This window comes from uncultured Methanobrevibacter sp. (assembly GCF_902770715.1).
Taxonomy (GTDB): domain Archaea; phylum Methanobacteriota; class Methanobacteria; order Methanobacteriales; family Methanobacteriaceae; genus Methanocatella.
In genome coordinates this window covers 1-57,671 of the sequence record NZ_CACXTS010000003.1, presented here as the reverse complement: position 1 = coordinate 57,671, position 57,671 = coordinate 1, and the positions used below count along the sequence as shown (strand labels likewise).

At 32.3% G+C, this 57,671-nt stretch carries 53 protein-coding genes, 1 tRNA gene and 1 pseudogene (1 of these 55 running past the window's edge); 29 read left to right on the top strand and 26 right to left on the bottom strand.

Annotated features, from left to right (window positions below; translation table 11 throughout):
* Positions 1 to 565, top strand: the 3' portion of a protein-coding gene (locus QZU81_RS01540) for an alpha/beta hydrolase (RefSeq protein ID WP_292852600.1). The gene continues 143 nt to the left of window position 1, outside the view; 565 of the gene's 708 nt are visible here — the last part of the coding sequence; its start codon lies beyond the left edge, outside the window; its stop codon occupies positions 563 to 565.
* Positions 566 to 576: 11 nt separating this feature from the next.
* On the opposite strand, the gene QZU81_RS01535 is transcribed toward QZU81_RS01540, so the two are convergent.
* On the bottom strand, positions 577 to 1,053 hold the full coding sequence (locus QZU81_RS01535; RefSeq protein WP_292852597.1) for a GNAT family N-acetyltransferase: 477 nt from the start codon (positions 1,051 to 1,053) through the stop codon (positions 577 to 579).
* Positions 1,054 to 1,111: 58 nt separating this feature from the next.
* On the opposite strand from QZU81_RS01535, the gene QZU81_RS01530 reads away from it, so the two are divergent.
* Genes QZU81_RS01530 through ung form a run of 3 tightly spaced genes read left to right on the top strand, consistent with a single transcriptional unit; the run spans position 1,112 to position 3,344 of the window.
* Complete coding sequence (locus QZU81_RS01530; protein ID WP_295589092.1) at positions 1,112 to 1,570, top strand: pyridoxamine 5'-phosphate oxidase family protein; 459 nt, start codon at positions 1,112 to 1,114, stop codon at positions 1,568 to 1,570.
* Between the two features lie 8 nt (positions 1,571 to 1,578).
* The gene (locus tag QZU81_RS01525) at positions 1,579 to 2,655 is read left to right on the top strand and encodes an acyltransferase (RefSeq protein WP_292852591.1); all 1,077 of its coding nucleotides are present in this window, start codon (positions 1,579 to 1,581) and stop codon (positions 2,653 to 2,655) included.
* Positions 2,656 to 2,681: 26 nt separating this feature from the next.
* On the top strand, positions 2,682 to 3,344 hold the full coding sequence (gene ung, locus QZU81_RS01520; RefSeq protein WP_292852588.1) for a uracil-DNA glycosylase: 663 nt from the start codon (positions 2,682 to 2,684) through the stop codon (positions 3,342 to 3,344).
* Here ung and QZU81_RS01515 read toward each other — a convergent pair.
* Positions 3,341 to 3,907, bottom strand: coding sequence for a hypothetical protein (locus tag QZU81_RS01515; RefSeq protein ID WP_292852585.1), 567 nt, complete (start codon positions 3,905 to 3,907; stop codon positions 3,341 to 3,343). The two genes, ung and QZU81_RS01515, sit on opposite strands and share 4 nt — an antisense overlap.
* A 321-nt stretch (positions 3,908 to 4,228) precedes the next feature.
* On the opposite strand from QZU81_RS01515, the gene QZU81_RS01510 reads away from it, so the two are divergent.
* From QZU81_RS01510 to QZU81_RS01490, 5 genes are all read left to right on the top strand, one after another.
* A complete protein-coding gene (locus QZU81_RS01510; RefSeq protein ID WP_292852582.1) occupies positions 4,229 to 5,290 on the top strand; it encodes a histidinol-phosphate transaminase in 1,062 nt (353 codons plus the stop codon).
* Between the two features lie 74 nt (positions 5,291 to 5,364).
* Entirely contained in the window at positions 5,365 to 6,147 is a 783-nt protein-coding gene (locus QZU81_RS01505; RefSeq protein ID WP_292826243.1) for a GNAT family N-acetyltransferase, read from the top strand.
* Between the two features lie 57 nt (positions 6,148 to 6,204).
* Entirely contained in the window at positions 6,205 to 7,233 is a 1,029-nt protein-coding gene (locus QZU81_RS01500) for an acyltransferase (RefSeq protein ID WP_295589090.1), read from the top strand.
* A gap of 72 nt (positions 7,234 to 7,305) precedes the next feature.
* On the top strand, positions 7,306 to 8,967 hold the full coding sequence (locus QZU81_RS01495; protein ID WP_295589089.1) for a LicD family protein: 1,662 nt from the start codon (positions 7,306 to 7,308) through the stop codon (positions 8,965 to 8,967).
* Between the two features lie 139 nt (positions 8,968 to 9,106).
* Positions 9,107 to 10,414 carry a hypothetical protein gene (locus tag QZU81_RS01490; protein WP_295589087.1) on the top strand — a complete coding sequence of 436 codons (1,308 nt, stop codon included), beginning with the start codon at positions 9,107 to 9,109 and terminating at the stop codon, positions 10,412 to 10,414.
* Positions 10,415 to 10,507: 93 nt separating this feature from the next.
* Here the strand turns inward: QZU81_RS01490 and QZU81_RS01485 are convergent, their stop codons facing one another.
* The 3 genes from QZU81_RS01485 to QZU81_RS01475 are packed head-to-tail and all read right to left on the bottom strand — an operon-like array spanning position 10,508 to position 13,784.
* A complete protein-coding gene (locus QZU81_RS01485; protein WP_295589085.1) occupies positions 10,508 to 11,899 on the bottom strand; it encodes an MFS transporter in 1,392 nt (463 codons plus the stop codon).
* Positions 11,900 to 11,934: 35 nt separating this feature from the next.
* Complete coding sequence (locus tag QZU81_RS01480; RefSeq protein ID WP_292826258.1) at positions 11,935 to 13,320, bottom strand: MFS transporter; 1,386 nt, start codon at positions 13,318 to 13,320, stop codon at positions 11,935 to 11,937.
* Positions 13,321 to 13,334: 14 nt separating this feature from the next.
* Complete coding sequence (locus tag QZU81_RS01475; RefSeq protein WP_292826261.1) at positions 13,335 to 13,784, bottom strand: MarR family winged helix-turn-helix transcriptional regulator; 450 nt, start codon at positions 13,782 to 13,784, stop codon at positions 13,335 to 13,337.
* A gap of 144 nt (positions 13,785 to 13,928) precedes the next feature.
* On the opposite strand from QZU81_RS01475, the gene QZU81_RS01470 reads away from it, so the two are divergent.
* From QZU81_RS01470 to QZU81_RS01445, 6 genes are all read left to right on the top strand, one after another.
* Entirely contained in the window at positions 13,929 to 14,240 is a 312-nt protein-coding gene (locus QZU81_RS01470) for a hypothetical protein (protein ID WP_292826264.1), read from the top strand.
* A 489-nt stretch (positions 14,241 to 14,729) separates the two neighbouring features.
* Positions 14,730 to 17,324 (top strand): transglutaminase domain-containing protein, encoded by a 2,595-nt coding sequence (locus QZU81_RS01465; protein WP_295589082.1) that lies wholly within the window; start codon positions 14,730 to 14,732, stop codon positions 17,322 to 17,324.
* Between the two features lie 166 nt (positions 17,325 to 17,490).
* Positions 17,491 to 18,795 carry a Gfo/Idh/MocA family oxidoreductase gene (locus tag QZU81_RS01460; RefSeq protein ID WP_292852557.1) on the top strand — a complete coding sequence of 435 codons (1,305 nt, stop codon included), beginning with the start codon at positions 17,491 to 17,493 and terminating at the stop codon, positions 18,793 to 18,795.
* Positions 18,796 to 18,819: 24 nt separating this feature from the next.
* A complete protein-coding gene (locus QZU81_RS01455; protein WP_292826273.1) occupies positions 18,820 to 19,890 on the top strand; it encodes an alanine--glyoxylate aminotransferase family protein in 1,071 nt (356 codons plus the stop codon).
* A gap of 26 nt (positions 19,891 to 19,916) precedes the next feature.
* The gene (locus QZU81_RS01450) at positions 19,917 to 21,572 is read left to right on the top strand and encodes a phosphorylcholine transferase LicD (protein WP_292852553.1); all 1,656 of its coding nucleotides are present in this window, start codon (positions 19,917 to 19,919) and stop codon (positions 21,570 to 21,572) included.
* The gene (locus tag QZU81_RS01445; RefSeq protein WP_292852550.1) at positions 21,562 to 22,764 is read left to right on the top strand and encodes a hypothetical protein; all 1,203 of its coding nucleotides are present in this window, start codon (positions 21,562 to 21,564) and stop codon (positions 22,762 to 22,764) included. The genes QZU81_RS01450 and QZU81_RS01445 overlap by 11 nt, the downstream gene beginning before the upstream one ends.
* Before the next feature lie 23 nt (positions 22,765 to 22,787).
* Here the strand turns inward: QZU81_RS01445 and QZU81_RS01440 are convergent, their stop codons facing one another.
* Together QZU81_RS01440 and QZU81_RS01435 are read right to left on the bottom strand one after the other, a co-directional pair.
* Entirely contained in the window at positions 22,788 to 23,579 is a 792-nt protein-coding gene (locus QZU81_RS01440; protein WP_295589080.1) for a hypothetical protein, read from the bottom strand.
* A 224-nt stretch (positions 23,580 to 23,803) separates the two neighbouring features.
* Entirely contained in the window at positions 23,804 to 24,481 is a 678-nt protein-coding gene (locus tag QZU81_RS01435) for a hypothetical protein (protein WP_292852544.1), read from the bottom strand.
* 140 nt (positions 24,482 to 24,621) lie between these two features.
* On the opposite strand from QZU81_RS01435, the gene QZU81_RS01430 reads away from it, so the two are divergent.
* Positions 24,622 to 26,070: an NAD(P)/FAD-dependent oxidoreductase gene (locus tag QZU81_RS01430; protein ID WP_295589079.1), complete on the top strand. Its 1,449-nt coding sequence runs from the start codon at positions 24,622 to 24,624 to the stop codon at positions 26,068 to 26,070.
* Positions 26,071 to 26,093: 23 nt separating this feature from the next.
* Here the strand turns inward: QZU81_RS01430 and QZU81_RS01425 are convergent, their stop codons facing one another.
* From QZU81_RS01425 to QZU81_RS01415, 3 genes are all read right to left on the bottom strand, one after another.
* Complete coding sequence (locus QZU81_RS01425) at positions 26,094 to 26,582, bottom strand: hypothetical protein (RefSeq protein ID WP_295589077.1); 489 nt, start codon at positions 26,580 to 26,582, stop codon at positions 26,094 to 26,096.
* A 33-nt stretch (positions 26,583 to 26,615) separates the two neighbouring features.
* The gene (locus QZU81_RS01420; protein ID WP_295589076.1) at positions 26,616 to 27,575 is read right to left on the bottom strand and encodes a PLP-dependent cysteine synthase family protein; all 960 of its coding nucleotides are present in this window, start codon (positions 27,573 to 27,575) and stop codon (positions 26,616 to 26,618) included.
* Positions 27,576 to 27,658: 83 nt separating this feature from the next.
* Complete coding sequence (locus tag QZU81_RS01415) at positions 27,659 to 28,324, bottom strand: class I SAM-dependent methyltransferase (protein WP_295589075.1); 666 nt, start codon at positions 28,322 to 28,324, stop codon at positions 27,659 to 27,661.
* A gap of 100 nt (positions 28,325 to 28,424) precedes the next feature.
* On the opposite strand from QZU81_RS01415, the gene QZU81_RS01410 reads away from it, so the two are divergent.
* Positions 28,425 to 29,129: a DUF11 domain-containing protein gene (locus tag QZU81_RS01410; RefSeq protein ID WP_295589074.1), complete on the top strand. Its 705-nt coding sequence runs from the start codon at positions 28,425 to 28,427 to the stop codon at positions 29,127 to 29,129.
* A gap of 13 nt (positions 29,130 to 29,142) precedes the next feature.
* On the opposite strand, the gene QZU81_RS01405 is transcribed toward QZU81_RS01410, so the two are convergent.
* Together QZU81_RS01405 and QZU81_RS01400 are read right to left on the bottom strand one after the other, a co-directional pair.
* Positions 29,143 to 30,234, bottom strand: a complete 1,092-nt coding sequence (locus tag QZU81_RS01405) for a radical SAM/SPASM domain-containing protein (RefSeq protein WP_295589073.1) — start codon at positions 30,232 to 30,234, stop codon at positions 29,143 to 29,145.
* Positions 30,231 to 30,860, bottom strand: a complete 630-nt coding sequence (locus QZU81_RS01400; RefSeq protein ID WP_295589072.1) for a TetR/AcrR family transcriptional regulator — start codon at positions 30,858 to 30,860, stop codon at positions 30,231 to 30,233. The genes QZU81_RS01405 and QZU81_RS01400 overlap by 4 nt, the downstream gene beginning before the upstream one ends.
* 198 nt (positions 30,861 to 31,058) lie before the next feature.
* On the opposite strand from QZU81_RS01400, the gene QZU81_RS01395 reads away from it, so the two are divergent.
* A complete protein-coding gene (locus QZU81_RS01395; RefSeq protein ID WP_292852519.1) occupies positions 31,059 to 31,904 on the top strand; it encodes a pyridoxamine kinase in 846 nt (281 codons plus the stop codon).
* 45 nt (positions 31,905 to 31,949) lie between these two features.
* On the opposite strand, the gene QZU81_RS01390 is transcribed toward QZU81_RS01395, so the two are convergent.
* Positions 31,950 to 33,338 carry an MFS transporter gene (locus QZU81_RS01390; RefSeq protein ID WP_295589070.1) on the bottom strand — a complete coding sequence of 463 codons (1,389 nt, stop codon included), beginning with the start codon at positions 33,336 to 33,338 and terminating at the stop codon, positions 31,950 to 31,952.
* A gap of 196 nt (positions 33,339 to 33,534) precedes the next feature.
* On the opposite strand from QZU81_RS01390, the gene surE reads away from it, so the two are divergent.
* Positions 33,535 to 34,350: a 5'/3'-nucleotidase SurE gene (surE, locus tag QZU81_RS01385; RefSeq protein ID WP_292852514.1), complete on the top strand. Its 816-nt coding sequence runs from the start codon at positions 33,535 to 33,537 to the stop codon at positions 34,348 to 34,350.
* Between the two features lie 160 nt (positions 34,351 to 34,510).
* Here surE and QZU81_RS01380 read toward each other — a convergent pair whose 3' ends face one another.
* The 4 genes from QZU81_RS01380 to QZU81_RS01365 form a co-directional block, all read right to left on the bottom strand.
* A complete protein-coding gene (locus QZU81_RS01380; protein WP_295589068.1) occupies positions 34,511 to 35,149 on the bottom strand; it encodes a class I SAM-dependent methyltransferase in 639 nt (212 codons plus the stop codon).
* Between the two features lie 199 nt (positions 35,150 to 35,348).
* Entirely contained in the window at positions 35,349 to 36,539 is a 1,191-nt protein-coding gene (locus QZU81_RS01375; protein ID WP_292852508.1) for a hypothetical protein, read from the bottom strand.
* A 208-nt stretch (positions 36,540 to 36,747) separates the two neighbouring features.
* Positions 36,748 to 38,403 carry a LicD family protein gene (locus QZU81_RS01370; protein WP_295589066.1) on the bottom strand — a complete coding sequence of 552 codons (1,656 nt, stop codon included), beginning with the start codon at positions 38,401 to 38,403 and terminating at the stop codon, positions 36,748 to 36,750.
* A 25-nt stretch (positions 38,404 to 38,428) separates the two neighbouring features.
* The gene (locus QZU81_RS01365) at positions 38,429 to 39,493 is read right to left on the bottom strand and encodes an alanine--glyoxylate aminotransferase family protein (RefSeq protein ID WP_292852503.1); all 1,065 of its coding nucleotides are present in this window, start codon (positions 39,491 to 39,493) and stop codon (positions 38,429 to 38,431) included.
* A 468-nt stretch (positions 39,494 to 39,961) separates the two neighbouring features.
* On the opposite strand from QZU81_RS01365, the gene QZU81_RS01360 reads away from it, so the two are divergent.
* On the top strand, positions 39,962 to 42,982 hold the full coding sequence (locus QZU81_RS01360) for a collagen binding domain-containing protein (protein ID WP_295589064.1): 3,021 nt from the start codon (positions 39,962 to 39,964) through the stop codon (positions 42,980 to 42,982).
* Between the two features lie 43 nt (positions 42,983 to 43,025).
* Complete coding sequence (locus QZU81_RS01355; protein ID WP_295589062.1) at positions 43,026 to 43,274, top strand: hypothetical protein; 249 nt, start codon at positions 43,026 to 43,028, stop codon at positions 43,272 to 43,274.
* A gap of 149 nt (positions 43,275 to 43,423) precedes the next feature.
* On the opposite strand, the gene QZU81_RS01350 is transcribed toward QZU81_RS01355, so the two are convergent.
* Both QZU81_RS01350 and QZU81_RS01345 read right to left on the bottom strand, forming a co-directional pair.
* Positions 43,424 to 44,614, bottom strand: a complete 1,191-nt coding sequence (locus tag QZU81_RS01350) for a hypothetical protein (protein ID WP_295589060.1) — start codon at positions 44,612 to 44,614, stop codon at positions 43,424 to 43,426.
* A gap of 3 nt (positions 44,615 to 44,617) precedes the next feature.
* On the bottom strand, positions 44,618 to 46,258 hold the full coding sequence (locus QZU81_RS01345) for a phosphorylcholine transferase LicD (RefSeq protein WP_295589059.1): 1,641 nt from the start codon (positions 46,256 to 46,258) through the stop codon (positions 44,618 to 44,620).
* A 404-nt stretch (positions 46,259 to 46,662) separates the two neighbouring features.
* Here QZU81_RS01345 and QZU81_RS01340 point away from each other — a divergent pair, with 404 nt between their 5' ends.
* The gene (locus QZU81_RS01340) at positions 46,663 to 46,842 is read left to right on the top strand and encodes a hypothetical protein (RefSeq protein WP_292826343.1); all 180 of its coding nucleotides are present in this window, start codon (positions 46,663 to 46,665) and stop codon (positions 46,840 to 46,842) included.
* A 192-nt stretch (positions 46,843 to 47,034) separates the two neighbouring features.
* On the opposite strand, the gene QZU81_RS01335 is transcribed toward QZU81_RS01340, so the two are convergent.
* Entirely contained in the window at positions 47,035 to 47,784 is a 750-nt protein-coding gene (locus tag QZU81_RS01335; protein WP_295589057.1) for a TatD family hydrolase, read from the bottom strand.
* 90 nt (positions 47,785 to 47,874) lie between these two features.
* Between QZU81_RS01335 and QZU81_RS01330 the strand changes: the two genes are divergently transcribed.
* The 4 genes from QZU81_RS01330 to QZU81_RS01315 all read left to right on the top strand — a co-directional run bounded on the left by QZU81_RS01330 (position 47,875) and on the right by QZU81_RS01315 (position 51,291).
* Positions 47,875 to 48,585: a tRNA threonylcarbamoyladenosine dehydratase gene (locus QZU81_RS01330; protein ID WP_295589056.1), complete on the top strand. Its 711-nt coding sequence runs from the start codon at positions 47,875 to 47,877 to the stop codon at positions 48,583 to 48,585.
* A 149-nt stretch (positions 48,586 to 48,734) separates the two neighbouring features.
* Entirely contained in the window at positions 48,735 to 49,670 is a 936-nt protein-coding gene (locus tag QZU81_RS01325; RefSeq protein ID WP_292826352.1) for a 3-hydroxyacyl-CoA dehydrogenase, read from the top strand.
* Between the two features lie 146 nt (positions 49,671 to 49,816).
* On the top strand, positions 49,817 to 50,317 hold the full coding sequence (locus QZU81_RS01320) for a hypothetical protein (RefSeq protein WP_292826356.1): 501 nt from the start codon (positions 49,817 to 49,819) through the stop codon (positions 50,315 to 50,317).
* Between the two features lie 113 nt (positions 50,318 to 50,430).
* Complete coding sequence (locus QZU81_RS01315) at positions 50,431 to 51,291, top strand: radical SAM protein (protein WP_292826359.1); 861 nt, start codon at positions 50,431 to 50,433, stop codon at positions 51,289 to 51,291.
* Here the strand turns inward: QZU81_RS01315 and QZU81_RS01310 are convergent.
* Positions 51,283 to 51,747 (bottom strand): GNAT family N-acetyltransferase, encoded by a 465-nt coding sequence (locus QZU81_RS01310; protein WP_292852480.1) that lies wholly within the window; start codon positions 51,745 to 51,747, stop codon positions 51,283 to 51,285. The genes QZU81_RS01315 and QZU81_RS01310 overlap by 9 nt on opposite strands.
* 518 nt (positions 51,748 to 52,265) lie before the next feature.
* Between QZU81_RS01310 and nudC the strand changes: the two genes are divergently transcribed.
* Positions 52,266 to 53,348, top strand: a complete 1,083-nt coding sequence (nudC, locus tag QZU81_RS01305) for an NAD(+) diphosphatase (protein WP_295589052.1) — start codon at positions 52,266 to 52,268, stop codon at positions 53,346 to 53,348.
* A gap of 78 nt (positions 53,349 to 53,426) precedes the next feature.
* Here the strand turns inward: nudC and QZU81_RS01300 are convergent, their stop codons facing one another.
* Positions 53,427 to 53,900, bottom strand: a complete 474-nt coding sequence (locus tag QZU81_RS01300) for an LURP-one-related/scramblase family protein (RefSeq protein ID WP_295589051.1) — start codon at positions 53,898 to 53,900, stop codon at positions 53,427 to 53,429.
* Positions 53,901 to 54,259: 359 nt separating this feature from the next.
* Between QZU81_RS01300 and QZU81_RS01295 the strand changes: the two genes are divergently transcribed.
* Positions 54,260 to 54,946 (top strand): HEAT repeat domain-containing protein, encoded by a 687-nt coding sequence (locus QZU81_RS01295; RefSeq protein ID WP_295589050.1) that lies wholly within the window; start codon positions 54,260 to 54,262, stop codon positions 54,944 to 54,946.
* Positions 54,947 to 54,948: 2 nt separating this feature from the next.
* Here the strand turns inward: QZU81_RS01295 and QZU81_RS01290 are convergent, their stop codons facing one another.
* On the bottom strand, positions 54,949 to 55,434 hold the full coding sequence (locus tag QZU81_RS01290) for a GNAT family N-acetyltransferase (RefSeq protein WP_295589048.1): 486 nt from the start codon (positions 55,432 to 55,434) through the stop codon (positions 54,949 to 54,951).
* Between the two features lie 194 nt (positions 55,435 to 55,628).
* Between QZU81_RS01290 and QZU81_RS01285 the strand changes: the two genes are divergently transcribed.
* Positions 55,629 to 55,700, top strand: a tRNA-Gln gene (locus QZU81_RS01285).
* Between the two features lie 118 nt (positions 55,701 to 55,818).
* Here QZU81_RS01285 and QZU81_RS01280 read toward each other — a convergent pair.
* The 3 genes and pseudogenes from QZU81_RS01280 to QZU81_RS01270 all read right to left on the bottom strand — a co-directional run.
* Complete coding sequence (locus QZU81_RS01280; RefSeq protein ID WP_295589046.1) at positions 55,819 to 56,238, bottom strand: hypothetical protein; 420 nt, start codon at positions 56,236 to 56,238, stop codon at positions 55,819 to 55,821.
* Between the two features lie 242 nt (positions 56,239 to 56,480).
* Complete coding sequence (locus tag QZU81_RS01275) at positions 56,481 to 57,305, bottom strand: zinc ribbon domain-containing protein (protein WP_292826383.1); 825 nt, start codon at positions 57,303 to 57,305, stop codon at positions 56,481 to 56,483.
* Positions 57,306 to 57,478: 173 nt separating this feature from the next.
* Positions 57,479 to 57,671: pseudogene (locus QZU81_RS01270) on the bottom strand (methylated DNA-protein cysteine methyltransferase); the annotation flags it as partial.

Here is a 57,671-nt window from a genome sequence, read left to right as displayed (position 1 = left end):
AACATCAAATGGCCTATTGTTGGATGGTCCTGGAAATGATACCGCACTGATATTCTATCCTGGTGCAAAAATTGAATATACTGCATACGCTCCGATGTTCAAGGACTTATCCGAAAAGGGAATTGACTGCTATTTGGTGGAGATGCCATTTAATCTGGCATTATTGGGCCAGAATAGTGCTGATGAGATTATTGACAGTGGAAATTACTCTCATTATTTCATTTCAGGCCATTCATTAGGTGGAGCTATGGCAGCTTCATATGTTAATAGCACCAACAAGACTGATGGGCTGATATTGTTCGCATCCTATTCAACCTGCAAGATTGAAAAACCGGTTTTATCAATCTATGGAAGTGAAGATAAGGTATTGAACAAGGAGAAATACTTAGATTCAATAAATTTCATAGAAGATAATCTCACCGAAATAGAAATTAAAGGTGCAAATCATGCTCAATTTGCATATTACGGAAATCAGTCAGGTGATGGTGTTGCCAATATTTCCGCTTCATCACAGCAAAAACAAAGTGCAAGTGCAATAATTGAGTTTATACGGGATATTGTTTAAAAAGGGTTAAATTAGCTGTCGGCTAATTTTTTCAACTCTTCACCAGTCAGGTGGAATACATTCCAGTCCTTCTGTTCAGCGCCGAGTGATATGTAAAAGTCAATGCTAGGCTGGTTCCATGATAGGCATGTCCATTCAAATCTACCATATCCTTTGTCGTCCACGATTTTTGCTAATTTTTTAAGCAGTGCAGTTCCATATCCTTTACCGCGATATTCTGAATCAATGAATAGGTCTTCCAAATGAAGATTTGCATTACCGATATATGTTGAAAAGCTTAAGAAGTATAAGGCAAATCCTATCTCTTTTCCATCTTCAAGTGCAAATATCACATTTGCATGTTCCTTGTCGAAAATCCATTTTTCCAGGTCTTCTTCGGTTGCAATAACTTCATCCAATCTGTGTTCATAATCAGCAAGCTTTTTAATAAATGTTAAAATTAAACTGACATCCTCTCTTGATGCTTCCCTAAATGTTAATTCTGCCATAAAAATCACTATAATTTAATTTATAAGTTTGAATAAATATATTCATATGTTTAGAAAAATGAAGAGAATTGGCCAGGCGATATCAAAAGAAGAATGTGAAGAAATCCTAACCAATGAACCTAGAGGGGTTTTAGCTCTTTTGGGTGATGATGATTATCCGTATGCCATTCCGATGAGTCATGTTTATGTCGACGGGAAAATCTATTTTCACGGTGCACAGACTGGTCATAAAAATGATGCGGTTAAAAAGCACTCTAAGGTTTCCTATTGCGTAATTGATAAAGGTGTTAAGGCTAAAGATAGCTGGTGGTACACATTCAAAAGTGTCATTGTCTTTGGAAAGATAAAAACATTAACAGACCTGGATGAAAAAATCGAAATATTGACTCATTTGGGTGATAAATTCTTCCCAACCCATAAAGAAACAGTTGATGAGATTAACAGATTATTAGATAGAACTGAAGTATTTGAAATTACAATTGAACATATGAGCGGCAAGATAGTTAAAGAAAAATAGGTGCATGAATGGTTAAAAAGAGAATCTTTTATTATGATGTGCTGCGCGCAATTGCGATTATTGGCATTGTTTTTTGTCATGCCTCAGTAACATTTGTATTAACTGGCGTAGACAATCCCACATTTTACATTTCAGCATTCTTTGACTGCCTACGGGATTTTTCAATACCGATATTCGTAATGTTGAGCGGAGCGTTATTGATCAATAGAAAGGATTCTCTAGGCGATTTTTTCAAAAAGAGATTATCAAGATTATTCATTCCATTTGTTTTCTGGGTTGTAATAAGCATTATTTACTCTGTAGTATATCTTAAACACTCATTTGATATTTCCAATGCATTGGACATATTCTTCGGAAAACCAGGAACCCTTGGAGTTGCATTCTGGTTCATTTGGATGATTGTAATCGTCTATTTCGAAATATTCATCATAAACAGGTTAATCATATATGGTAGCAGAAAAAGAGAGAATTTTGAAAAAGTATTCATCACTTTATTGACAGTTTTATCTGTGATTTACATAGCCCTTTCTCATTTTGGCATATTAGGACACTATAGTTTTAAGGTATTCTATTTCATGTCATTCATTACGTATGTCATCATAGGATACTTCATTTCCCATTATGATTTGATAGGAAGCAGAGTCAGTGCAAACAAAATGATTATAGCTACGTTATTGGTTTCATGTGCATTATACGGATATTACATCTTCGGTTTTGTAGTTCCCAAATCAATTCAGGCAAATCATTTTGTCTATAAGGGATATTTCAACCTTTTGATATTGGCTCTTTCAGTGAATATATTTTCCTTGTTCAAGTATCTCTCAAAAACCAAATATCTTATGGATATTGAAGATAAAACATTAGGAAAACTGTTCATCACCATAAGCAAATACAGTTTCGGCTTATATCTGTGCCATTATATGATATTGAATCTCATAAAAATAAACCTCATAGGCATATACCGCAATCAAAACCCCTTATTATGGATACCGATTCTTGTAATCTTAACAACATCGATTTCTCTAGCTATTCTGGGAATTTTAAATAGAATCCCATATCTCGATAGGTTCACCGGAAAAAGTTAAGATGGATTAGTTACATAATAAGTTCTATGATAGGAAACGATTGGGATTTGGCCTTGGCTGATGAGTTTGAAAAGGACTACTTTTTAAAAATTTCAGATTTCATTGATGAGGAATATGAATCAAAAACAGTTTATCCGCCTTATGAGGATATATTCAATGCATTTAAACTTACTCCTTTAGGCAATGTCAAGGTTGTTATTTTAGGCCAGGATCCCTATCATGAGGAGGGTCAGGCTCATGGTCTTGCATTTTCAACACCAGATGGCAGACCTATTCCAAGATCATTGAAAAATATTTTTAAGGAAATCAATGCTGAATATGATTTTCCGATTCCTGAATCAGGATGTTTGGAAAAGTGGGCAAAAGAAGGTGTCTTTTTACTTAATACTGTTTTGACTGTTGTAGAGGGTGAAGCCAATTCTCACAGCAAATGTGGTTGGCAGACATTTACTGATGCCGTAATAAGAATATTGAATTGCCAGAACCAACCGATTGTTTTCATGCTTTGGGGAAAACAGGCGGAAAAGAAAAAGGAGCTGATTTCAAATCCGAATCATTTGGTTTTAATCACGTCCCATCCTTCACCATTCTCTGCTAGACGAGGATTTTTAGGTTCAAATCATTTTAAATTGGCTAATGAATTTTTAAGAGAAAATAATATTGATGAAATAGATTGGAAACTGGACTAGATGACAATTTCATAATCTGTTTTTCTATTGTCTCTCATTCTGGAGTCCATATCAATTAAATCATATACTAGAGGATTTGCCATTAGCATAGTCCATATTTCAAAGGTAGTTTTTATAAAATCCTCATTTAGTTTAATGTGGTCATGAACTATTGGGCATTTGTATGGAAATTCGCTCTCATCAAAAATCAGGTGAAATTCGCCCTTTTTGTCTAAGTGGGGAATTAATGGAAAAGTTCTGCATTGGATAGGTCTGATTGAACGGTCGCATTTTGGAGGATTTTTGCATTTTACAAGATAAATCTGTCCTTTCCATGAATGAGGATATTTGATTTCAGACGAATCGATGTAGTAAAGTTCAAATTCATCACTGCCCTCATACATTAACTCTTCGCCTGGAAGCAGATAAAGAGCCAAATCTTCATTGTGATAGTCTTCAGCATCATAAACGCAGCAGACTTCTCCGCATAACCTGCCGCAGTCAAAATCTACGGGTGTTACTTCATCAAGTCTTTCATATATTTTCCTTATGCTTTTTTTCATTTCAATTGCACTAATTTCCATAGCAGTCAACCTTTAATATATATTTTGTAAATAATATTTTTAAGATATTTGTCTTTTAAATTCAAATTCATTAAAATTTTACATTTATAAATCTAAATTTAGTTATTATTAAAAAATTATTTATAATAATAATTTATAAATTATATATAATATGCAATTCTAAAATTAAGGATTTTTTTATTAAACACGAAAAATTAAATATTTACAAAAAGATTATATTATGGCCCATAATCCTTTGGAAATTTTAGATTTATTCATTAATAGAGTTAATATGCATTGGTGGCATTAAAATATTAAAAAGGAATAATTTAAGGGGAGATTATGTATTACATTAATGAAAACATAAAAAATTTATATAGGATTTTTGATCAAAACTCACGTGATGGATATCTCAGATTGGATTTAAATGAGAATCCCGTTGGTTTGCCTCAGGAATTTATTGATGAGGTCCTTTCTAAAGTTACTCCAGAATTTGTGGCAAAATATCCCGAACAATTGGAATTTACAAAAAAATTAGCCAAATTTATTGGAGTTGAAGTGGAAAATATATGTCTTGTAAACGGTTCAGCAGAAGGAATAAGGTATATTATTCAGGCATATAGTAGGCCTGGGGGTAAAGTGCTGTCTGTCAGTCCTTCTTATGCAATGTATGATGTATACTGTGAGATGTACGGTAGGGAAAGTGTCCACGTGTATTATGATGAAAATTTGGAGATGCATGTTGAAGACATTATTGATGCAATAAATGATGATATTGATTTGGTAATAATCTTAAACCCTAATAATCCTGTGGGTGATGTTTACACTTATGAGGAAATGGATAACATTTTAGAGGCCTGTAAAAAACATGAATGTACTCTATTAATTGATGAAGCTTATTTTTATTACTATCCAAACTCCTTTATTAAATATGCAATAGAAAATGATCATGTTCTATTAACCAGAACATTTTCTAAAGTGTTTTCTCTTGCAGGGGGAAGATTGGGTTATGTTGTTGGTAAAAAGTATGATGTTGAAATAGTTCAAAAGCTGGCCACACCACATAATGTAAATGCTTTTGGAATGGCATTTGCACAAGCACTAATTGAAAAAGACGGTATGATTGATGAACTTGTTGAAAAGCAATTGACAGGTAAACAGCACTTGATTGATACGTTGCAAGAAAAAGGATATTGTGTTAGTGCTAAAGAAGGAAACTTTATTTTTATCAAACCAAAGCATCTTGATGCTGAAAGCATTGTCAAACAAATGAAAGAGGAAAAAAAGATTTTAATCAAAGTTTATAAAGATATTCCTGATTTAGGCGATTGTTTGCGTGTTTCCATAGGTGAAAGTGAAGTAATGGACATATTTATTGAAGCTTTAGAGGATATTGATCAATAATTATCTGGATATTAATTAGGAAAATGCCGGAATAGATTTTTAGTAAGTCACTTAAGAAATGAAAGGGAATGAACATGTTTAAAAGAGTTAATCAAGAGAATGTGAAATTAATTAAAGAATATATTGGAAATGACTATGATAAATGTTTATATCTATATTTGGATTTTTTAAAATATGGATTAGACAATGATAACTTAAAGTTTTGGTTTGATTCAAAAGATGATGAAATTAACTGTGTAGTTTTAAAATATTACTCTGGAATGCATGTATTTTCAAAGAACAGAGACTGTGACTTTGATGAAATTAAAGAGTTAGTAATGGATGAGAATCCTTCAGTCATATGTGCTGAAAAATTTCTTATTGAAAAGTTGTCTGAAATTCTTAAAGAAAAGGAATATTCTACTGACTATGGTTGGGTTAGAGTCTTATCAAATCATTATGAATGTGAAAATTCATGTGTGGAATTAGCTGTTGAAGATGAGGATTTCGTTGAAATTTCAAAATTAATTAAAAATGATCCTATGGGAGAATTTTACGATTTGGATGAATTGATTTCTCAAATCAAAGAAAGAGATGACGATAATTTTGGAAGGAATTATATAATTAAGGATGATGGCAAAATCATTTCCAATGCTTCAACAAATGCCGAACTTGAAAATATTGCGGTATTATCCAATGTCATTACAGACCAAGCATACAGAGGAAAAGGCCTTGCAACAAAAGTCTGCAGCAGATTATGTAATGACTTGATTGATGAGGGTAAAAAGGTTTATTTAATTAATTATACAGAAGAATCAACTGGATTATATGATAAATTAGGATTTGAAATTTCTTGTGAAATTGGAAAGTTACATTAGGATGTTTTTCTTATTCACTTAATGAATTCATTATTATCCAAATAATTTAGGGATACGATGGTATTACGAAAAGATAGGATTTTTTATTTAGATGAATTGCGGGCAATTGCAATACTTTTGGTTTTGTTGGCACACACTATCCAATATTTTCCAGTGAATATGAACTATTTAACATCTCCTACTCTATTATCTTATCTTGCAATTTCCAGAATGGGAGTCCCATTGTTTTTCATGCTTAGTGGAGCATTACTTTTAAATAGGGAATATTCAATTTCACAATTCATTAAAAAACGTTTTTCAAGAGTGTTGATTCCAGCTATATTTTGGTATATCATATTATTCTTCTCTGTTGCATATGTTAATTCATTCAACTTTGATTTAATGTATCTCTGGATTTATGATGCACCATTTCCATGGTTTGTTTGTGTAATTATTGGAATTTATTTATTAATGCCGATTTTCAATTCTTTTATCAAGGAGCATGGTACTAGAGGGGCAGAATATTTCTTATTGATATGGTTAATTTTCATTGTTTTAACTAATTTGAATCTTGCTCAGGAGTATTATGTAACTTTGATTTTTCAAAATTTTGGCATCTATATGGGTTATGTAGTCTTGGGATACTATTTGGCAAATAAGGAATTTAGGATTTATTCCCTTCCAATGACAATATTCTGTACTGTAATATTCATTGTTTGCATTGCAATAAACATTTACAATGCCTTGAACTTTGCAGCAATTGTATACATTGAATCAATTTCAATTATAATTCAATGTTCCGCATTGTTCTTGATTTTGAGATATTTAACTAAATTTTCATCATTCAATCCGAAAAGCGCATTGTCAAAATTGCATCATTTCATTGAAAAATCATTCATTGGAACCATAGTCTACGCATTAAGCGTTTGCAGTTATACTATTTATCTGATGCATGAACATATCATAAATTTACTTTTACAATATTATCCGATTTCAACATTTGACCTTGTTCCAGTCGTATTCTTATTGCTGGTAGTTGGGTCATTGATTGTTGCGATAATATTATCAAGAATGCCGGTCATAAATAATATTGTTGGTATTTATTAGTTAGAAAATTATGTATGAAAAATTGGAGATTAAATTTCATTGTTTAAGGGTGGAGTGTTCTAGTTGTATAAGTTGAATAGGATACAAAAAAATTTATACCAGTTACTGGTTGAATTGGATGAAATCTGTAAAAAGTATGATATTGATTATTTGTTGGCAGGTGGTGCTAGCTTAGGTTCAATCAGAAATCGTCGTTTCATGCCATGGGATGATGACATTGATTTGTTTATCACTAGAGACAACTGGAATAAACTGAGACATATCATAGAAACTGAAGAAAACGTTCTTCCTGAGGGACGTTCAATGGTATATAAAGAAAATACTCCATATTATTGTAATCCTCTTCCAAGATATGTAAATACTGAAACAACTACAATTTATGTTTCTCAGTCATTGCCTGCAAAATCATGCGGACATCAAATAGAATTCTTTATCTTCAATCCGATGCCTTTAGGTGAAAAGGCTAAGGAAGAATATATGGATAAATTGCATGTCTATACAGAGTTATTATCCCCATATTTTGTCGTGAACAAAAGAGCCACACTTGAGGAATGGGAAAAACATTATGAATTGTATGAGCATTATTGCCAAAGAATTGATGAGGAAGGAGAAGAAAAGGTTCTAAAGGAGCTGGAAGATGAACTGCAGCAATATTCTCCGAAATTTTGTGATCAGTACTGTGTGTTCTGGGGATATAATAAGCATGTTTATGATAAGGAACATTTTCAACTTGAAAGTGAAATGGGCCAGTTTGAAGATGGAGTATTTCCACTGGGTTATCGTCCCGAAGGTCTTCTTAGGTCAGCTTATGGCGATAGTTGGATGTACATTCCAGAATATGAAGAACAACTTATTCATAATGCAGTAAGAAATGATTTTCTTCCATTTGAAGAATATTCTAGTCGTTATCTTCCAAAAATAAATCGAGAATCTATTTTTGAGAAATGCAAAATAAACAAACGTAATAATGCTAAGGTATATTATAATAGGCGAAAAGTTGAAATGTTGATTGCTAAAGAGATTGTTGCTGTAGGGTCAGTCCAAGTATCTAAAGATTTGGACGGTAAGGATGATTATTTGCGTTCTCTTCTTGAAGATAAGAATTATGATGAATTATCTGCGGAGTTTGGAAATTTCACCGATTTGCAGAATATTGAAAATGTGTTTAAGTATAATATTTTAGCTCCAATTTCAGATAAGAATCTTGCAACATATTTGTTCAGTTTGATTGAACAGGGAAGATATTTTGATGCTTCCAAATACTTGAATGCCCGTGAAGCTCAAGACAAACCTTTAAATGATGAATTGAATAGAATTATGGATATCATTTCAATATGTCATGAGATTTCAGTAGCGCGCTATGATCTGAAAGATGTTAGTTTGGTTCAATCTCTTGTTGATGAGTATGAAGATACATATGATGATTTACTTGACATATATCGTGCAAGAATCTGGATTATGGAAAATACCGCAGAATCTATTGATGATTATAAGATGATTGATGAATTATGCAGTCATGTTTTATCATTATATCCATTTGATGGAGAGACAATGGCTTTTCAAGCTAACGCTAAAACCAAATGCGGTCAGAAAAAACAGGCTATGGAACTTTATAGAAAATCAGTTGACCACACTAGAAATGGAATAATTTGGCAAAAAGTTGAAGATGAATCAGGAATTAGTCGTATGGATATGGAAGCTGAATTGATTGAGGAGTTGAATAATGAAAAGTAAACTGGCGCTGTTTGCTGAATTGCATCATGAAATCGATGATTCATGTGTGGAAATTAACAGTATCTTTGATAGGGTGCATTTTGTCAGATAACATTATTATTTAGGGGGATTAAGTATTCAAACAAGGCATAAAATTCAATTGAAGTTACTAAAAGAGATAGATAGTATTTGTTCCCGTAATGGCCTACATTATTTTTTAATTGGTGCTAACTCTCTCAGTGCTTACAATGACCATACCATTGACAATGGATCAAGGATGGTAGCAGTAGCCATGCCTTCGGAGGATATTGAAATATTCAGTAAAATCGTGAAAAAGAATTATGATAAGGACAGATATGTCGAAAGAAGCGTAAATGATAAAGAAGATTCATCATTTTTCGTCTCTTATGGTGATAGGAACTCTACCTTTTTTGTTCTATCAAATCTGGATATTCTTAAACCCCATGGAATTATTGTTCGTATTTATCCTATTCGTAAGTCCATTATCAATATCGAGGATACGGAACAGCCAATCAGCTTTTATACTTCAATGAAAATTAGTTTCAATAGCTTCATTAGGAAAAATTTGCTTTATAGGGAAGCTTTCTATGTGAGATATGGTCTAAAGGTCATCCGTTTTGTACATAATCATCTTGCTAAGGTTAAAAATTATTTTGTTCGCAGGTATCCAAAAGCAATTGTAAAAGAAAGATTATATGATATTTTTGGTAGGGATTCTTACTTAACCAATACCATAATCACGATATATAATTATGTTTTTGCCTCTTTAGACTTCACATATTTCTATTTCAAGAATTTAAGAAAACATCCATTTATTGAAACTTGGGATGAGCTTCAATATTACGATAATGCCCAAATTATTAATAGGGATTTGAATACTGAATTATTTGAGGGTGTTGATAAATGGGAAGTCGATGGAATTGATTTGAATTTACCCAATTCTGATTTTTATGAAGAGGTTTTCGGAAAAAATTATATGAACCGAAAAATCAAATTCAAGCCGCTGAAATCTACAGCGGTTTTAGATACTGGGACAAGCTATCAAAAGATTCTCAATGAAAGAAAAGATAACATCAATGAAATTAAAGCTATCCAAAGAGAGATTAGGAAAACAAGATATGAAGTACTAGAAGAAACAACTGCTGTTAACAAGATTTTTAAGCTTGTTAAAATGACTGATTCTCAAATAAAATATCAAAATTACTTTAAAAGGCGTAGGAAGTATTTGTTCTCACTGGATATGGATAATGAGGAAGAATTTATGGAATTGTATAATAGACTGCGTCCTATTATAAACACTTTAAGAAGATACTCTCAAGAGGGTATGACTTTTTCAATTGATGAGGAAGCTGATTTATTAATTCAGAATGTATTAATTAAGATCGGTGAAGAGGAATTGGTTTCTACCTTAAAAGAGTTGTCTAAAAAAGAGTATTTCATCGAATAAACATTTTGATGATTATATAAATCATATCATTATTTTTCAATTATATCAGATTAATTAAAAAAAGGAAAGGGGATTAGTTAAATGAATAACTAATCAGTTTGGCCTTTCAGTATTGAATTTGTCGCTGGATTTTATACCAACCAATGAAGCGAATACAGCAAGGATGCATGCTATTGTACAAATCAAACAGATTGTTTGTGATGCCTGCACAATCATGGAAGCATATTGAGGAGCCAATTCCAAGCTGCCCATCACCCAAGCGAATATAAGAGTTAAAAGACCTAAACTCATGGTCTGGCCGATTGTTCTCATTGTAGCTTGAGAAGCTGATGCTGTCGGAGCGTCCTTTGGAGGAACTGAACTCATGATAGCGTTCATATTTGGACTTGAGAATAGTCCCATTCCAATACCCTGCAGGACCATAGCCAATATCACAATATAGATTGGTGTATCTCCGGTTAGGAATGTAAGTATTGCCAGTGCCACCGCAGCTATTCCAATACCAATTGCCGCTAATTTCTGCGGATGTATTCTATCTGATAGTTTTCCTGCATTCGGAGCCATGATTGCCATGATGATTGGTGTAATAATCAATATCATTCCGGACATTTGTGCGTCCCATCCCCTTACATACTGGAAGTGGTAATTCAGAATTGTGGTAACTACCATAATCGCCAAGTAGCTGCACAATGCTGCGACATTTGAGGATGTGAATTTTTTGTTTTTAAACAGGTTCATGTTGAACACTGGTGATTTCTGTCTCAATTCATAGAGACCAAATATTACTAGCAATATAATTCCAGCAACGGTTAATATTTTACCTGTTGATGTAATCAAAGTGGTGAATCCATAGATGAATAATAAGATTCCAATGGCATATAGTATAGATCCTACTTTATCAATCTTGTCATGTTGATAGGTCTTCCATTCTTGAGGTATTTTTGTAAGCATCAATATGATACACAATACTAAAAATGGAATAACAAAGTAAAACATTGATCTCCAGCCGAGGTTATGCACTAAAAATCCGCAGATTACCGGTGAAAGTGAAGTTGCCAGATAAACTCCAGTCACTGTAAAACCCAATGCTTTTCCCCTGTTTTGCGGTTTAACCGCTTGTACTACCATAGCCATAGCTGATACATTTAAAAATGCTACTCCTGCACCCTGTATCATTCTAAAAACTAAAAATGATTCTGTTGAAAATGCAAGACAGGCCCCTATAGACCCAAATAGGAATACAAGGATTCCTGCTAGCAATGATTTTTTAACACCGAATTTTCCTGAAATCTGTCCGGCCGGTACTGTGAATACCGCTACGACAAGGAAAAATATTGTCGGCACCCAATTTTGAATAACATTATTCATTGCAAAGTCCTGTGCAATTGCGGGAACACCAATGATTATCCCATTTGACAAGAAAACTGCAAAAAATGATGTTATAAATGATACAAATACAACATATGTTTCAAATTCTATTTTCATGATTTCCCTCTCTATTAATTAAATTTTAAATAATCTTACCTCTCTAAATTAAATGAATCTTTTGATTTAATGCCTACAAGTGAAGCAAAAATAGCTATTATGCAAATTATTGTACATATCAAACAGACCAATTGTGAACTTTGAACTATCAGAGCAGCATATTCTGAAGAAAGTTTAAGACTTCCCATCATCCAAGCAAATACGAGGGTTAAAAGACCCAGACTCATAGTTTGACCAATGGTTCTCATTGCAGATTGGGCCGCAGATGCATTTGGGGTTTCGTTTGGTGGAACGGAACTCATAATTGCATTGGTGTTTGGAGTTGTAAATAATCCCATTCCAATACCCTGAAGTATCATGGCTATAACAATAAGATAAAGTGGAGTATTGGCATCTAAAAATATCAATATCAATAGTGTTACTGTTGCAATGCCCATTCCCAATGCAGCCAGCTTTTGCGGATGAATCTTATCTGATAGCTTACCTGCATTAGGCGCCATAATTGCCATGATTATTGGTGTGATTATCAGAATTAATCCTGAAAGCTGTGCATTCCATCCCCTCACATATTGGAAATGATAATTCAATATGGTGGTTATTGCTGCAATGGCAAGATAGCTGCATAATGCCGCAATATTTGATGAAGTGAATTTCATATTTTTGAATAGATGCATATTGAATGCTGGACTTTTAGCCTTAAGTTCATAATATGCAAAAATGAGCAGTAGGATTGTACCAATTGCAACGCTGATTATTCCCATTGTATTCATTAAGTTTGTAAATCCATAAATGAATAATAGAATGCCAATTCCGTATAGAACATATCCTATACTGTCGATTTTGCTGTTTTCATAAGTTTTCCATTCTCCAGGAATTTTTATCATAATCAATATTAAGCAAAGTACTAAAAACGGCAATACAAAATAAAACATTGATCTCCAACCGAAATTATATACTAAAAATCCACAGAATACGGGAGATAGTGATCCTGCAAGATAAATGCCTGTAACAGTATATCCTAAAGCTTTTCCTCTGTTTTGTGGTTTGATGGCTTGCACGACCATTGCCATTGCAGATACATTCAAGAATGCAATGCCTATTCCTTGAAGCACCCTAAAAAATAAGAATGATTCTGTTGAAAAGGATAGAGCTCCGCCGACTGATGCTATTATAAAAATAATTAGTCCTGCAATCAAAGACTTTTTAACACCGTATTTACCCGAAATCTGACCTGCTGGTAGGGTGAATACAGCTATAACAAGCAATGCTATTGTAGGAATCCAATTTTGAATAATGTTGTTCATTCCAAAATCATTTGCAATTGATGGAACGCCCAAAACAATTCCCGCTGATAAGAATACAGCAAAAAATGATGTTATGAATGCAACGAAAACTACATATGTTTCAGAATCCATTTTCATTATCATCATCTCTTTTATTTATTTTCAATAATCTTCATGCCTTTAATGGCTATTTCTTTAAGTCTTTCTTTCAACAAGTCATCTTCGTCTGTTATCCCTACTTCCTTTTCCCAGTCTTTAGCAAACTGCCGGTATTTTGGTGCTAACATTTTGCCTTTTTCGGTTACATTCAACATGTATTTGCGTCTGTTTTCAGGATTGACTTCCCTTTTGATATATCCTTCATTTTCAAATTTCTTCAGTATTTTGGCAACGTTTCCCTTACTTTGGCAGAACATGTTCACCAGATCCTCCTGTGAGCAGTTGGGGTGGTCATAAATGAACATGATGTAGCGTATGTCATGGCCAAAATCATAATTAGAAAATTTTGATTTCATATACTTTTGCTGATTTAGTGAAATATTGTGAATCCATGCCACAAATGGGGACTTATCTTCTATACCTTGAAAAATTTCATCTTCCATATTTTCACCTGTATAACTATTATTCTTTTATAGCATATAATTGTTTCTTTTGAAACAGTTAAAAATGAAACAATATTTTTTCTAGAAAATAATTTAAATGAAAATAATAATATATAGTATTAATTATTTTACAGGGGAAATTTTATGAGCAAAATGGAAATTGAGTTGACACCTGAACAGGAAGAGAAAGTAAAATTATTAAAGGAAAATGGAGTTACAATCGGTGAAGCTATTGATACATTATTCGAATTGAAGGAAAAAACATTGCCTGAAATTGAATCAATTGCAGATGAACAGATTGGATTATTTGGTAAGATTAAAGATACTTCATTGGATGTTGATGGCAAAGCTGAAGTATTGGATGACAATTATGGGGAAACAGATAAAACTTATGAATTAAAAGCACAAGAAATTAAAGCCAAAGTTAGTTGGGCTAAAGACATCTTTAAATTTTAATTCATCTTTTTTTTATTTTTACAATAATTTTTTAATATTTTCTTAAGAAATAATGCTTATTTCTGCACATGAAAATTATTTTTTATATAAAAAATCAAATTTGATTAAAAATTCTTTTTTTAGGAATATTTAAGTTTTTAAAGCGAATTTTATTATTTTTCTTAATAATATTCCATTTATTGATATATGCTTGATTTTAAGCTTATAGGATATGTTATTGATGTTTGTTCGATTAATGTTTTCAATTTCATATATTGAATTAGCTTAATAAATAATTTCATAAATTATAATTCTTTTATAGTTTAATTGAAGTATAATTAAGCTTAATTTTAAATTTTCATAAAGTTTAATCCTTATTTTTTAAAATTAAACTCATCTAATTAAGTATGGTAAATAAAAAGGTTTATATAAGATTTTTTAAATATTTACTTATAAGGTGAGAATAAAATCACAATATATTAAAAATAATCTGTTATGGAGGAAAATATTTTGAACAGAGAATTATTACTCACTGTTTTGATGGTGCTCATTGTTGCATTATCGGTAAGCACTATTCATGCAAGTGAAGTAAATACTACGGATTCATATGCTGTAGCACAGGATGACACGTATGTATCTGTTTATAATTCAGCTGTTGATGATGATTCATCTAATGACAATATTCTAAAATCTGATAATTCAGATATTTTATCAACTGACGCTGAAAGTAATTCTTTACTGAAAAGTGAAAATAATGCCGACGTATTAGCTGCTTCTAATACAACAATTGACAAATCAAAAACAATCACTTCAAAAGACATTACTAAATACTACAAAGGAACCGCAAAATACTCAGCAAAGTTCCTTGATATGAATGGAAAAGCATTGAAAAATACTAATGTTAAAATTACATTAAATGGTAAATCTTTCACTAAAAAAACCGATACAAATGGAGTTGCGACCTTATCCATTAAAAGTCTCAAACCAGGGACATATAAGGCTGTTACAACTAATCCTAAAACAGGATATAGCTTTACAACTACCATAAAGGTTTTATCAACCATTAGTGCTAAGGATATATCAAAAGTCTACACAGACGGTAGAAAATTTTACGCTACTTTTCTTAAAAGCACTGGAAAAGCGTTAGCTAACAAAAACATAAAATTCAAACTTAATGGAAAGACATTCACCAAAAAGACTAATTCAAATGGTGTGGCAAGTTTATCTTTAAAATCATTGAAAGTTGGCACATATAAGATAACTTCATATAATGTTGACGGTTTGACTAAAACTAAAACAATCAAAGTTGTCAAATCCACTACATCATCCTTAACTGCTAGTGCCTACACTTTCCTCAAAAGTGAATCTAAAACTATAAGCGTTAAATTACTCAATAAATTTGGGTATGCTCCAGGTGCTGGTAAAATAATCAAATTCACTGTCAATGGAAAATCATATGACGCAAAAACAAACAGTAAAGGTATTGCAAAACTCAAATTGCCTTCACTAAAAGAAGGGTTTTACACAGTCAAATATAAATTTGCAGGAAATAATTTTTACAAAGCGTCAAGCACATCCAGTAAATTAACTATTATACCAAGTAAAACACCTACTTTTACAGTAAAAAGTACAACAACTTTCGGTAAAGGTTCAAATATACCTTTTAAAGTTGCTTTAACATCAGGTTCTATTCCATTGGCCAATAAGAAAGTCACTCTCACAGTTAAAAGCAATACTTATACAGAAACTACAGATAGCAATGGTATTGTTTCAATACCTATTAATCTTGCTGTTGGAAAATATACAATAAAGTATACTAATGCAAAAGATTCAAAAATTGACTCTGTCAATGGGTCAACTGAAATTACAGTTAAGAAAAGAACTTCCACTTCCCTCGCATGGAAAAGTGAAACTTCCCTAAATTCAGGATCTCAATATGTGAATGTATTGTTATTGGACTCCAGCAAAAAAGCAATCAGCGGAGCTACTGTCAAATTGACTGTCAAAGCCAATACATACACAGCTAAAACTGCATCTAATGGATATGCTAAATTCAGTGTAAGTTTACCTGCCGGAAGCTATTCAGTTTCATATGAATTTGAAGGGGATAATCTTAATCTGGCCAGTTCCGGATCTGCAAAACTGACCGTGGTTGCTCCTAAGACAGTTACTTTAAATGAAGTGCTTACTGCGGCAACCAACTTTAAAAACTACTATGACAGCAACAATAAGTTTCCGAATACAGTAAATGTTGGAAGTCTTACATTTACAGTTCCTGAATTCTTATACATAATGAGCGAAGCTATAAATGAGATAGGAAATTCAAAAACCAATAATATTGAATATATCCCAGATGTTGCAGCTCCTAAGAATCCTTCAGGAGATAATATTAACTCAAAAAATTTATACATGGAAAAATATGTGGCTGTTGCAAATAATATAGCAACCTATATTAAAACCAATAAATTTGCTCCTAACTATGCTTCTTCAGCTGTTGGTAAAATCATATATTCAGAAGTTGTCGATTCATTTTCAAGAATATTAGCATTTTATAAGGCTGAAAAGCGTATGCCTAATTATGTGGTTATTAACTACGGTTATGGTTCATCACAAGGAGGATCCGGTTTAAATGAAAAGAATACAGTCAGCGATTTATCAATGTATCTTAAGTCTTCCACAAATTGTCAAGTGAACAGTTCTACAATCAAGAAGATTGTTACATCTTTAACTAAAGATTTGAAAACTGACAGGGAAAAAGCGGTTGCAATATTTAATTACGTAAGGGATACAGTATCATACAGTTTCTATTACGATACAAGATATGGTGCAACAGGTACATTGTCCCATAAGACTGGAAATTGTGTCGATCACTCACATTTGCTTGTAGCAATGTTTAGAACTGCTGATTTACCGGCAAGATATGTTCATGGAACCTGCAGATTCTCAAGCGGCAGTACTTACGGCCATGTTTGGACACAGGTTTTAATTGGAAATACATGGACAGTTGCTGATGCAACAAGTTCAAGAAATTCAGTTGGAAGTGTAGTTAATTGGAATACCAAATCATTCTCCCTTAAGGGAATTTATTCTGGAATATCATTCTAATTACCTATTCTTATTTTCTTTTTTTTATAATTAAATAAAAACATTATTTTTTATTCATTTCTAAAGATGTTATTTTGCTATTTTTTAGAGTAACTTTTAATAGTTTTAATTACTAAAATATAATTAAGTTAAATTTTCTTTTACATTGATGATGAGAGGACAAAAAATGAAAAAAATTATTACATATGGAACATTCGATTTGTTTCATATAGGTCATTATAATATCTTAAAAAGGGCAAAGGAGCATGGTGATTATTTAATTGTTGGTGTCACTGGTGAAAATTATGACATTGGGCGTGGAAAATTAAATGTTCATGATTCACTGGCAACAAGAATCGAAAATGTTTTAAAAACTGGTTTTGCAGATGAAATTATCGTTGAGGAATATCTCGGTCAGAAGATTGGAGATATAATTAAATATAATATTGATGCCTTTGTAATTGGAGATGACTGGAGGGGCAAATTCGACCATTTGTCAAGATACTGTGAAATGATATATTTGGAGAGGACAAAAGGCATTTCCAGCACTCAAATTAGAGAAGAGACATTTGGCCATTATGATATTGGGATGATATGTGATATAGTAGACGATAACCAAATAGTTAAGGAAGCAAAATTGGTAAATGGCTTTGAAGTGAAAAATGTATGCTCTGATGATGACAATGTTTTAGAAAGTTTACAGGAAAAATATGCCATAGAAAATTCATTCGACAGTTATATGGATATGGTCGAGGAATCAGATATTATTTATGTCCGTTGCTCTACTTCAAAGAGATATGATTATATTCGCCAAGCGTTAGAATCTGGAAAACATGTATTATATGACCCTCCTGCAACATTCAAATCAGATGAAATAAAAGAATTAATCTCATTAGCCAAGGAAAAGAATTTAATTTTAATGGAAAATATTAAAATGGTTCATATTTATGTTTTCAATCAACTATTGTGGATGACACAGGGAGGATTGATTGGAGATATATTGAGCTTCAATTGTTCAATTTCAAAAAATGATGAAAGTCGTAGCAACCTGTTTTACGATTTAAGTGTTTATACCCTATTGCCAATGTTGAAGATTATGGGTTTGGATTATGAAAAAGCGGATTTCAATGTATCCAAAGACGGTGATAACATTGAATTTGCTTCAATGAATTTCGTTTATCCTAATGGAAGAGCAGTAATTAATGTCGGTAACACTATTCGTGTTGATAATCAATTGGAAATCATAGGAACAAAAGGTACAATTCGCATGAAGGGAGATTGGTGGAGAAGTAAAAGCTTTGAATTGCATACTCCCGGATCAAGTGATGTTCAATTGTACACTACAAACTTTGAAGGCAATGGATTCAAATACCTGATAAGGGAACTTTCATCAATGTTATCAAATAATCGAATTAATTCAAAAAGTATCTTTGAAGATGAATCCATAAAAATCGTGGAAATATTGGAAGACGTTAAAAAGGCTGAAAAATAATTATTTTTATTAGGAGAGTTTATAATGAGTCATTTATTTACAATAGGGCCTGTAGAAATGTACCCTGAAACATTGGAAATTGGTGGAAAGCAAGTGCCATATTTCCGAAATGATGAATTTTCACAAGTGGTTTTATCCGCTAGTGAGGGATTAAACAGGCTACTATTCAATGAAAAGGGCAAGGTTATTCTACTGACATGTTCTGGTACTGGTGCCATGGAAGCAACTATCATGAACTGTTTTACAAAAGAGGACAAACTTCTAGTCATTGAGGGAGGTTCCTTCGGCCACAGATTTACTCAAATTTGTGAGGTTCATGAAATTCCATTCAAAGCGGTTAAAGTGGAGCATGGCATAACATTGACAAGAGACATGATTGATGAGGTAATCGGTGATGAAGAATTCACAGGATTGCTTGTTAATTTGGATGAAACCTCAAACGGACAGTTATATGATATCAACATGTTGTCAGAATTATGTAAGGAAAAAGGCCTTGTTTTTGTCGTTGATGCAATCAGCGCTTTTTTAGCAGATGAAGTTAACATGGACAAATATGGAATTGATGCAGTTATATTAAGTTCACAAAAGGCTTTATCATTGGCTCCTGGTTTATCAGTTGTCTCTTTGAGTGAAAGAATGTTGAAAAGAGTTGATGAAATCGACTCCAAATCCATCTATTTTGATTTTAAGGATCATTTGAAAAATGCTGAAAGAGGTCAAACCCCATTCACTCCAGCTGTTAGGTTAATTATTGAGCTTGAAGACATGGTTAAACGTATAGAGGAAAAGGGCATTGATAATATCATTGCTGAAACTAAAGAAATAGCATTATACTTCAGAAAAAGAATTAATGAAATTGGTTTGGAATATCCGTCATATCCCCTATCAAATGCAGTCACACCAGTAATTTTTCCTGATGAAAATGCCGATGTGATATACAGAAGATTAATTGATGATTATGGATTTACTGTAAATCCAAGCGGAGGGGACTTTGCAAAAACCATGTTTAGAGTTTCACATGTAGGTAATCATTCCATTGAAAAGACAGAGGAACTAATTTTAGCAATAGATGAAATTATAAATTCAAAAGAGTAAGTTAGGAGAGAATCTGATTGAATCAAATGAATGAATTACAGGAAAATCTGTTCCAATTGCTAATAGAATTCGATGAAATCTGCAAAAAGCATGATATTAAATATCTTTTGGCGGCCGGTGCATCTTTGGGAGCTGTCAGAAATCGTCGTTTTCTTCCATGGGATGATGATATAGATTTATATATCACTAGAGATAATTGGAATAAGTTTAGACATCTTTATGAAACAGAAGAGGATTTCCTGCCTGAAGGAAGGTCTCTTGTTTATAAGGAAAATACCAAGTATTACTGTAATCCACTTCCGCGATACATCAAAAACGACACAACCACAATATACGTTTCACAAGCTCTTCCGGGCAAATCATGCGGACAACATTTAGAGTTATTCATATTTGATCCAATGCCAAAAGGAGAAAAGGCAAAAGAGGAATATCTTGACTTATTGCATGTATATACTGAATTGATATCCCCTTATTTTATTGTAAATAAAAATGCCTCTCTGGAAGATTGGCAAAGGCATTATGACTTATATGTTCATTATTGTGAAAGAGTCGATAAGGAAGGCGAAGAAAAAGTGCTGAAAGAATTGGAAGAAACATTGCAGCAATATGATATAGAAGATTGCGACCAATATTGCATGCGCTGGGGAATTAAAAATTACATTTATGATAAGGAACTTTTTGAAGAAGGCGAACCTGGCCTATTTGAAGGAAGAAAATTCCCTATCGGCACAAATACTGAATGCATCCTCAGGGTTGCTTATGGAGATAGCTGGATGTATATTCCTGAATTTGAAGAACAAATATCTCATAATGGGTTAAAAGATTCAAGACCTTTCACTGATTATACTGAACGTTACCTTCCTAAAATCAATAGGGAAACAGTATTTCCACAATTTATCAAGAATAAACGTAATAACGCAAGCATGTTCTATACTCGTAAGAAGGTTGACATGTTGGTTGCAAAGGAAAAAGTCGCCGTTGGTTCCATTCATGTTAAAAAAAGTCTTGAAGGAAAAGAGGATTATTTACGCTCCCTATTAAAAAATAAAGATTATGAAAAATTAATTGAAGAATTTGAAATATATAATTCAATACAATTAATTCCTGATGTCATGAAATTCAATTTCATGGTTCCAATTTCCGATAAAAATCTTGCAACATTGTTGTTTGGACTAATCGAACAGGGAAAATATTATGCTGTCAATAAGTATCTAAGCATTCGTAAGCTGCAGGATAAGCCATTGTCCGATGAACTGATTGAAATAGAGAATTTAGTTGTGTATTGCAGAGAACTGTCTGTTGCACGCTATGACAGAAAAGACTGTAGTCTGGTCCAATCTATTTTAGATGAACATGAAAGCAAATATTCTGACCTGCTTGATAGTTTCCGTGCAAGGATATGGGTTAAAGAGAATGATGCAAGATCTAAACCGGATTATGAAATTATAAATGATTTATGTGAAGAGGCATTGTCATTATATCCATTCGATGGTGAAATAATGGCGATTCAAGCTAAAGCCAAAATGGAATGTGGCTTTGAAAAAGAAGCAATGGAATTATATGATAAAGCCATTCACAATACTAGAAACGGTTTAATCTGGCAAAAGGTTGAAGATGAATCTGGAATTAGTCGTTTAGATATTGAACGTGATTTAATTGAGGAGTTTAACAATGAAAACTAAGCAGGATATTCAATTAGAATTGCTTCAGGAATTAGATGAAATCTGTAAAGATAATAATTTGAAATATTTTTTAATTGGACTTAATTCATTGAACGCTTATCTTAATAATACAATTAGAAATGCTTCCAGAATTGTTGCCGTTGGAATGGCACAAGGAGATATTGATAAGTTTTGCCAGATAATTGAAAAGCAAAACAATTCCAACCGATACGTTGAAGGAATTTTCAATAATCCTAATTTCTTACCCGTTTATGTAACTTACGGGAATACAAATACCACTGATTTTCATATGGTTGCCTTAAACCGTAATATCCATCATGGAATTCACATAAGGTTATATCCTATCTTTAAAGCTGAAACTCTTGATGGTGAACCGATTGTTGGATGGGATTCAAGATTATCCAAAGAAAGGGAATTCCGTAAATTTTCAAGCAAAAGGATAGAAAATAAAAAATTCTGGTATATGAAAGCAGGATTTGGCGCTTTAAATTTTGCATATAAAATAACAGGCGGCGCAAAAAGATATTATAATAATGTAAAAAGGAATATTGCAATTGACAAATGGGAAGATATTCAGAATTATTCAAAGGTCCGATTTATCAATAAAACTGTTAGCAGCAAACATTTTCTTGACTTTCAAAGAGTTGAAGTTGATGGCATTGAAGTTAACTTGCTTAAAGATTCAGATGCATTATTTAGCGAAATATATGGTGAGGACTTCAAAGAAATTAAAATTAAACCTAAACCTCCAAGAAAACGTGCAATTGTTGATACAGAAATAGGTTATGAACAAATTCTAAGCGAAACACAATCTATCTTAACGGAAATCAGATCAACACATGAGGAGCTTGTTTGGGGAAGGCGAAAAGTCAGCCATGAAAAGGAAACCGTTAAGAAGGTTTGGAATCTAGTTAAGATGACCGGCAAGGAACTGGAATATGAGGAATTCTTTGAAGAGAATATAGATAGATTGTTGACTTATGATTTGGATGATGAACAGGAGTTTGAAGAGTTATATGATGAATTGGAACCTGTTATCAGAAGCTTGAATAGGTACTCTAAATATGGAATGACTTTCCCGATTGAACCTAAATCAATGGATTTGATTAAAAGGGTATTGGTTAAACTTGAAAAAGAGGATTTGATTAATAGAATTGAAAAGATATCCAAAAAAAAGTATTTTGTAGAATAAATAATTTAATGTAGGAGTCAATCCTACATTTTTGCTAATTTTGACCAGTCTTCTATCTTTTCAAAACCTACACCAACATGCATTCTTTCAGCAGGGGGTATATAATAGAATGAAAAGATTCTTTTGTTTTCGGATTTCAGTTCACTGCATAGGGATGACAATGTTTCTTTAGAAAATCCTTTGCCTCTGTATGGTACTGAAGTGATTACTCCTCCGATTACAGCCAATTCTGTAAGTTCGGCATATGTTCCGGCATGACAAATGATTTCATGAGTATCATCATCACGTAAAACAAAATTACGTCCGAAATTATCTTTTTTTCTTTCGCAGTACTGTTCATATAATGAATCAAAACCGTATGGCTTTCCAATGTCTTCATCTTCAGCGATTATTTCAACGATTTCTTTGAGTTCATCAAGTGGTGCTGAATATGCTTTAATGTTTGGCGGATATTTGAGTTCTTTCAATTCACCAACAATGCCTGTTTCCTGTTCATATTCAGGAAAATGAACTTTAAGTTTATCGATATTCGGTTTGATTGAAAAGAAAACATTAGGATCTTTTTGCTTAATGAAATCAACAATTTCATCAACTAGGAAATCCTCTTCTTTGCTGTATATTTGGATTCCTCCATAATATTCGCTGATTATAGCGCAGATATCTTCATTTTCATTATATTGAATCCAAACGTTAAAGTTTTCATCATCGATGCCGTATTTTTTTAAGTCAATGTAAATGTATAAACATTTCCCGTAATCTTCACCGATATAATCAAAAACAGAAGTGATGTCTTCGTTATTGCATTCAACTATCATTTTATCCCTCATAAAATTAATTTCTCAATAATAATTTTTCAATTTATTAGATATATAATTAATTGTTGGGATTTTAGGATAAAAATTGCTATGATAATAAATAAAAAGATGGCTGATTATTTTAATAGTAATCATTTTAAAAGTAATATTATAATAAGTAAAATATAATTAAATTAATTAGTAATAGAAAAAATAATAAAGTAAATTAATTGCTATACATGTAGTTAAATATTTTGAGCAATTAAATTAAATAATTCTTTTGTTTTCCAGGTGGCAGTAAATTCCCAAATATCTTCAGGTATTTCATATACGAATGTAGGATAGCCTGCCTGTGCAATAGGCTTTGAAACCAAAACGGCTGAAGTTGACTTATAAGTTTCATTTCCTGTAACCGGATAATAGTTGAAATCGCTTGTCTGGCTAATTTTTTGAGCTATGCCTACAGATGCGCTGTCCATTTCAGGGGTTGCAAGATAAAATCCTTCACCATAATTTGGGTTATGTGAATGACTGATAATCACTGCATCGGCATCAGATGATGTAACATGAGGATTCACGTAATCATGAACCAGGCTTTCTCCGTTTGCCCTTCCTTCATTATAGTCTTCAGGATTTTGGGTCACTGTCACTTTATAATTGATTATTTTAACGTCATCACCGCCAAATTCTCTTGCTGCTTGAATTTCAGGTTCTATTGACAATGTTTCTCTTGGATGAATGCCTGTTATTAAAGCAATGCATTTGCTCGCATTTTCGTTTCCTGAAATGCCCACTTCAACAGTTCCAATGCTGGTATTGGCTAATGTTGTATAAGTTATTTCATTGTAATTGTGAGTTTCGAAATAAACTATCCCGCCGATAATCAATAGCAGAATGATCAAAATAACTGTTTTTCTTTTCATTTTATCACCAGTCAATTTCATTTTTTCTTTATAATTAATTAAATATAAATATTATGCTTTCCTTTTTAAAAAAATGATAATAAATTTTTTTCATAAATGATTTATACAATTTTGTACAAAGATAACGTAGAGGTTAAAACATGGATTATGATGTCGTTTATATTGGAAGCGGAAATGCAGCCTGGCAAGGAGGACGGTTTTTAAGAAAAGCCGGGCTTAAAATATTAATAGTTGAAGAAAGCTTATATGGTGGAGCCTGTGCAAATAGGGGCTGCAACTCAAAAGCTTTATTGGATGCTCCTTATGAAATCAAAGCATTGGCAGACAATTTTGAAGGCGTTGGAAAATCAGGCAATTTTGAAGTCAGCTGGCCAGATTTGATGAAATTTAAAAGAAAACGGATTGCCGGAATGTCAACATTTCTTGACGGAAAATTCGATGAATATAATTTGGATGTTGCACATGGAAAGGGAATCATCATTGATGAGCATACCGTCCAAGTGGGAGAAAAACAGTTCACCACTGACAAAATCGTTATATGTACAGGTCTTAAGCCGGTTATTCCGGATATTAAAGGTAGGGAATACCTCCATGATAGTACTGACTTTTTGGATATTGATGAACTTCCAAAACATGCCATAATTATTGGTGCTGGTTTTGTAGGTATGGAATTTGCATCTATACTTGCCGAAGCAGGATTGGAGGCTGATGTGATAATCAGAGGAAATATGGCCTTAAAATACTTCCACCAGCCATATGTGCAGAATGTAATTGAATTATTAAAGGAGAAAAATATTCATTTCCATTTCAATGAGCAAGTCAAAGAAGTAATAAGCAATATAGAAATCGACAATCCTGAAGATAAAGTTTTGAACGTGGCTTGCGCACAAAATTCAGATGAATTCTTAAGAGATCCTGAATCAAAAATAGACAACATAGCATATGAAAATGGGTTTACCGTGAACTGCGAAAGCGGTTTGAGCCTGACCGGAGATTACGTCATTGCAGCAATGGGAAGGACTGCTAACGTTGAAGACATTGGCCTTGAAAATGTAGGCTTGACATATACAAAGCAGGGAATTAAGGTTAATGACCATCTACAGACAGAAGTGCCTAACATTTATGCATCAGGGGATGTTGCCGATACTGGAATCGCAAAGCTTGTAACAGTTGCCATTCACCACTCAAAATATCTCGCAAAGGAATTGCTGGGTGAGGCTGATGCAATAACATATCCTGTTGTTCCTGCTGTTGCTTATACAATACCTAGAATAGCTACTGTCGGAGTGCCTGCTTATGTTGCAGAAGAAAGCGATGAATATGATGTTCACACAATCAAATATGGAAGGTCCTATTCATTGGAGCTCAAAAACGATTTGACCGCTGAGGCAAAGATAATCGTTGACAAGGATCTTCAAATAGTTGGTGCTGAAATTTACGCTGCGGATGCAGAAAACGTTGCAAACATGTTTACATTCATCATCAACAAAAAGATAACCCTTGAAGAGCTGGATTATATGATTTATGCATTCCCATCAAGCAGTTCAGTATGCTTGTATAAGTTGCACAATATTCACTATAAATTTTAAACATAGACTTTCTATGTTTTTTTTTAATTTTTTGACCATTGATAGGCAATTCTTGGAGACCCGTCAGCCACATATATGATTCCGCATTTTTCAAATCCGTTTTTTTCAATCTGCTTTTGCATTATTAAATTGTTGCTGTGGGTGTCAATTCTTATGTTGTCTGATATGCTCTTGCAGTAATCGATAGTGAACTTGAATATGCCTCGAAGCTTTCCGTCACTTGCGATTCTATGCACAGTTACATATTCATTATCATTGAGCCAATCGCCATTTTCAATGTATTCATAAGTTGGTTCTGAACCGTTGAAAAGTGCAAATACAGCATGAATATCTTCATCATCAGATATCACATGACAAACTTCCTCTTTGATGTCCTGCCTAATTAAATCTTCACTAGGGTAAAAATGCCCCCATTGATTAGGATTTCCAGATTCAATCATGAAATCCTGTGCAATTTTATAAATATCCATGATTTTGCTTAAATCGCCAATTTCCGCTTTTCGAATATTCATATTTTATCAATTTTTTTAAAAAAGAGTAATGCTTTATATTACTTCAAAGCCAAGAAGCTTTATTTTATTTGAAATTAGTTTAGAGTCTTCATCAACGGGTTCTGACAGCTTTGTTGTAATGTATTTCTTGTTGTCATCCGGAAAAACGGTTGCAATGGTTAAGTCATCTCTATTCATTATGACGCTTGCAAGGAAGTTTGCACCGCTGGAAATACCAATACCTAAACCTAATTCCTTAGCTATTCTTTTTGACATGTTGATTGCATCACAGTCATGAATCAATACTATATCATCAATTAAATCCTGCTCAACAATTCCCGGAATAAAGTCATCTCCGATTCCTTCAATCATATGGCTTCCCTCTTCCATACCCATTTTAAGGATTGATAAGGTGGATGGCTCTAGGGCAAATATTTTGGAATCTGGATTGTTGTCCTTCAATCTTTTTCCGATACCCATCAATGTTCCGCCGGTTCCGATTCCTGACACGAAAGCGTTGACTTCAGGTATGGCATCAATGATTTCCTTACCGGTTGTTTTATATTGGGCTTCAACGTTTAACTTATTATCAAATTGGAGTGGTCTGTATGCATCAATTTTTTCAGCGAAATCTTCTGCAAGCTCAAGAGCTCCTTTGAATCCGCCTTCTTCTTTTGATACAAGATGAACATGAGCACCATACATTTCAATGATCTTTCTCCTTTCAAGAGATACCCAGTCCGGCATGTAAATATGAACGTCATGTCCCATAAGGGCACCTATTGCGCTGAAAGCAATTCCGGTATTTCCACTTGTAACCTCTACAATTGATTGGCCTTCCTTCAGATTGCCATTTTCTCTTTCTTTTGTAATGATATAGAAAGCCATTCTGTCTTTAATGCTTCCAGAATAATTGTAAAATTCAAGTTTGGTATATATGCTACCTTTTTTTCCTTCATATTCATAATTAACTTTTATCATTGGCGTATTGCCAATTAACTTTTCAATACTCATAACATTCAATCCAATTCAATAATATAACATCATTATATATGTCAGTTATTTTTAAAATACTTTTTTAAAATTGTAAAAAATAGTTATTTTTGTGCAATTACACAAATCCACTCAGCATCCTCACCGGTAAAGGAGTCTTTCGAATCCTTGATATAGGTGGTCACATTTGAAAATCCGGCCATTTTTAATGATTCAACCAATTCATCTTCTGAATATATTTTCATGTCCAATAATTCAATAAGTTCTTTTTGGCGCTCATCACCCTCTTTTGGAAGAGCCTCATTTGCAATGAATATGACTCCATCATCTTTCAATACTCTTAAAACTTCTTTCAAATCATTTACAAAATCCGGCCAGAAATAAACAGTTTCAAATCCAGTCACGATATCAAAGCTATTGTCATTGAAGGGCAAATTGGAAACTGAACCCTTAATAATTTCACATTTGCCTTCATCAACGGCAGATTTATTTAATTTGATGGATCTTTCAACTGCAAGTTCGGAATAGTCAATGCCATAAACCTTGTTTTCGGTCATTTTCAAAAATCGCTTAACATTGACTCCTCCGCCACAGCCGATATCCAGGATAACATTATCTTTTGATATATCTAAATGACTTAAACTCCATTTTGCCAATCCTTCATGATTAACATTCATTTTATCTATCAATTGATTGCCTAATTTTCCTTGAGGGTTTCTGGCATTGATTAATAAATCAGAATCTTCTATGATTTTAATGTCCTTGTTCATAATATCTCCATAATTATAAATGTATTAAAAACAATAAATATATTTAGTTGATATTGGAGGTTTTCAAATTAAATATAAAATTTTCATAGCTTTGATGATTATGGTTACTTTGTTATCATTGTCTTGTGTAAATGCAAATGATTCCAACAGTACAGATGTAGTATTGGAAGTAAATGATGACGTTTCACAAGAGTCAAACTTGGAACTATCTGATGATAATGAAGATGTTTTGGAAATCACTTCTGATGTGAATGTTCTTGAAACTACTGCTGATGAAGAGATTTTATCCAGCAATGAATCCAACGGAAAAACCGATTCCTCAGCTTATTTGGTATTGGATAATGATGCCAATATAGAAAATGTCTATGTTGGGGATTATGTTGTCTGGATTGTCAGTGTTATAAATAAGGGTCCGGATATTGCTAAAAACGTTAAAGTATATGATCAGCTGCCTGATGGAATGGAATATATAAAGCATACAGCAACAAAAGGTACTTTCAATCCAAAAACAGGCATATGGAATATTGGAAATCTCTCTGCTGAAGACGGTGAAGTATTTTTAAATATCACTGTAAAAGCGCTTTCTGTTGGTGAAAAGATTAATAAAGCAAACCTAACAACAGACAGTATTAATTTAAACAATGAAAGCTATGAAGAAGAGGAGATTGATGTTTTGGAACCAGAAGATGATGATAACGATTCAGACATGGTTGCTAAATCACTTTATTCAACAGGCAATCCATTAGCTTTGGTTTTAATTTCATTGTTTATAATTTTTGTAACATCCATCAAATCCAAAGAGTAAATTTTTCTATTTTTTAGCTATCTAATAATTTTTTTACTTCCGCTTCATGTTCAAACAGGACGCAGCCGCCTTCATGGTCATCCATAAGAAGACCGCCATCCCTAAGTGATTTGAATAGCTTGGAGTTTAAAGCTTCTAGAAGTGATGTGTCATTAACGTTGATGTCTGAATAAGGTGACGCAGGACAAGGTTCAGCACCTCCATGGGAATTTATGTGGAAAAATCCTCTGCCTGCAGCTAGACATCCTCCGGAAGTCTTTTCATCTCCAGGAAATGATAAAAATAGCATATCATCATATTCTTTTCTTAAACGGTTTATTTCATTGAATAGCAAGTCCCGTTCATTGTCGCTTGGTGCAAGCTCAATTGTTTCCCCATTAACTGGAACATATTCAATGAAAAATATTACTTTGCATCCGAAATCATGCAATTTTTTGATATATTCATCTGAGACCAATGTGGATAAATTGCCTTTTGTAAATGTAAGCGAAGCGCCGAATATTATATTGTTCTTCTTCATCAGTTCCATTGAATCAACTAATTTGCTGTAAACGCCTTCGCCACGCCTGGAATCAGTTACCTGTTCATCTCCTTCTATGGATAATATTGGAACAAGATTTCTGTTCTTATCGAATAGTTTCAAATAATCATTATTGAACATTGTTCCATTTGTAAATATTGGAAATAGGATTTCAGGACAATTGCTTGCCTTAACAATAACATCTTCCCTGATCATTGGTTCTCCACCTGCAAGAACAATGAAACTGATTCCAAGATCTTTTGCTTCATTAAAGATGTCGCCCCATTCATCTCCTGAAAGTTGATTTAACGGAGCATCATCACTGCATGCTTTGTTTGCCCTTGAATAGCATCCGGTACAGTGTAAGTTGCAGCTGCTTGTAATGCTTGCAATTAAAAAAGCAGGGATATTTTGTCCATTTTCATCATATTTTTGTCTGATTTCATTAGCTTTTCTTGTGTGTTTTGAAAATCTGCGTAAGAATAATATTTCCTTTGGATTTTTAATGGAAGCCCTAAGAGCATCCTTTATGATGATTTCAACTCCATTGGCTAAATAATCCTGTAAATTAAACTCATTATTCATTGTTTCACCTTTACACTATCTAGTAGGAATTTTGCATGTTCTTCTGTCTGGTTAAAGAAGTCTTCTAGTGAACTTTTCGGAATATCATCATATTTCGCGGTAATTTCCAATAGCAGGTAAATAGGAAAACTATAATATTCTTTTGCAAGCAATTCTGGATTGCTGTCTTGGCGAATGATTCCTTTTTCTTTTAGAATTGTGAAGAATTCTTTCCAGAAAACCAACGGTTTTACCAGTATCTCATTTTGGAAAAATTCCTTGATTGCTTCATTATGGTGCATTTGAATAAATATCAGTCTCCAAATCTTTAGATTTCTTTCCTGTGAAAACATCATTTTAATAGCTTCCGAACCGTTATGATAGAACAATTCAGGATTTTCCAGCAGCATATCATTATTCGCAGTCAAATTCAAATCTTCGCTGTTAAGCAATTCATCATATTCTATAAGATTTGTCAAATATTCAAATATGTCCATAAGTATGGCTTCTTTTGAAGGATAATGGCTATAAATTGAACTTTTTTTAATTCCAACATTATCTGCAATCTCTCTTAGTGAAACTGAATCGTATCCTTTTTTAGAAAATAAGTCCAATGCCACTTCAAATATTTTTTCTTTTGTATTCATATTCCTACCAACCGTTCGTTAGGATATTATTCCCTTTGATTCTATATAAAGGTAACTATAATATTAAGTACTTTAATGTACATTATTGTACTACAAAGCTTTATATAGGGCATGTTATATAATATAAATAAGCTTTTTAGAGAAAAGTATATGATTATCTAAGGATAATAAAAAATTATAAAAATTTAGGTAGAAAAAATGAATGAAACTATAAAAATCTTAACTATACAAGATATCTCTTGTTATGGTCAGTGCTCTATAACAGTCGCACTGCCGATTGTTTCTGCATTTGGTATTGAAACAGCAATATTGCCTTCAGCAGTATTGTCTACACATACAGCAGGTTTTACAGATTTCACCGTTAGGGATTTGACAGAAGACTTGCCTGAAATCAGAAAACATTGGGAAAAGGAAGGCATATTATTTGATGCAATTTATACTGGTTTTATAGCATCAATTGAACAATTAGACTACATTAAAGATATTATCGATTCAAGACTAAAACCTGGCGGGCTTGTATTTGTTGACCCTGCTATGGCTGACCATGGTGAATTCTACAATGGATTCGACCAGGAATTTGCGGATAAAATGGGTGAACTATGTAAATTGGGAGATTATGTTCTTCCAAATACAACCGAAGCTTGCTATATTTTACACAAACCATGGAAGGAAGAGTTTACCAAAGAAGAAATGTTGGAAATGGCAAATGAACTGTCTGAATTTACCAAAAGGCATGTAATCCTAAAGGGTGACACACATAAGGAAGGCCAATTGGGCATGATTGTTTTGGATAAAGATGAGGAAACCTGTGATATTGTATTCAATGATAAGGTGGATTATGTATCACATGGAACCGGGGATGTATTTGCTTCAGCATTTGTCGGATCAACCATGAACGGCAAAACCCCAACTCAAGCAGCAAAGATTGCCGGTGAATTTACAAAAAGGGCAATTGAAAAAACAATCGGTGACGAAACTCATACTTATGGAGTCAAGTTCGAGCAGGTCATTCCTGAACTGTATGATTTGTTGAAAAAATATTAAAATTTATAATGTACTACATAATTGTAGTACAAAATTTTCTTCTTTTTAAAAATTTGATTTCATTGTTGCTATCTGCTCGTCACGGCCTTTTAGTTTCAAGGTGAATATGAACGCAATTAACGCAACAAATGCAGCTAAAATTAAGCTAATTTTATAACCGAATATTCCTGAAAATGATGCGATTATCCCACCGATGAGAGCTCCGCCAATCAATTGGCCTGCACTGGAAAGCATATTTACAATAGCCTGGCCGGCACCTCTTTCTGTAGGTTTAGCTTCACATAAAACAATATATCTTAAAGGAGCACCTATGATTGTCACCATACCTACGCCGATTAGGCATCCCGCTATTATGAACAATAGGAAATTGTCGGGATATAGTGCAATAGCAATCAAACCAAATGCCATTATAAGTGTTCCAATAGCCATAATCTTACGTGAACCTGTGGAATCAAGTATTTTACCTAGAATTGGAGCAGCTACTGCATTGGCTCCCAAAATTGGAATCAGCATTAAGCTTGCCAATTGGTCATTCAAACCCATTGAAAGAATTACAAGGGACGGTATAAATATTGCTGATGAGTAAATTATTCCGTAACATAATGTTTCGATACATGCAATTGTTATCTCTTTGTTTTGCAACATGTGTATGGGAACGATTGATTCTTCCGCTCTTTTTTCTATGATTAAGAATATTGGAATTATGACTATGAATAATAATAGAAATGGTGCAACACTTAAAGATAATAGACTGTTCATGAAATTATTTGAGTCGATTTGATTCAATCCATATGCCAAAAATATTGCAAGCAATGTAAGTACAATAATTCCCAGATAATCAATTTTTAATTTTCTTTGGTTTTCCGCATCTGGAAGAATGTGCCATGCGAATATTACCAAGAATATGCTTATTGGTATGTTGATTGTAAAGCACCAGTTCCAACCGAATGGAATCAGTGCGGCACCTACCAATGGTCCTCCGATTGCGGATATTCCGAACACGCTGCCTAGAATTCCCAATGCTTTTCCTCGCTCTTCAAGTGGAAATGCATCTCCTACAAATGCTCCGGCAACAGGAAAGAGGCCTCCGCAACCGAAACCCTGAATGATTCTTCCTATGAATATTGATTCTATATTTAATGAAAAAGCAATTAAGCAAGATCCGATACCGAAGAGAATAACATCTAAAATGAAAATCTTTTTCCTGCCGTAGAAGTCTGAAAATTTGGCCATGACCGGTGAACCAATCATGAATGTGATTACAAATAACGTAAATATCCAGCTGGATTCCCTGCTTGTCAGGTGAAAGCTTTGCTCTATTGAGGGAAGAACAGGACCTATTATTCCAGTATCTAAGGAACCCATAAAGACGCCTATTAAAAAAAGTACAAGTATCAAATTCCGTGTTTTTGTATCTAAAGTTATTGTTGACATATTATTCAGTTCAAATTGAAGATTTCTTTACATTTTTCAGTCAATTTTTATTATTTAGTTTAATTAATCTATTATATAAACCCTTTTTAAGTAATTTTTAGGCATATCGTTAGAAAATTTCAGTTCAAAAAGAAATATTTTTTAATTAATGACTCCCTAAAATATTAATTATAACAGACTTTAGGTTTTGGACATTATGAAAATTTTAATATCTAATGATGATGGCATATTTGCACCTGGAATATTGGCTGCAAAGCAGGCGGTTGAGGATTTGGCTGATGTAACTGTAGTTGCTCCTGACAGGAATAACAGCAGTGTGGGGCGTCGAATTTCATTGTTTCAACATTTGAAAATTAATTCATGTGAACTTGAAGATGGAAGTCCTGCCTATTCTGTTTCAGGAAGTCCTGCTGATTCGGTAATTGTCGGTGTTGATTATGTAATGGATGAGAAACCTGATTTGGTCATAACAGGGATAAATAAAGGTGTCAATATAAGCTGTGACATAACATCATCAGGAACTGTATGCGCCGCCTTTGAGGCAGTCAGCCTGGGCATCCCTGCAATTGCCGTTTCCCTATTCATTGATCCTAAAACATCATACAAACAGGATGAAAACGGTGAATGGTATCTGGATTATGACTTTACATTAACAAAGAAAGTTTTGCATGAACTTGTCTTAAAGATAATTAATGATGGATTTCCCGAAGGAGTTGACTTATTCAATTTGAATGTGCCCTCAAACTATGAATCAGAAGACCTCAAGATTACCTCCTTGTCACATAAGATGCTTGACAAGCATGTCATAGACAATGAAAATGAAGAAAAGGCCGATTTGTTCAATTATCCTTTAGATGAAAATCAGGATAGCGATGATTTGATTATGATTACTTCCAATTTGGTTCAGGAATATGAAAAAGACAGCGACGGATATGCATTGTTTGTTGAGAAAAGACCAAGCTTAACACCACTTATTGTTAATATGACATACAAGGATTTGAAAGATTGGTAGTCATTTATTCGACATTTTTTTCAGCCATGTTTAGGAAAGCTTTTAAAAAAAATCATCAATATATTTTAATAATAAACACTTAAAAATAGATTTATGCGTAGTTGGCTATGCATGCAGTGTTTTTGGAAAAAATAATGGCTGAATATTGTTTTGAAGAAAATTAACGATTTTTTTTAGCAATTAAACGTATGACATAAGGGTTGTCATCTTTGTATACTGCTAAATCTTTATCTTCAATCTGATATATGATTTCCAAATCTCTTGATTCCAATTTGGAAACAATCTTATCCAATTGCATAAATCTGCGATAATGAGTTGTAAAATTTTCTGTTTTACTTAACTTTTTACCTTCATTATACATTGGATCTTTAATGCTTCTTGCTTCAAGTAAGAACAATGAATCCTCTTTTAAATGATTAGTAATCCAATCCAATGTTTTATCTTCTTTTTTTTCATTGATTGCATGGAATGTGAATCTGGAATAAATATAATCAAATTTTTTATCAAATAATTCATTGGATGAATTTTCCAAATCGGTGAAATCGTCACAAATGAAATTGATGTTGTCGTTTTTATAATTCTTATTTAAGTAATCGATTTCCTCTTTTATTTGGTCTACTGCAATTACATTTAATCCATTTCTTGAAAAATACAAGCTGTCTCTTGCATTTCCACAACCTAAATCAATTAATTTTTTATTTTTTGTTAATTTGGGAAGAATGAATTCTGCAAATGATGATTGATTGGTAGGATCTAAATTTTCACTGTAATAATTCGCCCAATATTCTTTATCATCCATTATAATTTCTCCATCTTTATATATAATAATATTTAAGAACAATTATTTAAATTTGTAATCAGTTATATAACTTTTTTTCATTAATTTGGAGATGTTCTCAATAATGCTATCAAATTATATCATTTTAATAATTTCAAAAATATGATTTTTTTTAAAAAAATATCCAATACTGGGATTTAGAAAATATTTATTACCTTATTTATTCGATGAAATATTCCATTTTAGACAATTCTTCTAATTTATCTACTAACTCATCTTCACCCGTTTTCAACATTACTTTTTTAACTAATAAATCAGCTTCTTCATCAATTGAAAAGGTCATATTATATTCGGAATATCTTCTTAGATAATTTATGGTAGGAGTCAATCGATCATACAATTCTATAAATTCCTCTTCATCATCCATATCTAAAGAAAACAGATAGTCCCTATGTCTCTCAAAGAATTTTTGAACTTTAATCTGGGCATCTGTCATTTTAACAAGATTGAAAACATTATTTACAACACTTGTCTCTTCCATTACTTCAAATCTTTTTTTCCTGATTTCCCTTTGGATAACTTTAATTTTTTTAATTGCTTCTTTTCGTTCTTTAATAATCTTTTCATAACTTGTTTCAGTATCCAAAATTGCAGAAGCTCTAGGGGCTTTGATTTTGATTTTCCTATTTTCATAATTTTTTCCAAAAACCTCTGAGAAAAAATTAGGGCCTAATAAATTAACATCAATCCCATCTACATTGACCTTATTAACTTCATCAAATGCTTCAGCAGTTATTTTCCGGTTGATGATTTGAACATCATTATAATTTTCTAAATCATCCCAATTTTCAATGAACGGGTGTTTTTTCAGATTCTTAAAGAAAAAGTAGGTTTTATTGATGATTGAATACATATATTCATAAAGTCCAATCATGGAATCAGTAAACCGGGAATCTCTACCAAAAATATCAAATAAATGTTCTTTAATAATTGCTTTAGGATATCTATTTTTGAAATAGTTATAAGAATTATAAATTAAATTATATCCAAAATTAACAAAATTTAAGAAATATCTGAAATAAAATTTATCCCTATTTGTATTGTGTTTTCTAATGAACTTATTGAAACTTGCTTTCATTTCAGTTCTGATGCTTGAATGTTCCTCTAAATCAATTTCATCCATAATTGTTTTACGCATCGGATAAATACGAACACGAATGCCATGCTGTTTGTGAGTATTTAAATTTGTAAGAATAAAATCTGCCGTATTTTTATCTCCATAGGCAATATGGAAAAGCGGATTTTCTTTATCATTAGAACTCTTTTCTACATACCTATCTGCCTTATAATCTTTTTTAATAATTTTACAAAAGATTTCAATATCTTCTGAAGGCATTACAACAGCAACCATTCTTGCACCTGTATCAATGGTATGATTATTATAAGCACTAAGTGAATTAGAACCTATTAAAAAATAATGCAGATTATTTTCGGATGAAATTAAATCAATTTCCTTTAATAATTTTAATTGAATTTCATGTTTGGTTAAAATATTAATTCCTCCTTGCGATTATTTTTCTTTCTAATTCAGTCAAATCATCATACTTTAATACTTATCTCTAATCATCAATCATCTTAATCAATTCAGATTCGATTTCAATACGGCTGATTCCTGATTCGTCTTCAACTTTTTGCCAGATTAAACCGTTTCTAGTATTATTAATTGATTCATTATAAAGTTTCATTGCGTCTTCTTCATGCCCGCATTCCAATTTTGCTTTGGCTTGAAATGCCATTATCTCTCCATCAAAAGGATATAATGATAAGATATGATTGCAGAGACTATCAATATCTTTATAGTCATCAATAGAATTGGCAGTGCTTTCCATAACCCAAATCTTTGCACGATAAATATCTAATAAATCAGGGTATTTTTTTTCATATTTGTCTATAAGTGATTGAACCAAATTCACATCCTTTTTATCATAACGAGCTATGGATATCTCCCTACATATTGATATCATATCTTTAATTTGATTATATTCGTCATTTAAAGGTTTATCCTGCATTTCTCGAACATTTAAAAATATTTGAACCTCATAATATTTCCCTTGCCCAATCAAGCTAAATAAATATGTTGCCAGATTCATATCAGAAATGGGTACAAGAATATTATACTTTATTACATCTTTTGTTTTTTGCAATTCCAAAAAACTTCTTAAGTTTTCAGAAATAGCATCATACTCTCTATTATTAAGTAATGAACGTAAATAATCTTCTTTTCCTTTCAAATCTCTAATAACATGCATTGATCCAACAAGAACTTTTTCTTTAGCAACTAACATGTCCACTTCTCTTCTTTGATAAAAAACACTGGCATTATTGCGTTTGTTTATTTTATATTTCTCAAAAACAGACTCACGATTCATTTTTGGAAGATAACGGCTAGTATATTCTTCAAAGGGAATTTTATAATTTTTCAATCCTCCATGAACAACTTGTTCTTCATATTCAGGAACATACATCCAACTGTCACCATATGCAACTCTAAGAATACCTTCAGGATAATATCCTATAGGAAACTCGCCATCTTCAAATTGACCCATCTCGCTTTCAAGTTCAAAGTGTTCCTTGTCATAAATATAATTCTTGATTCCCCAACGCATGCAATATTGGTCACTATCTTCAGGTGAATATTGCTGTAATGTTTCTTCTAATTCTTTAATGATTTTCTCTTCACCCTCTTCATCGACCCTCTTACAGTAATGTTCATATAACTCATAATGTCTTTTCCAATCTTCAAGGGAAGCATTTTTATTTACAACAAAATATGGGGATAATAATTCAGTATAAACATGCAATAAATCCAAATATTCCTCTTTAGCTTCTTCTCCTAAAGGCATTGGATCAAAAATAAACAGTTCAAGATGTTGCCCACATGCTTTTGCGGGTAATGATTGTGAAACATAAATTGTAGTGGTTTGATTATTCACATATCTTGGAATTGGATTGCAATAGTATGGAGTATTCTCTTTATATACAAATGACCTTCCTTCTGGAAGAACATTCTCTTCAGTTTCTAAAATATGCCTCAATTTATTCCAATTGTCTCTAGAAATATACAGATCGATATCATCATCCCAAGGCATGAAACGATGATTTCTAACAGCACCTAATGAAGCGCCTGCTGCCAATAGATATTTAATATCATATCTTTTGCACAAATCATCAAATTCTATTAATAATCCATAGAGATTTTTTTGTAAATTGTTCATTTTAGACAATTGAAACCCTCATTTTTTAAGAATTAATTATTTCATCCATTGCATTTATTAAATTGTCTATATCCTCTTTAGAATGTTTTCCAACATGAGAAACCCTAAACATTGTTTTTGCATAATCTCCACCACTCGGATTAACAGTTAAACCGTATTTATCTATTAATTCCCTATAAATAACATCTGCGTTTTCATCTGGAAATATGACTGGAGTAACAGCATTTGACAAAGGATAGTCTGGATAATCTAATCCAATTTCTTTTACTCTGCTCCTGAAATAAGCTGCAAGTTCACCAGTTTCATTAATTATATTTTCAATGCCTTTATCTTCTATACGTTTAACCATGTCTTCAAGTTCAATAATGACTCTTATGGCCGGAGTAAAAGGAGTTTGGCCTCTTTCACCATTTTTAAGATAATCTTTAAAATCAAAGTAAACAGATTTTGAATTAATATCTTTAATTCTTTCTAATATTTTTTCGCTTAATGCTACAATTGACAAACCTGGAGCCAATGATAAAGCTTTTTGAGAACTTAAAATTACAACATCAATGCCGTATTTATCCATATTAATTTCATCTGCTAAAAAAGCACTTATTGCATCAACTACTAATATTAAGTCATTTTCTTTGCAAACATCTGCGAGCATTTCAAGATCATATAATTTCCCAATTGAAGTTTCATCCAAGTTTACAAGAACGCCTGTAAATTTATTATCTTTAATTAGCTCGTCAATCATTTCACGGGTTAATATATCATCCTTATCAAGTTTAATGACAGTATGGGGAATTTCATGAACGTCACAGATTTCGGCAAACCGATGACCAAAGGAACCTCCATCAATTACAATGAGATTATCCTCTTTTGTAAAGCAGTTCATTACAGTCGCTTCCATAGCTCCAGTTCCAGAGCAGGTTAATAAAATAATCTCTCCATTTTCAGTGAACAATAACCTTTTTAAACTTTCGCTGGCAGAATAAACAATCTGTGAAAATTCATCATTTCTGAAGTAGGGTACTTGCTTTCCACCAATTTCTAAAGTTTCCGGAAACATTTCAACGGGTCCGATTGTAAATAAATGACTCATAGTTTTTCCTCCAACGTATATTATATGTTATTTTTTCATTAAATATTTTTTCTACACAACAAAATAAACAGTTTAATTTGTGAAAAATTTTCTCCAAGAAGTTATATCAACAAAATTTAATTGTTATTAAGTTGTATGTATCTTTTAATTATAAAAATTTTTCTTTAGATATGAAAAAAACTGCTGATTATCTTTAAATTGTTCAAAAAAGAACCACCAGAATGCCATATGTTTTTTACATCTTTTAATATGATTGAGTGTGAAATAACTTATCTGCAGTCAAATATTAAAGACTTAAATAAACCTGAAATAATTTAAAATTGTATGAATTAGTATATATAATATATTTTACATATTTTAATATATTTATAATTTTTTAATAACTTAATAACAGAAGATAATATGAAATTAGTTAGAAATAAAAAAGGAATTTTAATAATTTTTTCAATTTTTATTTTATTGTTTTTGATGATTGGATCAGTTTGTGCGTATGAAAACATTTCAGATAGCGTTTCACAGGCGCCCGTGGATAATGCCGTAGAGACAGATTATGAAACTGAAATGAACATTCATATCCTGAAGGAAAATGAAACTCACAACAATAATTTCACTGACGAAGAAATTCCATCAGATAATAATGGTATGAATGAAAGTAATAATCTGGAAAATGATTCTATGGATAATGCCTCAGAAAATTGTTCAATAATTTTGGATGCTCCTAAATTAATTAAACTGCAATATTATCCTAAAAATGATGATTATTATGCTAAATTATGTTGGGTTTCCCATATTGGAAGCACATATGAAATTTTAAGGAAGGATACGGAAGACTTCAATGTCATTGCAACAGTTAATGCCGATTCAGAAGAAATGATATTTTATGATAATATAGGCAATGACTGTTCATATACATATTCCGTTAGAGAAATAGCAGAAAATAATGGCAGTAAAATAATATATAGCCTTTATGATGTTGAAGGTTTAAGATTGATAGCATCTCCTAGTGTCAGTGTTGATTTTCAAAATCTGATGGCTAATGTTACCTGGAGCAAGATTGACAATGTTACAAAATATCGCATATTCAGAAAATTAGGTCGTGACGGCCAATTTAAGTGTATAGCTGTGGTTGATGCCAATCAAAATAGCTATGTGGATTATTATTACAATTCCGCAAAAGAACTGTCAAGCATACTAAATAGTAAAACTTTTGCTGATGCAAGCTTCAACCAACTATTTTATACAGTTCGGGCATGTGAAATCAAGGATGGTAGCATTAGCTATGGATTGTACTTGAAGGACGGTGACTTCAATTTGGAGTCACCAAGCATTGTATCTCTTAACAACAATACTATTAAATGGGGTCATGTTCCGAATGCTGACGGTTATTCCGTTCTTAAAAAGAATGAAAATGATTGGGAAGTTATAGGCCAAGTGAATCAAAAGAATAAAGCAGTTATTTCAATGCTTTTAAATGATATTGATTATAATGCATATTATTCCGTGCAGGCATATGCGATTAAAAATGGCGAAATGGCATACAGTGGCTTTGATGATGGTTTTTCCTTAATGAACTACTCTGATGATAATTCCAATTATAAGATTTTGTATTTTGGAGATAGTATTACCTATGGTTCACCCTATAAATCAGCATCCAGCAGACATATCTTTTCCATACCTCACAGAGTGGCGCAGCTTTTGGGCAATGTTTACTATAACCCGTCAATTCCAGGATCAACCTATCATGATTTGGGTCAAATCGACGGCCAGAACATATTAAACTCCAAGTACTATAGGTATCGTATTTGCCGTGAATTGGTGGATCCAGTATATTTAGGTGAACTTCCTGGAAACTGGGAAGACCTTGACAATGCAAAAAATAGTGAAGGCATAACTAACACGACCATAGATTACTATAATATTGTCGTTTTAGCAGCTGGCACTAACGATTACCTTGATAATTCAGAATTGGGCTCAGAAGACAGCAATGATACATCAACATTCAATGGTGCATTCAATCATATTATGGATAGAATTGAAACTGCAAGTAGGATGCGTGTAGACAGGGGAGAGAGTCCTATAAAAGTTGTATTTGTAGATTTATGTTATTCAGATCGCTCTTATAATATCAAAATAAGACAAAATAGGGATGTCATTCCAAACAAAATCGGTTTGACCTTATGCGATTATCAAAATGCATTAGATAGCCAATATTCAAAATGGCAAAATAGTGAGTATTTGGAATTATTTAATTTCAAGACTAGGGATTACAATATAGTTAATGAGGATACATGCCCATATTTGGCATCTGATAACCTGCATTATACAAAATATGCTTACAGCCAATATGGAAATGCATTTGCAAAATATTTACTTGAAGCTGTCTTTGAAAATAAAAATTCAACATTAACTGCAAGTGATGTTGAAATGACTTACGATGACGGCAGCTGCTGGAATGTTACATTGACTGATGATGATGGAAATGCTATTTCAAACTCAGAAATCAAAATTGAGCTTAATGTAAATGAAACATATACTTTAGTGACTGATGAAAACGGCAGCGTTAGTTTTCCTATAAATTTAACTCCTGGCACATATTCAATTAATGCAACATTTAATGGGAATTATATGTATAATTCTTCATTCGTTAATGCGATGATAATAATAAACAAAATTTCAACCAATCTGTCCGGTGAATCGTTATCCATGTTTTATAATGATGGTAGCTGTTGGGATGTTACTTTAAGCGATGATAGTGGCAATGCTATTTCCGGTGTTTATGTTAATATAGGTGTTGCGGGTAAAGTTTACAGCCGTTTAACTAACAAAAATGGTACTGCATCACTCCCTGTAAACTTAGCTCCCGGCACATATCTAATCAATGCTACTTTTGATGCTACTTCCAAATTAAGTTCGGCTTTTATTAATGCAACACTAACCGTTAATAAAGCAATTTTAACATTATATGGTGAAGATCTCATAATGAGTTACAAAGATGGCAGTTCTTATAAAATTAATTTAACAGACTGCAATGGCAATCCAGTTGCAAATGCAAATATCAAATTCAAAATTGGAGAGTCATGTTATGATGTTAAAACTGATTCAAAGGGTATTGCGAGCTTGCCAATTAATCTTTATTTGGGAAATTACACTATCCAAGCCAGCATATATGATTCTAAATATGAATTAGCAAATATTACAAATTCCATTACTGTCAACACCGATAAAATAAATATTACTGCAAAAGATGTTAATATGACTTATAGGGATGGAACATCTTATGAGGTGCAATTAGTTGATGAGGAAGGTAAGGTAATTCAGTTATCCGGCCAAATAGTTAAAATCACAATAAAAAACAAAACATACAACATTAAAACGGATGCTAGAGGTATTGCAAAATTAGCCATTAACCTATCAGCAGGAAACTATTCTATAACAAGTAAATATAACAATAAGGTTACTATAAATAATATTACAGTTAACGCACAGTAATGGGGATATTACTTTTTAATATAACTAAAAAAGGGTTATTTGAATGTATGAAATCGATGGAATCAATATTGGTGATGTCAATTATGATGAAGTTTGCCTGAACTGCAGATATTGGCAGGTAAATGTGCAATTGAAGGGAGCTGCAACTGGAATGATATGCACCAGAGGCCAAGGCCAGACTAATCCCAATGATTCATGTAGTATGTTTTCTCCCAATCAGTCTACCGACAGTATGCAGAATCCGAACGGTTATTTTGACAAAAGGAATAAGATGGACGTTTGGAAGCTGTAATTATGGATAAATATTTTTAGAGGTTTAATTACTTCTAAAAATTATTCTACTCCAATTTAATCTTTGAATATTTGTTAAAATTATAATTGGGATATGCTATTTATTAAATTATATGATGATTATTTTTAAAATAAAAAGTTAATCATAGTTTATTCAATTAAAAATTCTTTTTGAGATAACATTTCTATCTTATCTAACAGTTCAATATTGTTTTTCTTTATTAAAACCTCTTTTATTAGGCCATCAATTTTTGGATTTACCGAAAAGGTCAAATCATACTCAGCATATCTATTCAATGTATTAATAACCGGACGTAACTCATTATAAACTTCATTAAATTCATTTTTATTGCTTAAATCTTTTGATAATAAATAATTAGTTTTATAATTGCTGAAATAATGTCTGAATCCAACTTGCTTATGTGTCATTTGAACTAGCTTCCAAAGCTTTGCAGCTATCTCTTTTTCATCATCTTGATGGAATATCTCTATTTCCAATTCCTGTTTAATCGAATTCGCTTCCTTTAAAAGTTTTGAATTTTGATTGATAACCTCTTCATAGCCAAGCTCGGTATCAACAATTTCCCTTTTTGTATGTGATTGCTTTTCAATTTTCTTGTCTCTGAAATTTTTACCGAATAGTCTGGTGAAATAGGCATCTGTGTCTTTAGGCAGAAATATGTGAGTATCATCAACATCATATTTTTCAGTGCTTTTGAAAATTTTAGAAAAGAAGGTTTTCTTATCAATACGAGCAATTAGATATTTCTGAATATCTTCCCATTTATCGATTGCATTATATATTTTATATTGCTTATAATAACGTTCATTACGTCCAAAATGAGGATAAAGGCGAGCTTCAACATTCTTTTTCCAAAAATTATTTTCAACAGGATCTGTAAAGCTTTCACGATATTCCTTATTTTTTGTTAGATTTTCATCCCATGATTTTAGTTTTCTGCCCTTTTTTTTGGCATATTTGCATATTGGGTATAAGCGAATATGGATTCCATGATTGATGTTTTTATTATAGTTGGCAACATAAAAATCCGTTGTGTTCCTATTCCCATAAGTTACATAAAAGGGGACAAAAAATGGATTATTGAAAATTCCTTCCACATAACGATTTTCGCTGTAATCTCTTTCTATTATTTCACAAAATCGTTCAATATCTCCATTGGTCATTGCAACTGAAACATATCTGGAACCATTTTTTAAAGTCTTATTTTGATATCCATTTAGGGCACTTTTACCCAATAAAATGTACTTCAAATCATTTTTGGCACAAATTTCATTAAGTTCACTCAGCAATTCCAATTGAATATCAATTTTTTCTTTCATTATTCAACTCCCAACAATATCCCTTTCTATTTCAATACGGCTAAAACCACTTTCATCTTCAATTTTTTGCCAGATAAATCCGTTTCTAGTGTAATACATTGCCTTTTCATATAATGAATTGCCTTCCTCTTTTAGTCCGCATTCTGTTTTGGCCTTGGCTTGATAGGCCATTGTTTCCCCATCAAATGGGTATAAATCCAATATCTCATTGCAAAGATTGTCCATTTCCTTATAATCCTCAGATGATTCTGCATTCAAATCTTTTATCCATAATTTTGCACGGTATATGTCCAATAGATTAGGATAAACGGAATCATATTCATTTATCAGTGATTGGACTAATTGAATATCCTGCTTATCATAGCGAGCGACGGATAGCTGCCTGCAGAAATCAATAATGTCTGAAATTTCATTCAATTCATCATTTATAGGTTCATCCTGCACTTTTCTGATTCTTAAAAACTTATCAGCATCATAATATTTCCCTTGTGCAATTAAACATGAAAGTAAAGTCGTGAGATTCTTATCCGAAATTGGAACATGAACATTATATTTTTTAACATCATCATTCATTTGCAAGGAACTAAAATCATTGAACTCCTTCAATATCTCTTCATATTTTCTATCTTTCAATAGTGAATCAAAATATTCCTCTTTTTCATTTAAATAATTGCATACATGTTCTGATTCAACATTAACACGTATCTGTGCAGTAATTTCATCAAGTCTATTTCTTCTATAATACAGGTCCATATTGTTGCGCTTATTTTTCTTGAATTTTTTAAACACTTCATCCTGATTAATTCTATCAAGATAAGAATCAGTATACTCATGGAATGGAACATCCAAATTTCTAAGAGCAAAATGGGTCTTCTGCTTGGAAATTTCAGGAACATACATCCAGTCATCTCCATAGAAATATCTAAAAATAAATTCGGCACCTTTTGCAACTGGAAATTGGCGATCTTCAAATGTTTCATAGCGAATATCATCAAAATACTCTTTTTTAAATATATGGGTAAACAATCCCCATCTCACATGATATTCATCACATTCATCTTCACTAAAATGGAGCAATTTATTTTCCAGTTCATTTAATATCTTTTCTTCACCCTCTTTATCTATCCTATCACAATAATGCTTATAATGGCCATAGTGTTTTTGCCATTCATCTAAAGGCAAATTTTGGGATACAATAAAGTAAGGTGAAATTAAATCAGCATATACTCTAAATAAATCAATGAATTCCTTTTTATCTTCTTCACCGGTTGGCATTGGATCCAATATGAAAAATTCTAGTTGTTGGCCACAGGTTTTTGCGGCTAACGCCTGAGAGATATGGATATTTGTTGTATTATCATCAACATATCTGGCCAAAAGATTACCATAGTAAAGAGTGTTGTCATTATGGACAAAAGAACGATTTTCAGGTAGAACGCCATCTATTTCAATGACTTTTTTTAATTTGTCCCAGTTTTCTCTTGTTATGAGTATATCTATATCATCATCCCAGGGCAAAAATCTGTTATGCCTTATTGCACCTAATGAATTACCATAAGCCAAAAAATAGTCTATATCATATTCATTACAGATGTTGTCTATCTCTAATAGAAGTTTATAAAGGTTCTTTTGTAGTTTGTTCATAATTATCAGATTAATCTTATTGTGTAAATGTATAAATAAACTGATATATATCTTTTATTTATTAATGAGGATAAGCTTTATTTATGGATTAAAATCAATGAATATGTCTGAACTGCAGATATTGGCAGGTAAATACGCAATTAAGGGATCTGCAAATTGGTGGTCCGCACTAGAGGTCAATGCCAAACTATTACAAATGATTCATGTAGTCTGTTTTTTGCCCGATTCGTCCATTGATAATATGCAATTTCCGAACATATATTTTGACAAAAGTAATAGATTTGTGTTTGAAGTTGTATATTTGCTATTTTGGACTTAAAAAAATTTAGTTTTATATAGTATTATATCCATAGTATTAAATGAAAGGTATTTTTAATATCTTATTTAAAGAGGGAGGTAAAAAAATGAAAGGAATTGGTGGAATAATTGCAATTATTGTAGGTTTGTTATTATTGTTCTGTGCAATAGGACCTTTCTTTTTAAAGTTAGGCTTTAAATTGATAGGCATGGCTTTCAATATAGTATCCTTTTTAGGATTAATTGTGATTATTATGGGAATTGTTCTTTATATTAAAGGACGTTAATGTTCCTAAAAATAATATTTTAGAAGTTTAATTACTTCTAAAATTATTTAACTCTTTTTTTTAATGTTTTATCGCCGGATTATAAAAATAAATTATTAAAGTTATTTTAGTGATAGTCATATTTGAGAATAAGTTTAACACGATAACTCATATTTTATTAATAATTTTGTTTTTGAAAATCTCTAAAATTTGTTATATCTTAAATAATCTTTTGGCGTTTTCTGTGGTGATTTCAATGACTTCCTCTTCACTCATGCCCAATTCTTCGGCTATTTTTCCGGTTATATATTTTATGTTTAGTGAAGTGTTCATCTCTCCTCTCTTCTCTTCTGGACTTAAGTAAGGAGAATCTGTCTCTACAAGCATATGGCCAATATCAATTTTTTTAACCATTTTTCTTATTTTCTTGTTGTTTGTGTGGGTAATCGGTCCGGCTATTCCAATATAGAAGCCCAATTTGATAAATTGCTGTGCCATTTCAGCTGAACCCTGATAACAGTGCATGGATCCAACAACTTCATGATTTTTCAATATATCGAATGTGTCCTGCATCGCCTTTCTGGAATGAACTATAACAGGCAGGGAATGTTTTTCAGCCAATTCCAACATTTTTTCAAATAGCTCTTTTTGCTTATCCATATTATCTTTTGTATGATAATAATCAAGGCCAATTTCACCTACAGCAATCACATCATTGCTTTTGAGCTGATTGTCCAGCAGGCAAATGTCTTCTTCTGTTGCCTCATCTGCAAATGTATAGAGATATCCCAATGCAGCATGGACATTATCATATCTGCCTGAAAGCTCCAATACATCTTCATTGCTTTTTGGATCAGTACCGTTCAATATTAACCGGATGCCATATTCAGCAGCTTTTTCTATTATCTCTTCAGCATTTTCCATTTCGCTGCCGTAAATATGGCAATGTGTATCAATTATCATAAAATTATCACTTATAGAATTGATTTGGCATAACTTTTTATTTATTATATAATATAAATTAAATTAAATTATATTTTTTGGTGAGAGGATATGGAAGAGAAGTTTTCAAGAACAGAAATGTTAATTGGAAATGATGGAATGGAAAAGCTGAAAAATGCCAAGGTTGCCGTATTCGGCCTTGGAGGTGTAGGTTCATATGTCTGTGAAGGGCTGGCCAGAAGCGGTGTAGGCAACTTCGTTTTAGTTGACTTTGACAAGATTGATGAAAGCAACATCAACAGGCAGCTGATTGCAACGGAAAAAACAATCGGCAGACATAAGGTCGACTTGATGAAGGAGAGAATTCTTGAAATCAATCCGGATGCTAATGTTGAAGCCCATAGGGAATTTTACATGGCCGATTCCGAAACCGGTATCATTACCGAAGACCTGTCATATGCCGTCGACTGCGTGGATACCATAATGGCCAAGATTGCAGTAATATGCAAATGCGATGAACTTGATGTTCCTGTAATCTCTTCTATGGGGACCGGAAACAAGTTGGATCCAACAATGTTTGAAGTGGCCGACATTTTTGAGACTTCTGTATGTCCTCTTGCCAGAATAATGAAGAAGGACCTTCGAAAGAGAAACATTGAAAAACTGAAGGTAGTCTATTCCAAAGAACATCCTATAAACACCAATGATTGTCCTATTAATAAGGACAGGAAGTTTAAAGTCAAGGGGAGCGTTTCCTTTGTGCCTTCCGTTGCAGGACTGATAATTGCCGGTGAAGTGATAAAGGATATTTCAGATGTCTGATAAATATCATAAAGAATTATTAAGAATCATTTAAGAATTGTTTATAAAATTTTAAATATTTTAAAAAATATAATAAAACCAACGAATTATATTTTATAATTTTTTAATTTTATGTAAAATATAGTTTATATGAAATATTGGTGATTTAAATGGATATCAAAAAAGTTGTAGTAGCCGGTGGAGGAGTTTTAGGTAGTCAAATTGCTTATCAATCTGCATTCTGCGGTTTTGATGTGACTGTTTGGCTAAGAAGCGAAGGTTCAATCGAAAGGGCAAAACCTAAATTCGAAAGACTTTTGAACATCTATCAGGCAACACTTGAACAAATGAAAACCGATAAGTCAGCCTATTGCAGAGGATTCAGCAAAACCCCTGACTTAAGCGATGAAGAGATTGATGCCTTAAAAGAACAAGCTCAAAAAGCATTTGACAGCTTGACATTGACCACAAGCTATGAAGAGGCAGCAGAAGATGCAGACCTTGTAATTGAAGCAATTGCAGAAGACCCAGAACAAAAAATTCCATTCTATGAAGAATTGGCCAAATACCTTCCTGAAAAAACAATTGTTGTTACAAACTCATCAACATTGCTTCCAAGCCAGTTTGCAGAACACACCGGAAGGCCTGAAAAATACCTTGCATTCCACTTTGCAAACAACATTTGGGCTCAAAACACTGCTGAAGTAATGCCTCACCCTGGAACCGACCAGCAATACTTTGATGCAATTGTACAATTTGCAGAAGACATCAACATGGTGCCTATTAAAGTATTGAAAGAGCAACCAGGTTATGTGCTCAACTCTTTGCTTGTTCCGTTCCTTTCTGCAGGACAGGCGTTATGGGCTGAAGAGGTTGCCGATCCTGAAACAATCGACTTGACTTGGAGACTTGCTACAGGTTCACCTAACGGTCCTTTCCAGATTTTGGATATTGTAGGGCTTGTAACAGCATATAATATCATTATCATGGACCCTAGATCCCAAGACCCTGAAACAACCCAAGGCAAAATCGCTTTAAAGCTTAAGGAAAAGATTGATGCTGGTGAAACAGGTATCAATGCGGGCAAAGGATTCTACGAATATTAAATGATTTTTATCATTTTTTTCTTTTTTTTATTAAATCTAGTTCTTAATAATCTTCAGTCCTATATTGAAAATTTTTCACAGGATTGTAAAAATCCTAAACATTTATTAATAAAATTTGATATACTATCATTAAAGATGGTGGTATTATGAATTTCAATAAAATATTAACAATATCTATTATTTTAATGGTATTGTCTATTTCATTAGGTGTAGCCTGTGCCGGTTCGTCAGGGCCTATAGATTTGGGTAAAATAACATCCTCAGATTTCCAAATAAATGGTGTTTCTGCAAAGAATTCCATGCCTAGTCCAGTGACTTCAAGTCCTGTACCTTCTACACAGTTATATGATGTTGATTTTACAGCTGATTTTGAAATAGACACATCAAAAATGAGTGATGCAGACAAAAAATTGTTGGCTGATGCGGTAAAGGATAAAAATACTTCATTTATTATGAACATGTCCTCTGATAATCACAAGGTAACCGTGGAACTGTTCCAAGGAGCGGACATTTCCCTTAATGGGGATACATTAAAGATGGGTGCTTCTTCATATTATACATCAATAGACGGTTCATCTGACGTTACTGTTGATTCAGTAGGACTTAGAACCAGCGATAACCAATTATTCGTTGCTAAAATGAAATGATTTTAAATAGTTGCAAAAAACTATTTTACTTTTTTTTATTTTTTTAAGATTTTAATTGAATTTTTTTCATAGTTTAGGAATCTTATTATAACATTAACCATAAAGCTAACATCATGCATTATGTAAAGGCCAAAGGAATCTTCACTTCGGACTATGGCATAAACTTGTATAGGGGATGTACACACGGCTGCATCTATTGTGACTCAAGAAGTGACATCTATCAGTTAAACCATAAGTTTGAGGATATTGAAGTGAAGGAAAATGCGGTTGAATTACTTAAAAGGGAATTGGTCAGACGCAAGCCTTTCATGGTAGTGACCGGTGCGATGACTGACCCATATGTTCCAATTGAAAAGAGATTAAAGCATGTACGAAAATGTTTGGAAGTGATTTATAGGTATGGATACGGTTTTTCATGCCTTACAAAATCGGATTTGATTCTTCGGGATTTGGATCTGCTTAAAAAGATCAATGAAAAAAGCAAGGTCGTAGTTCAGATTACATTAACAACTGCCGATGACGACTTATGCAGGTTGATTGAGCCGAATGTCTGTCCAACATCCAGACGTGTTGAAGTGCTTGAAAGATTGAATGAAAACGGTATTCCCGCAGTCGTTTGGCTGTCTCCGATATTGCCCCACATCAATGACAGTGAGGAGAACATTAACTCCATTTTGGATTATTGCATCGATACAAACGTGAAGGGTGTTTTGAACCTGGAAATGGGCTTATCCCTGCGGGAAGGAAATCGCGAATACTTCTATAAAAAGCTTGATGAAAATTTCCCCGGTTTAAAGGATAGATATATTGATGAATTTGGTGATTCAAACTTCATTTACAGCAAAAATAACAGAAAACTAAAAGGAATAATAAAGGACAGATGCCAAAGGAATGGGATGCTCTATAAACAGGAGGATATATTCGATTATGTATATGAATTCCCATCAAATTCAGTCCAATCCAGATTATTCTAGCTTAAACTCTTTTTTCATGCAAACGACAACATCATCATCCTTGAATTGCCCAAAATTATCGATCAGATGATAATTTAATTTTTCATATAATCTTATTGCCGGCTGATTGTTCTTTCCGGTAACTATATATGAATATTTGAAATCACTTTTGACTGCTGATTTTTCCAGCTCTTTAATGAGGTTATAGGCAATTCCCCTTTTTCGATACTCACTTTTAACATAGACTCTTTTAAATTCAACTGAATCATTGCCAAAAGCACGATAGCTGGCGCAGGCAACAGCATTATCATTATCAACTGCCAATATGACGACATGAGGATCTTTGAACTCATTGTAACTGTCGTATTTTGACAGTTCATCACCAATGCGTTCATAATATCCTCTATCAAGCTCGCCTACAAGCTCCAGAAATCTTTCATCCTTTTCATCAGTGTAAATTGTATCCATGCTGCTCATGAAATATGTTAGTTTAAATCCAATATTAGTTTTTGCATTAGCTTTTGATATTGCACTAATGCATTCGTTTCAAAGAGAAATGCCCTCATGATATGAAATAAAAATAATTTGTTAAACTCTCTTAGCCGTAATATTGGCTGGTCAATTGAGGATTGACACTGCCGTTCTTGTATAATTCGTTCCACATTTCTATTGATTCATTCAACATTCTTACAAATCCTCTCCAACTCATAGTTTCACCTCTTAAATGTTTGAGTTCACTTTAAACTTATTTATTACTTTAAAAAAAATCATATAAATAGTTTTTCGAATGTAAGTACTCACTTGCATCTTAAAATTCAAAATTAAAGGTTAAAAATAGTTATTTTAATGCATACAATAGATATTGCTTTTTTTTCAACAAAAACTTTTGCTGGGAATTGCATATCCTTTTTCGCTGTTAAATCATGGAAAGAATTGTTTACATTTGCAACATTTTTTATAATAAATTATATTTTTTAAAAGACATATCATTAATTATGAAAGATGAAAATTCATTAAAAGTCGAAATTCACGATAACTATAATCTTGATGGTGAAATTCAAAACACGGAAAATAAGTATTATTTCATATTCCATCAAAGGAAGCTTTTGCTAGTCAATAATCAAGTTCCACTAATCTCAGATATTGAAAAAATCTACATTAATGAGGTTGACATTAAAAACAAGATATTTATCGGATTATTCTATGATAATGATTGTTTTGCCGTTGAATTAAATGAAGACTTTAATGAAGAAGATTTTATTTTAAAGAATAAAGACAATGATATTTTTGAAAGTGCTGATTTAAATCAAATTGAAAAACTTAAGATTGAAGATTTCTATGATGAAGCAGAGCATAATTTGACTATTAAAAATATTGAATCCGGCAAGATCAAAAATCTTAAGATTGATGAAATGAACCAAAGCGGAGACGAGTATAGTAAAATTAAGAATCTCAAGCCAAAGTCAAATGAAAATGAAATCATTTTTCATAATCTATTCATTGTTTTTGAAATTAATGAGGAAGTCTATTTAATCAGCGGAAGAGCCATACAAATTATTGATTGGGAAAACAACCATCAATTCTGTGGAAGATGCGGTGCTAAAACAGTTACCATGCCTGGAAGAAGAGTGAAAATTTGTCCCGAATGCGGATTCAAAAGCTTTACAAGAATATCCCCTTCCATTATAACTACAATTACCAAAGCCGAAGAAAATGAAAACGGCGAGATTGAAAACAAGCTTCTCATGGCAAAGCATTCATATCACAAAGGTATGGGATATACATTGGTTGCAGGATTTTTGGAAGCTGGAGAAACTATAGAGGATGCAGTCAAAAGAGAAGTCAGAGAGGAAGTTGGTGTTGAAGTCGAAGATATCCGGTACTTTGCAAGCCAATCCTGGCCATTTCCAAATTCATTGATGATTGGATGCACATGTAAATACAAGTCAGGTGAGATAAAGGTGGATGGAAGCGAAATAGTTGATGCAAAATGGTTCAGTAAAGAAGAAATTGATAATCCTCCTTTAGATATCTCCATATTCTCAAGATTGGTTGAAGATTTTAAGGAAAATTATTGAAAAACATAATTTCAAAATATATTTTAAAAATAATATTTATGGAGACTAAATTAAGATTTAGCCCCATTATCTTTAGTCCTAATCTCTTGAGCATTTTTCAGCGTCTATTGCAATTACAAACATTAAAACATGTAATGCATCTTGGGGGTTGACAATGTCTAAAACATATGTGTCTGTCAAGTTCAACAGCTGTTTTCCGAGTGTGGCAACCAAATTTCCATTGGAATCATGAATGCTGTAGTCCCATTCTACGAAATTTCCTTTTGCAGTCCAGCCTAATGAATCTATGTTGTATGATGAACCGAGTAACTTGAATAGTTTCTTTTTAAGGCTGCCTACTTTTTTGCCGTTTTCATACAAATCAAATGTTGGTGTTATTGATATGAGTTTTTCTTTGACTTCTCCGAGTTCGTTGCCCTGCGGATCGTATATCTTTAATTTATGTTTCACAGCCAATTGTCCTTTAACTTTATATGCTGTATTTCCGTTTTCACTATAAACATCATAGGAATCAAGTATTGAGAATAGTTTCTGTTTAAATATGAGTTTCATTATTTTCACTTCATTATTCAATTGATAGTTATTTTGTTATCTTTGGGTATACATGATGTTGTCCTTAAGATATTTTCAACCTTAAATTTTTGTAGAACATATTATACGTATTTATTACTTTTAAAAAGCACATATAAATAGTTTTCCGAATGTAAACTCTCACTTTCATCTTTAAATTATGATTGAAAGGTAATTTAAAGTTTGAAACAACAAAGATATAGCCGTTAAAAACACATACCAAAATTATAATAACATTAAAGACATAACTTCATTAAAGCATAACTTTTAAGAGTATTGAATATTTTAATGAAAAACATTCACTTTAAACTGTAATTATTGTTAAATTAGGGGATGGAAATATGGTAGAAATGGATAGAAATGATTTGGATAATGAGAATGTTTTAGGGGATATTGCTAAAAATGATAAAGATTTCCAAGCTCGTTTAGAAGCAGTTGAAATGATTAGTAATATGGATATTTTAGCTGATATTGCTATGAATGCCACTGATTCTAAGATTGTTTCAAAAGCGATTGAAAAGATTAATGATGATTCTTTTTTAATAGGTATTGTTAAAAATGGTAAAGGTCCCTTTCGTAACGAAGCTGCCCAAAAGATTAATGATCAGCCAGTTTTAATTGAAATTGCTAAAAATGATGAAGATTTCTTAGTTCGTGCAACTTCGGCTCAAAAGATTAGTGACGAGTCTGTCTTAATTGATATTGCTAAAAATGATGAAAATTCATATGTTCGTCGTGCTGCTACTCAAAAGATTAGTGATGAGTCTGTCTTAATTGATATTGCTATGAATGATGAGGATGATTATGTTCGTCGTGCAGCTGCTCAAAAGATTAGTGATGAGTCCGTTTTAGATGACATCGATTTAAATGAAGAAAGATTAACTAAAGTTATCTGTGAAAAATGCGGTAGTGAAAATATGACTGTTAAATCCCATAAGGCGCCTAATCCGGGTTATAGCTATTGTGCATGGAGTATAATAGATTATGTTTGTAATGATTGTGGCAACATAATATCCAAACCATTATGAAATTATTTGAGTTCTTTAACCTGCAGGGAAACTGTTAATGTCTGTTTGGATATTCTTGTGCCGACTTGCCTGAAGCCCATTTTTTCGTGAAAACGGATGCTCGGGCAATTGTATTCGGGTTCGATATCTATTTCGGCACAGACCAGATTATATTTGTTCTTCAATGCATAATCAAAAAGATGTTCATAGAGCTCTTGAGCCAATCCCCGCTTTCTGTAGCTTTCATCAATTACAATGCGGTCGATATATATGAAATTGGTGTAGTTGTCCAAAAACCAACCGTAATTGTCGCTCCAGTAGTCGCATCCGTCTTTAAATGCCAATATAAATGCAATAACCCTATTGTCCTCTTCTATCACTTGAAATATCTCTGAGAGTTCATCCATTTTGCCTAGAAGATTGTAGTCCAGCGGAGACAGCATTTCCACATCATTCCGATTTAGTTTCAGTATTTCTGAGTAATCCTTTTTCAGTGCTTTTCTAATCATCTAATCACGGTTATATTCGATTATTATATTATTCTATAATTTTCTGCATTAAACAGATATTCAAATGTTTATATGAGTTTAATATGAATCTAAATATCTTAAATTCCTTTAAAATCAAACAAAAAAGAAATCATAAGCTAACATTTTTGTCAATCCCTATCTATTTATAGGATGATTTCTATAAATAATCGCATAGTCCCGTAGGGTAGCGGCAATCCTTTTGGGCCCTGGACCCAAAGACAGCGGTTCGACTCCGCTCGGGACTATTTTATTTTCCATTTATTTTAATATTTCATATCTGTTTTTTCCATATGTACTAATTTTTTTGTACATATTAAAATTTATTATATTAATTAATGCACAAATGATGATATGAAAAATTTCCTAATCAATCAGATTGTCAATTTTTTCAAAAAGGTCACCATACTCATTAAAAAGAGCTCTTATTTCATCATCATTTTTAGACATTAAAACTATCTTCAGCTGTTTTTCCTTTTTAAAGATTTTTACCTTGTCAGATTCTTCATCAAATGCATCAGTAATGAGTGACTTGATTTCAGCATATTTGTCTTCAGTCAAATTATACATTCTGTTATGGTTTAATATGTCCATTGCATGAATAATTCCGTTTTCTTCCATATCAACACAGGAAGAGAGTCTGATTTTGGTGTCCATAAAATAGGGAGCTTCTATTTTGTCCCGGCGAAGAACGATTGAAATCTTTGAAATCACATGATCATCAATGCAATTTTCATTTATGAATCTAATCAATTGAAACTGTTTTATATTGGCATTATTATTCATTAAAGTCATGCTAATATATTATTTTTAAAAATATTTAAGTTTAGTGAAGTTAACTATAGTAATATTAATTTAAAAAGAGTTAAAGCATGCATTTTGAATATATAATGACATGCTCATTAATTGAATTTTATTTTTTTCTTCTTTTTTAAAATGTGAAAAATGATTTTTAAAAGAAAAAACAGGATAAATCATTTAAGTTTTGTTAAATTGTGGATTTGTACTGTTTAAACAATTATAATAATTTATTTATAATCTTCACAATAACGTCCCAAGATTATAGAATGTCCTAAATGGCAATAATACTCAGTATACCCTTCGCTATCTAAATCACCAACTACTCCTCCTCCACTATCAAATAGTTCTTCATAGCAATATTGGCAATTTAAATCACAATAGCCTCCAGATATCATTTCATTCTCTTTTATTTTTTCACGTTTTATTTCCTTTTCTTTAATGTGTATATTATTTATTTGCTCTTGAATGCCCTTAATTTTTTTTATGTATTCATTAATTGCTTTTTCTGTTTCTGTTTTTATGAAATATTTAATTTCATCATCATTCATAGGTGCTTGTTCATTAATGAGCTTGTTTTTTACAGTATCCTTAATGGAGATTGCATGTGTTTGGTCAATTTTGTTTGTTCTTATTTCTGATTTGATTTCTTCTGATTCAAAAAGTTCATCAAGCATTTTTAATTTTTTATTTTCTTCCTGTTTCTTGATTTTGTATTCAAGTATTAATTGATTCACCCTATATTCCACGCCCCCAATTTTAATTTGACCGGCGTCTATTTCTTTTTCAACCTGTTGCCTGATTGCTTTTCCTGTATTGATGACATCTAAACTCTTCATGTGTAATTCATTAGCAAAATTTTTATTGTATAAAATTCTTTTGCCAACTACTCGTTTAAGTTCTTTTTTTGCATTCTTTTTTTCTATGGTGTCTGATGCTGAGTTTAAATGATTATTCTGCACCATATAAGATTTATCGATTTTAGTTCCGCAATGAGTGCAAAAATTATCCCCTTTTCTTATTTTCGCCCCACAGTTAGTACAAAAATTGTTCATATTTTAACCTTCGCAATAGTCTTCTAAAATTAATTTAAGTCAAAACTTATTTATATCTTGCCTATATTTTTATGAAATCATCTAGTTGGAAAAAAAATTTCTTGAAGAGCTATTGTTTAGAACATTTCACAAGAAAACATTCATTTTAAACACATTAATAAATTTTAGTTTTATTAAATTGTTAAATCATATAATTTATTTTCATAGTCTTCAACAAAATATCTGATGTTCTTACGACCTTTTGTTTTAAAGGTGTGGCCTTCAGAAGATAGTTTCTCTTTTTGATATTCAATTCCCCCAGGATATTTTGGATTTAATTCACCATCCGCTTTAAGAGTTCTCCAAAAGGGTATCCTATCATCAAGT

Coding starts and splice junctions, on each gene's coding strand:
- QZU81_RS01535 (WP_292852597.1), bottom strand. CDS start 1,053: ATGGCAGAATTAACATTTAGGGAAGCATCAAGAGAGGATGTCAGTTTA.
- QZU81_RS01530 (WP_295589092.1), top strand. CDS start 1,112: ATGAAGAGAATTGGCCAGGCGATATCAAAAGAAGAATGTGAAGAAATC.
- QZU81_RS01525 (WP_292852591.1), top strand. CDS start 1,579: ATGGTTAAAAAGAGAATCTTTTATTATGATGTGCTGCGCGCAATTGCG.
- ung (WP_292852588.1), top strand. CDS start 2,682: ATGATAGGAAACGATTGGGATTTGGCCTTGGCTGATGAGTTTGAAAAG.
- QZU81_RS01515 (WP_292852585.1), bottom strand. CDS start 3,907: ATGGAAATTAGTGCAATTGAAATGAAAAAAAGCATAAGGAAAATATAT.
- QZU81_RS01510 (WP_292852582.1), top strand. CDS start 4,229: ATGTATTACATTAATGAAAACATAAAAAATTTATATAGGATTTTTGAT.
- QZU81_RS01505 (WP_292826243.1), top strand. CDS start 5,365: ATGTTTAAAAGAGTTAATCAAGAGAATGTGAAATTAATTAAAGAATAT.
- QZU81_RS01500 (WP_295589090.1), top strand. CDS start 6,205: ATGGTATTACGAAAAGATAGGATTTTTTATTTAGATGAATTGCGGGCA.
- QZU81_RS01485 (WP_295589085.1), bottom strand. CDS start 11,899: ATGAAAATAGAATTTGAAACATATGTTGTATTTGTATCATTTATAACA.
- QZU81_RS01480 (WP_292826258.1), bottom strand. CDS start 13,320: ATGAAAATGGATTCTGAAACATATGTAGTTTTCGTTGCATTCATAACA.
- QZU81_RS01475 (WP_292826261.1), bottom strand. CDS start 13,784: ATGGAAGATGAAATTTTTCAAGGTATAGAAGATAAGTCCCCATTTGTG.
- QZU81_RS01470 (WP_292826264.1), top strand. CDS start 13,929: ATGAGCAAAATGGAAATTGAGTTGACACCTGAACAGGAAGAGAAAGTA.
- QZU81_RS01460 (WP_292852557.1), top strand. CDS start 17,491: ATGAAAAAAATTATTACATATGGAACATTCGATTTGTTTCATATAGGT.
- QZU81_RS01455 (WP_292826273.1), top strand. CDS start 18,820: ATGAGTCATTTATTTACAATAGGGCCTGTAGAAATGTACCCTGAAACA.
- QZU81_RS01450 (WP_292852553.1), top strand. CDS start 19,917: ATGAATGAATTACAGGAAAATCTGTTCCAATTGCTAATAGAATTCGAT.
- QZU81_RS01445 (WP_292852550.1), top strand. CDS start 21,562: ATGAAAACTAAGCAGGATATTCAATTAGAATTGCTTCAGGAATTAGAT.
- QZU81_RS01440 (WP_295589080.1), bottom strand. CDS start 23,579: ATGATAGTTGAATGCAATAACGAAGACATCACTTCTGTTTTTGATTAT.
- QZU81_RS01435 (WP_292852544.1), bottom strand. CDS start 24,481: ATGAAAAGAAAAACAGTTATTTTGATCATTCTGCTATTGATTATCGGC.
- QZU81_RS01430 (WP_295589079.1), top strand. CDS start 24,622: ATGGATTATGATGTCGTTTATATTGGAAGCGGAAATGCAGCCTGGCAA.
- QZU81_RS01425 (WP_295589077.1), bottom strand. CDS start 26,582: ATGAATATTCGAAAAGCGGAAATTGGCGATTTAAGCAAAATCATGGAT.
- QZU81_RS01420 (WP_295589076.1), bottom strand. CDS start 27,575: ATGAGTATTGAAAAGTTAATTGGCAATACGCCAATGATAAAAGTTAAT.
- QZU81_RS01415 (WP_295589075.1), bottom strand. CDS start 28,324: ATGAACAAGGACATTAAAATCATAGAAGATTCTGATTTATTAATCAAT.
- QZU81_RS01410 (WP_295589074.1), top strand. CDS start 28,425: ATGGTTACTTTGTTATCATTGTCTTGTGTAAATGCAAATGATTCCAAC.
- QZU81_RS01405 (WP_295589073.1), bottom strand. CDS start 30,234: ATGAATAATGAGTTTAATTTACAGGATTATTTAGCCAATGGAGTTGAA.
- QZU81_RS01400 (WP_295589072.1), bottom strand. CDS start 30,860: ATGAATACAAAAGAAAAAATATTTGAAGTGGCATTGGACTTATTTTCT.
- QZU81_RS01395 (WP_292852519.1), top strand. CDS start 31,059: ATGAATGAAACTATAAAAATCTTAACTATACAAGATATCTCTTGTTAT.
- QZU81_RS01390 (WP_295589070.1), bottom strand. CDS start 33,338: ATGTCAACAATAACTTTAGATACAAAAACACGGAATTTGATACTTGTA.
- surE (WP_292852514.1), top strand. CDS start 33,535: ATGAAAATTTTAATATCTAATGATGATGGCATATTTGCACCTGGAATA.
- QZU81_RS01380 (WP_295589068.1), bottom strand. CDS start 35,149: ATGGATGATAAAGAATATTGGGCGAATTATTACAGTGAAAATTTAGAT.
- QZU81_RS01375 (WP_292852508.1), bottom strand. CDS start 36,539: ATGGTTGCTGTTGTAATGCCTTCAGAAGATATTGAAATCTTTTGTAAA.
- QZU81_RS01370 (WP_295589066.1), bottom strand. CDS start 38,403: ATGAACAATTTACAAAAAAATCTCTATGGATTATTAATAGAATTTGAT.
- QZU81_RS01365 (WP_292852503.1), bottom strand. CDS start 39,493: ATGAGTCATTTATTTACAATCGGACCCGTTGAAATGTTTCCGGAAACT.
- QZU81_RS01360 (WP_295589064.1), top strand. CDS start 39,962: ATGATTGGATCAGTTTGTGCGTATGAAAACATTTCAGATAGCGTTTCA.
- QZU81_RS01355 (WP_295589062.1), top strand. CDS start 43,026: ATGTATGAAATCGATGGAATCAATATTGGTGATGTCAATTATGATGAA.
- QZU81_RS01350 (WP_295589060.1), bottom strand. CDS start 44,614: ATGAAAGAAAAAATTGATATTCAATTGGAATTGCTGAGTGAACTTAAT.
- QZU81_RS01345 (WP_295589059.1), bottom strand. CDS start 46,258: ATGAACAAACTACAAAAGAACCTTTATAAACTTCTATTAGAGATAGAC.
- QZU81_RS01340 (WP_292826343.1), top strand. CDS start 46,663: ATGAAAGGAATTGGTGGAATAATTGCAATTATTGTAGGTTTGTTATTA.
- QZU81_RS01335 (WP_295589057.1), bottom strand. CDS start 47,784: ATGATAATTGATACACATTGCCATATTTACGGCAGCGAAATGGAAAAT.
- QZU81_RS01330 (WP_295589056.1), top strand. CDS start 47,875: ATGGAAGAGAAGTTTTCAAGAACAGAAATGTTAATTGGAAATGATGGA.
- QZU81_RS01325 (WP_292826352.1), top strand. CDS start 48,735: ATGGATATCAAAAAAGTTGTAGTAGCCGGTGGAGGAGTTTTAGGTAGT.
- QZU81_RS01320 (WP_292826356.1), top strand. CDS start 49,817: ATGAATTTCAATAAAATATTAACAATATCTATTATTTTAATGGTATTG.
- QZU81_RS01315 (WP_292826359.1), top strand. CDS start 50,431: ATGCATTATGTAAAGGCCAAAGGAATCTTCACTTCGGACTATGGCATA.
- QZU81_RS01310 (WP_292852480.1), bottom strand. CDS start 51,747: ATGAGCAGCATGGATACAATTTACACTGATGAAAAGGATGAAAGATTT.
- nudC (WP_295589052.1), top strand. CDS start 52,266: ATGAAAGATGAAAATTCATTAAAAGTCGAAATTCACGATAACTATAAT.
- QZU81_RS01300 (WP_295589051.1), bottom strand. CDS start 53,900: ATGAAACTCATATTTAAACAGAAACTATTCTCAATACTTGATTCCTAT.
- QZU81_RS01295 (WP_295589050.1), top strand. CDS start 54,260: ATGGTAGAAATGGATAGAAATGATTTGGATAATGAGAATGTTTTAGGG.
- QZU81_RS01290 (WP_295589048.1), bottom strand. CDS start 55,434: ATGATTAGAAAAGCACTGAAAAAGGATTACTCAGAAATACTGAAACTA.
- QZU81_RS01280 (WP_295589046.1), bottom strand. CDS start 56,238: ATGAATAATAATGCCAATATAAAACAGTTTCAATTGATTAGATTCATA.
- QZU81_RS01275 (WP_292826383.1), bottom strand. CDS start 57,305: ATGAACAATTTTTGTACTAACTGTGGGGCGAAAATAAGAAAAGGGGAT.